This is a genomic window from Solimonas aquatica (genome assembly GCF_900111015.1).
GTDB lineage: Bacteria > Pseudomonadota > Gammaproteobacteria > Nevskiales > Nevskiaceae > Solimonas > Solimonas aquatica.
This window is the reverse complement of the sequence record NZ_FOFS01000015.1, coordinates 1-57,671: the sequence shown is the minus strand read 5'-3', so window position 1 is coordinate 57,671 and position 57,671 is coordinate 1. Positions and strand designations below refer to the sequence as shown.

Sequence of the window (57,671 nt, the reverse complement as noted above, 5' to 3'; positions counted from 1 at the left end):
CTTTGCGCAGGCTTGGCGCTCCCGAGATACAAAATGCGTAGTCACACTACGCACATTATATAAACCCGGCGCGGGCCGCAAGGCGGCCGTTCTGGCGCAGGGCCAGGCGCGAAACGCAGGCCTTGGTGGTTCCAAGGCTTGCGTTTCGCAACGCCGCATGGCGCGATTTCTGGCGCAACCCTTACGGGACGGGGCCGTTTTGCCGCAGGGCGGCGTTGGCAGCCGCTGGCTTGGAACCACCAAGCGGCGCGTCTGCCGCCTTGCCCTGCGGCAAAACGACCTCCGTCGCAGCGCGCAAAGTAATTGTTAACAGGCCCTAAGCTGTGCCTCCTCCAGACAGACAACAGGGCTCGAACCATGAGCGTCGCGGTCAGCATTGAGGGTCCCTTGCACATGATTCAGATCCGTCGGCCGGCCGCGCGTAACGCCGTGGATCGCGCCACGGCCGAGGCGCTGGCACAGGCTTTTGGCGATTTCGAATCCGACGCGAATGCCTGCGTGGCGGTGCTGAGCGGCGAAGGCCAGAGCTTCTGCGCCGGCGCCGATCTCAAGGCGGTGGCCAGCGGCGATCCGGCGCGCATGAATCGCCTGGCAGCCGAGGGCGATGGCCCGATGGGCCCCACGCGCATGCAGCTGTCCAAACCGGTGATTGCGATGATCCGCGGCGCCTGCGTCGCGGGCGGCCTGGAACTGGCGCTGTGGTGCGATCTGCGCGTTGCCGATCACAGCGCCGAGTTCGGCGTGTACTGCCGGCGCTTCGGGGTACCGCTGATTGATGGCGGCACCGTGCGCCTGCCGCGCCTGATCGGGCAGTCGCGCGCAATGGACATGATTCTCAGCGGCCGGCGGGTAAGCGCCGAAGAAGCCCATGCCTGGGGCCTGCTCAATCGTCTCTGTGCGGCGCAGACGCTGGAGCAGGAGACCTTGAGCCTGGCCCGGCAGCTCGCGGCCCTGCCACAACGCTGCCTGCGCAGCGACCGGCGCTCGGTCCATGAACAGTGGTCGCTGTCCGAAACCGCCGCCATTCAGAACGAGTTCGCCCTGGGCCTGGCCACGCTGCAGTCCGGCGAGTCACGCGCCGGGGCACAGCGCTTCGCCCAGGGTCAGGGCCGGCACGGCGAGACGCCGGGATAGCGCCCCACCCCGCACCGGCTTGCGCAAGGCGCGGCCGGATCGGGCAATTTTTGTCCGCTCCGGCTGACCGATCATCCGCCCGGCGCTACCGCTCATGACGGTTAGGTTAATTTTTTCCTATCTGCATTTGTCGCTTTATACGTTTTTTAATCACAAACTGGCCGGCCGTGGAACCTGCGTAAACCCTGGGTTTTTTCCTGACAAGCCCGCAGCCATGCGGCAAAGCCCGAGCCTGCACCGCAAGTGACCGGGCTAAGTCTCTGGTTTGACTGGCAGTCCGCGATTTGTCCCCGTCTTATGCACAGCTTTTACCCTGCTCATGCACTGCTTTGACACAAGCGGTAGTGGCGTTTTTTTGCAAGACCCACTAGATGTTGAAAATCCGACGGGGCCAGCCTAGTCTTCACCGACCATCACGGTCAGCCCCTTCGCCGCCCCCGCGCGACAGCAAGCCCCGTGTTTTTTTCGTTCCGGGATTTGTTCTCCCACATCAGCAGGGGATAAAAGAAATGCAAACCATCACCAGCTCCGCTCCCGCAGATATTCGTCCGCCGTCCGCGCCCGCCGCCGCCAGCACCGCCGAACTCGCCGCCACCGCACCGGGCAGCATCAAGGTCATCCGTCGTAACGGGAAGGTCACCGCGTTTGACCAGCAGAAAATCTCGCTCGCCATCAACAAGGCCTTCCTCGCCGTGGAAGGCGGCGCCTCCGCCGCTTCCGCCGCCATGCGCGAGCGCCTGGAGCAGATCAGCGCGCAAGTGGTCCAGGCCCTCACCCGCCATCTCAACGGCGGCGGCACGCTGCATATCGAAGACATTCAGGATCAGGTCGAGCTCGCGCTGATGCGCTCGGGCGAGCACAAGGTCGCCCGCGCCTATGTGCTGTATCGCGAGGAGCGCGCCAAGCAGCGCGCCGCCGAAGCCGCCAAGCAGCCGGAGTCCGCCAAGCCGCGCCTCTCCGTGAAGCGCGATGACGGCAGCGTGGTGGCCCTGGACGAGGCGCGCATGCAGCGCCTGGTGTCCGAGGCCTGCGCGGGCCTGTCCGGCGTCAACGTCGATGAAGTGCTGCAGGCCGCCCTGCGCGATCTCTACGACGGCATTCCCGAGGCCGAGCTGTCGCAGGCCCTGACCCTGGCCGCGCGTGCGCGCATCGAGAAGGAACCGAACTACACCTACGTGTCCGCGCGCCTGCTCTGCGATGCGCTGCGCCACGAAGCGCTGAAGTTCCTGGGCCTGCCCGAATCGCGCCCCACCTTCGAGGAAATGAAGGGCCTGTATCCCGAATACTTCCGCGCCTACGTGCACAAGGCTGTGTCGCTGGAACTGCTGGACCCCAAGCTCGCGCTCTATGACCTCGACGCCCTGGGCCGCGCGCTGATCGCCGAGCGTGACGGCAAGTTCGACTACCTGGGCCTGCAGACGCTCTACGACCGCTACTTCATCCACAGCAACAAGACCCGCTTCGAGCTGCCGCAGGCCTTCTTCATGCGCGTGGCCATGGGTCTGGCGATCAACGAGATCGACCGCGAAGCCAAGGCCATCGAGTTCTACCAGCTGCTGTCGAGCTTCGACTTCATGTCGAGCACGCCGACGCTGTTCAACTCCGGCACCCTGCGTCCGCAGCTGTCGAGCTGCTACCTCACCACCGTGCCGGATGATCTGCACGGCATCTTCGGCGCCATCCACGACAACGCCCTGCTCTCCAAGTTTGCCGGCGGCCTGGGCAATGACTGGACGCCGGTGCGCGGCATGGGCGGCTACATCAAGGGCACCAACGGCAAGAGCAATGGCGTGGTGCCGTTCCTGAAGGTGGCCAATGACACCGCCGTGGCCGTGAACCAGGGCGGCAAGCGCAAGGGCGCGGTCTGCGCCTACCTGGAAACCTGGCACCGCGACATCGAAGAGTTCCTGGAACTGCGCAAGAACACCGGCGACGACCGTCGCCGCACGCACGACATGAACACCGCCAACTGGGTGCCGGACCTGTTCATGAAGCGCGTGGTCGAAGACGGCCAGTGGACGCTGTTCTCGCCCGAGGAAACCCCGGATCTGCACGATCTGGTCGGCGCTGCGTTTGAAGCGCGCTACAACGAATACGAGAAGCTGGCCGACCAGGGCCGCATCAAGAACTTCAAGCGCATGCCGGCGCTGCAGCTGTGGCGCAAGATGCTGTCCATGCTGTTCGAAACCGGTCATCCCTGGATCACCTTCAAGGACCCCTGCAATCTGCGCTCGCCGCAGCAGCACGTGGGCGTGGTGCACAGCTCCAATCTGTGCACGGAGATCACGCTCAACACCAAGGCCGATCAGGAAATCGCGGTCTGCAATCTGGGCTCGGTGAATCTGCCGGCGCATATCGGCGCCGACGGCAAGCTCGACCTCGCCAAGCTGGAAAAGACCGTCAACACCGCGATGCGCATGCTCGACAACGTCATCGAGTACAACTACTACTCGGTGGCGACCGCGCGCAATTCCAATCTGCGTCATCGCCCGGTGGGCATGGGCGTGATGGGCTTCAACGACGCGCTGTACAAGCTGCGTCTGCCCTATGAGTCCGACGCCGCCGTGGCCTTCGCCGACTACTCCATGGAAGCGGTGAGCTACTACGCGATCAAGGCCTCCACGGACCTGGCCGCCGAGCGTGGCCCCTACTCCAGCTTCAAGGGCTCGCTGTGGAGCCAGGGCGTGCTGCCCATCGACTCCATCCAGCTGCTGGCCAAGGAACGCGGCAACTATCTGCAACAGGACGTGAGCGAGTCCGGCACGTTTGACTGGAGCGCGCTGCGCTCGCGCGTGCAGAGCGTGGGCATGCGCAACAGCAACACCATGGCCATCGCGCCCACCGCCACCATCGCCAACATCACCGGCGTCTCGCAGTCGATCGAGCCCACGTACCAGAACCTCTACGTGAAATCGAATCTCTCCGGCGAGTTCACCGTGGTCAACGAGTATCTGGTCAATGATCTGAAGAAGCTGGGTCTGTGGGACGAGGTGATGGCGCACGACCTCAAGTACTTCGACGGCAGCGTGCAGAAGATCGACCGCGTGCCGGCCGAGATCAAGGCCGTGTACAAGTGCGCCTTCGAGATCGACCCCAAGCGTCTGGTGGATGCCGCCAGCCGCCGCCAGAAGTGGATCGACCAGGCGCAGTCGCTGAACCTGTACATGGCCGCGCCCTCGGGCAAGAAGCTGGACGAGCTGTACCGCCACGCCTGGCTCTCGGGCCTGAAGACCACGTATTACCTGCGCACCCTGGGCGCCACGCACGCCGAGAAGACCACCATTTCCGACAACCGTCTGAACAAGGTGGGCGGTGCATCGGGCGGCGTCACCGCCAAGCCGGCCGCGCCGGTCGAGCCCATCGTCATGCCGGCCGCCACCGATGTGGGCGGTGCCAAGGTCTGCTCGATTCTCGATCCCGACTGCGAAGCCTGCCAGTAAGCCCGCCGCAAGAGCGCCCGGAGCCGGCGCCGCGTTTTCGCGGCGCCGGCCTCACACACAAGACATGAATGAAGGAATCACGAACATGCTGACCTGGGACGACGCCACCGAAACCCCGAAGACCGGCCCCGCCATCACCCTGCCCAAGGCGCAGCCACATGCGGCCGTGGTCGCGCAGGCCGTGGCCGGTGCCACGGGCCTTGAAAGCCTGGAGATGGGCGCCCGCCGCATCCAGGTGGACGACAAGAAGATCATCAACTGCCGCGCCGACCTCAACCAGCTGGTGCCCTTCAAGTACAAATGGGCCTGGGAAAAGTATCTGGCCGCCTGCAACAACCACTGGATGCCGCAGGAAATCAACATGAGCGCCGACATCGCGCTCTGGCAGGACCCCAGCGGCCTCACCGAAGACGAGCGCACCATCATCAAGCGCTCGCTGGGCTTCTTCTCCACCGCCGACTCGCTGGTGGCGAACAACCTCGTGCTCGCGGTCTATCGTCACCTCACCAATCCCGAGTGCCGTCAGTACCTGCTGCGTCAGGCTTTCGAAGAAGCCATCCACACGCACGCCTACCAGTACTGCATCGAATCGCTGGGCCTGGACGAAGCGGAAGTGTTCAACATGTACCGCGAAGTGCCGAGCATCCACGACAAGGCCGCCTGGAGCCTGCCCTTCACGCAGTCCCTGGCCGATGCGGATTTCCACACCGGCACCCAGGAAGCCGACCAGCGCCTGCTGCGCGACCTGATCGCCTTCTACGTGGTCTTCGAAGGCATCTTCTTCTACGTCGGCTTCGTGCAGCTGCTGAGCTTCGGCCGTCGCAACAAGATGGTGGGCGTGTCCGAGCAGATCCAGTACATCATGCGTGACGAAGCCATGCACATGAACTTCGGCATCGACGTGATCAACCAGATCAAGATCGAAAACCCGCAGCTGTGGACCGGCGAATTCCAGGCCGAGGCCCTGCGCATGATCCAGGAAGCCACCGAACTGGAAATCCGTTACGCCCACGACACCATGCCGCGCGGCGTGCTGGGCCTGAACGCCAGCATGTTCAACGAGTACATGAAGTTCATCGCCAACCGCCGCTGCGCCCAGATCGGCCTCAAGCAGCTCTACCCCGGTGTGGAGAATCCCTTCCCGTGGATGAGCGAGGTGCTGGACCTGAAGAAGGAGAAGAACTTCTTCGAGACGCGCGTGACGGAGTATCAGACCGGTGGCGCGCTGAGCTGGGATTGATGGCGCGAGCAGCGCGCTTCGTTGCGAGACCAAGGCCCTCATCATGAGGGCCTTTTGTTTTCAGGGCTCGGCTGGCTGATGGTGGGTTACGCGACTGCGCCGCTAACCCACCCTACGATTGGCAAAGAAGAAGTAAACGTAGGGCGGGTTAGCGCAGCGTAACCCGCCATCGCACGAAACCCAATCGCGATTCTGCGCATCAGCACACGGTTCCAACGCACGCGGCAGGCGATGCTCGCCGCATGCCTCAATACATCCGCGCTTACGTCCCCGGCGGCAGCTTCTTCTTCACCGTCAATCTCGCGGATCGTCACCGGCGTCTGCTCATCGAACATCTTGATCTGCTGAAGCGCTGCTTCGCCCAGGTGCGCGAGCGTCTGCCGTTTCACACCGAAGCCATCGTGGTCTTGCCGGACCATCTGCATTGCATCTGGACGCTGCCGCCAGGTGATGCGGATTTCTCGACGCGCTGGCGTCTGCTCAAGGCGGGCTTCGCGCGGGCGCTGCCGACCATGCCGGGTGAATCCATCCCTCGCGTGGACAAACGGGAGCGCGGCATCTGGCAGCGGCGCCTCTGGGAGCATTGCCTGCGCGATGAGGCGGATCTGCAGGCGCATGTCGATTACATCCACTTCAATCCGGTCAAGCATGGCTACGTGAAGCAGCCGGGGCTTTGGCCACATTCGAGTTTTCAGCGGGCGGTGGCGCGTGGACTTTATCCGGCGGATTGGCTGCCGGCGGAATCGGTGCGGGAGCTAGAGTTGGATTGAGATTTGCACCTGGAGGGTTACGCGGCTGTCGCCGCTAACCCACCCTACTGCAGTCAGCGCTCGCATCTGCATGTTGCTGGCGCTCGTATACAGTGCCAGCCAACTCGCTGGAGGCACTGCCCATGCACCTTCTCCTCACCGGCGGCACCGGTCTGATTGGACGCGCGCTGTGCCAGCGCCTGCTCGCACAAGGCCATCGGCTGACGGTGCTGAGCCGTGATCCGCGGCGCGTGGCGCGGTTTTGTGGGCCGCAGGTTCAGGCCTGGACTTCACTGCAGAGCTGGCGCGACGCCGATGGCATCGAGGCGGTGATCAATCTGGCCGGCGAGCCGATTGCCGATGCGGCCTGGTCGGCGCGACGCCAGCAGCTGCTGCGCGACAGCCGCGTGGCGCTCACGCAGCAGCTGGTGGCGCGGATGCGCGCGCTCCAGCAGCCGCCGCAGGTTCTGCTCAGCGGCTCGGCCATCGGCTTCTACGGCGAGGGCGGCGAGGGCGTGCTGGATGAAAGCGCGCCGCAGGGCGCGGACTTTTCGGCGCAGCTCTGCGCGGACTGGGAAGCGGCGGCGCTGCCGGCAGGCACGCTGGGCGTGCGCGTGGCGCTGCTGCGGACCAGTGTGGTGCTGAGCGCCGAGGGCGGGATGCTGGCGCGGGTGCTGCCGCCGTTTCGTCTGGGCCTGGGCGCGCGCCTGGGTGATGGGCGGCAGTGGTTCAGCTGGATACACATCGAGGATCAGCTGCGCGCCATTCTCTTCCTGCTGGAGAACAGCAGCTGCAGCGGCGCTTACAACCTCAGTGCACCACAGGCACTGCGCAATACCGAGTTCACGCAGGCGCTGGCGCGGCAGCTGCATCGTCCTGCGCGGTTGGTCACGCCGGCCTGGGCGCTGCGCACGCTGCTCGGTGAGCGCGCCAGTCTGCTGCTGGGCAGTCAGCGGGTGCTCGCGCGGCGCCTGCCGGACGCCGGCTTTGCCTTCGACTATCCGCAGCTCGCACCTGCGCTCGCGCAATTGCTGGCGCGCTGAGTGCACCGTCACGGCTGGCGTGACATCGCATTGCACGCAGCGCTCGTAAGCTGATCGTCAGCGTCGCCTGCTAGAAGAGCCGCCGCCATTCTGGCCTTGCCCTTGCTGACGATTCTTGTATGGAAGAACCTGAAATCCACGCGCATCACCATCACGCGCCGCACAGCGGCGGCCTGAATCAGCTGGTGGCGATGTTCACCGCCATCATCGCCACGCTGGCGGCCATCTGCAGCTACTTCGGCGGTCACACGCAGAACGAGGCGCTGTACTTCAAGAACGATGCGGTGCTCAGCCGGGCGCAGGCCTCGGACCAGTGGGCGTACTACCAGGCCAAGTCGATCAAGCTGGCGCTGCTGGAACAGCGCCTGGACCAGGAGCACGACGCCGACAAGGCGGCGGCGCTCAAGGCGCATATCGAGAAGTACAACGGCGAACTGGCGGCGCTGCGGCTCAAGGCCGAATCACTGGAGGCGAAGTCTGAAGCGTCCAATGCCCACGCCGAACACGCCCTGCATCCGCACGAGAAACTGGCGATGGCCATCACGCTGTTCCAGATCGCGATCTCGGCGGCCTCCATCGCGGCGCTGACGCGGCGCCGCTGGTTGCTCGCTGCGGCGGCGCTGAGCGCAAGCGCGGCCAGCGGCATCTGGCTGTATGCCTTCTTCGCCTGAAGCGCCGGTCTGCGCGGCGCCGACGGCTGTCGCCCGATAATGTCGATGGCTGATGTCAGGCAAACGCCCGGCCCGGTCGGGGCCGGTCCCCGTCCGGACGCCGCTGCCGCGCTTCCGGGGCAAGATTCGCCCGATCCGCTGCTTCGGCAATGAGGCCGCGGACAGCCCGGCATGCCATCGGCGGCCGGGCCGTGTTTTCGGGCAAAGTGCAAGCAGGTATAGTGCCCGCCATCGGGGGATTCTGATCGGGCTCAGACGGCGTGCCGTCGCAAGGCCAGACTCCACTTGAAAAAGTTCGGACGCCTAGATCCGACGCCTACACCACCACCGGAACCGAAACGAGGTTGAGTTCGAGCACAGCTCGGACCTGGGTACTCGTGTGCTTCGCTATTGGGGGAGTGGGGATGTTTCGGGGGGTCAAGAATTTCTTCCTCGCGTTCGTGGAAGAAATCATCATTCATACGCTGCGCGGGCCGTTCGTCTTCATCGCGCTGGCGCCGCTGATCGCGGCCACCGGGGCCTGGCACTATCTGGCCAGCAGCTTTGCCGCTTCCGATGCCCAGCACACCGCGGCCTGGAGCCAGGACGACGTGCGTCTGGCCAAGGTGGTGGTGGTGGCCATCGACGATGTCGGCTACCAGCATTTCTTTCAGGCGCAGTCGCCGCTGAACCGCGAGCGGCTCAGCGAGCTGCTGGGCACCATCCGCGAGCACAGCCCCAAGGCGCGGCGCATCGTGCTGGACCTGGACGCCTCGCCGATGCCGGGACAGGCGCAGGCCCAGCAGGCGCTGGACGCGCTGCTGCTGCGCGAACCCGCGCTCTGGGTGCTGCCGGCGGTGAATGCCGGCTCCGAGCAGGACATCGCCGCGCTGCGACAGTGGCGCGCCGGGCTGTGCCAGCGCGGCCTGAGCTTCGGCCTGCCCTATGTGCCCAATGAGTTCGGCTATCCCTCGCTGACCGAGCAGTACGAGGGCAGCCTTGCCGACGCCGCCTTGCAGGCGCCCGGACATTGCGTGGAACCCGCCAGCCACTATCACAAGAAGGCGATGCTGCTCTCGCCCATCGTGCTGCAGTCGGGACTGGTGCTGCCCTTCAGCGGCGATCTGCAGATGCTGGGCGAGGTGCTGAGTCAGCTGGACGCGGAGTGGATCGTGGTGGGCGGCGCCTGGGGCCAGACCGACGTGTTCGGCTCGCCCTTTGGCGACCGCTTCGGCGTGCAGGTGCATGCCGCGGCGCTGGCCGGTGGCCTCGCGCATGAACAGGAGGCGAGCCATCTGGTGGCGCTGATCGTGGTGTTCGGCTTCATCAGCCTGTGCACCGCCATTCTCAATGCGATGAGTGATCATATCGGGCGCCTGTTCGGCCGCAGCACGCCCCAGATGGTCGGCCACAATTTCTACATCACGCATCTGCAGCCGATCTTCTTCGTGTTTCTGGTGCTGGGCCTGCTGATGGCGCTCTCCGAAGGCCTGGCGATGCTGCGCGCGCGAACCGGCTACTGGATTCCCACCAGCATCGTCGGCTGCACCACCCTGGCCTATCTGCTGCTGACCTGGAACTGGGGACAGACGCGCATTTCCTCGCACGGCAGCTTCCGTCACCTCTGGCACGGTCTGGTGCTGGAACCCATCAAGCACGATCTGCGCAGCGTGGGCACCGCGCTGAAGGTGATCCGTCACGGCCCGATTCCCGGCGCCTGGGGCCTGGATCCGTCACAGCCGCCGCCCGGCCGCGCGCACGCCGCCGTGGAAGGACTGCTGGCCGCCGCCAGTCTGGTGGCGCAGACCCTGGTGCCGCCCGGCACCATCATCTACGGCCTCTTGCACGCGCACTGATGAACATCTTCCGTCTTGCGCCTGTGCTGTCGCGCCCGGCCCTGCTGAGCCTGGCGCTGCTGACGACGCCGCTGGCCGACGCGCAGACGCTCGCCGCCGATGCCCTGAACACGCCGCTGACGCTGAGCGTCGAAGGCAACAGCCTGCTGCCCGAGGCGCAGCTGCAGCAACTGCTGCAGCCCATCGCACCGCCGCTGAACATGGCGAAGATCCGCGCCCGCGCCGACGCGCTGCAGGCCGCATATCGCGAAGCCGGTTATGGCACGGTGCTGGTGCTGCTGCCCGAGCAGACGGTCGAGCGCGGCACGCTGCGTCTGCAGGTGGTGGAAGGCAAGCTCGATCAGATTTACGTGCAGGGCAATCAGCGTTTCGAGCGCGACAACATCCTGCACAGCCTGCCGGGTCTGGCGCGCGGACAGACGCCGAACCTGATTGCGGTGGACACCAACACACAGCAGGCCAATGAAAACCCGGCCAAGTCCACGCGCGTGGTGTTCCAGCCTTCCGATGTCGCCGGGCGCATCGATGCGCTGGTGGTGACACGCGAACGCGCGCCGCAGCAGTTCACCCTGGGCCTGGACAACAGCGGCAGCGAGAGCACCGGCCATTACCGCGCCTCGCTGGCTTATCTGCACGCCAATCTGTTCGGCGGCGATCAGCAGCTGGGCCTGCGCGGCGAGGTCTCGCCGGACTTCGATGCGCGCAGCAAGGCGGTGAGCCTGAGTTATCTTGCGCCCTGGTACACGCTGCATTCGGCGCTGGAGTTCACCGCCAGCTATTCGGACGTGGACAGCAAGGCCATCGCCACGCCGGCGGGCGATGCGCTGTTCTCCGGACGCGGCGATGCCCTGGGCCTGCGTTACCGCTGGTATCTGCCCAAGCACAGCGCCTGGCGGCAGAAGGTCTACATCGGCCTGGACCAGCGCCATTACCGCAACGACTGCAGCGTGGGCCTGCTGGGCGCCGCCGGCTGCGGCTCGGCCGACGCCAGCATCGCGGTGCGGCCGCTGACCCTGGCTTACGACGCGCAGCTGGGCACGCAGTTCAGCGCCAATCTGCAGCTGGTCTACAACCTCCTGACCGGCGGTGCCGATGGCGCAGCCGCCGACTTCGAAGCGATGCGCACCGGCGCGCCGGCGCATTACAGCCTGCTGCGCGGCAGCCTGGCCTGGCAGCAGGCGCTCAGCACACGCGATGTCTTCAACTGGCGCACACAGTTCCAGTACAGCCGCAATGCCCTGGTGCCCGGCGAGCAGTTCGGCGCCGGCGGCCTGACCAGCGTGCGCGGCTATCAGGAACGCGAGCTGGTGGCCGACTCCGGGCTGCTCAGCAGCGTCGAAGGCCTGCATGCGCTGCTGCGTCGCGACGACGGCGATGCCGCGCTGTATGCCGCCGCGTTTGCCGACGGCAGTCTGCTGCTCAACCAGAGACACACGCCCTGCCGTGCGCAGGACAGCCGCTGCCGCATCGGCAGCCTGGGCCTGGGGCTGCGCGGCCAGTATCAGCAGCATCTGCAACTGCGGCTCGATGCCGCGCGCGCCTACGCCGATGCGCAGCGCACCGCGCGCGGTGATTACCGTCTGCACTTTTCCCTGGCTTATGGCTTCTGAGGGCCGGCGCATGAATCTTCATCGCAAAGCGCTGCGGCATCTGCCGATCCTGCTGCTCGGCACGGTTCCCGCCATGGCCGCCGCCGGCGCGGCGCAGGGCATCGCCCTGCCCGCCGGCATCGCGCCGCTGCCCAGCGGCCTGAGCGTGATCAGCGGTCAGGCCAGCGTGACGAGCCAGGGCCATGCCATGCAGATCGTGAACACGCCGAACACGATTCTGGACTGGCAGAGCTTTTCCATCGGCGCCGGCTACAGCGTGAATTTCCAGCAGGCCAGCGCGCAGAGCCAGGTGGTCAACCGCGTCAGCAGCCAGAACCCCAGCTATCTGCTCGGCGCGCTCAGCAGCAACGGCCGCGTCTGGCTTCTCAATCCCAATGGCATTCTGTTCGGCCAGAACGCGCGCGTGGATGTGGGCAGCCTGATCGCCTCCACGCTGCGCCTGGATACGAGCGCGCTGGACAGCGGCCATTACGCGCTCGGCGCCGATGCGCGCAGCGCCGCCGGCCTGGGCATCGTCAATCAGGGCCTGCTCAGCACGCCTTACGGCGGGCAGCTGCTGCTGATCGGCCCCAGCATCCGCAATGAAGGCACCCTGCAGGCACCGGGCGGACAGATCGGCCTGCTGGCTGCCGACAGCGTGGAACTGCTCGACACCGGCCTGCCCTATCTGAGTTTCCACATCCCGCTGCCGCAGGGCGAGGTCCACAACACGGGCAGCCTGCTGGCCAGCGGCATCGATGTCTACGGCGGCGTGATCAATCAGCAGGGTCTGGTGCAGGCCGACCAGCTGAGCCTGGATGCGCAGGGCCGCATCGTGCTGTCCGCCAGCCGGCAGCTGACGGTGGCCGGGCGCGTGGATGCCAGCAACGCGCAGGGCCGGGGCGGCAGCATCGCGCTGCTCGGTGCCGGCAACATCGACATCCAGAGCGGCGCGCGCCTGGATGTCTCCGGCCGTGACGGCGGCGGCCGCATCCGCAGCGAGCTGCCGGCCACGCTGCGCATCGCCCCGGGCGCCAGCCTGTTCGCCGATGGCGGGCGCTACGGCAATGGCGGCAGCATCCAGCTGTGGTCGCTGGATCTCACGCAGGTCTACGGTCAGCTCTCGGCGCGCGGCGGCAGCCTGCGCGGCGACGGCGGCTTCATCGAGACCTCCAGTCACGGCCAGCTGCTGATCGGCCGCGCGCCGGACGCCAGCGCCGCACACGGCCGCGCCGGGCTCTGGCTGCTGGACCCGCAGGATGTCGATATCGACGACTACCTCGCCAGCGACATCATCTACGCCCTGGAAGGCGGTACCAGCGTGGAGATCAGCACCAGCCCCTGTGCTGATTGCGAAGATCCCGGACAGCTCGGCGACATCACGCTCAGCAGTCCCATCAACGTTTCACTCGGCGCCTCGGTGCGCCTGAGCCTGATTGCCGATCACTCGATCTATCTCAACCAGGCAATCAGCGCCAGCGGCGCGACTCTGGATCTGTCCTTGCAGTCGGCACGCAACGGCGATGGCCTCAGCGCACTCGGCAGCAGCGTGAACCTCAACGGCGGCACCCTGCACCTGAGCGGCGAGCTGGACCTGCGGAGCGGCAGTGAAATCAGCAATGCCCTGATCAGCGGCACGAGCGGCGCCAGTATCTGGCTGGACCGCTACAGCAGCGCCAGCTTCGATGCGGTCACGCTGGGGCCCGACATCACGATGACGCTGGACGCCGCCAGCACCCTGAACATCCGCCATGATCTGTTGCTGGACGGCGCGGTGCTGCGCCTGAGCACCTTCGGCATCGTCGATGAGGGCATCTCGCCGGGCGCCACCCTGCACTTCAGCAGCGGCGTGCAGTTTCTGGCCGGCAACGGCACGCTGCTGGCCGGCAACTACGGCAGCGGCAACAGCGCTTATCTCGGCGTGATCGACGCCGACGATGGCTTCCGCATCGGCGCGGGCATCGTGCTTTCGCATACCGCCGGTGATCTGTACCTGGATCATCTGCTGAGCAATCACGGCCTGATCAACAGCCAGATCTTCGATCCGGATTTCGGCACCTTGTACATCAATGCCGATAGCAGCGGCAGCTGGAGCAATACCGGCGAGATTCGCGCCAACGGCTCGGGCAGCAGCATCAAGCTGTACGGCAGCTGGAGCAACAGCGGCGTCTTCAATGCCAATCAGGGCGTGATCGTCTTCGGCTCGGATATCAGCGGTACGAACCTGGGCACGATGCGGCATGGCGACACCGGCCACTTCGTGCTCGACACCGGCATCAGCTGGAACCTGCAGGGCGGCAGCTTCGACCTCGACGGCATGGGCCGGCTGGAACTCGCCGGCGGGTTCTGCGAGGGCAGCTGTCCCAGCACGCTGCGCAACGGCACCCTGTTCAGCAGCAACGGACAGGCGCGGCTGGATCTGGGTCATCAAACCGTGCTCGATGGCATGACGCTGGGCGCGGGCCTGCAATCGACGCTGGCCAACGGCGGCGGCCTCGATGTGCAGAACGGCCTGCGACTCGACGGCAGCCTCAGCGCCTTGACCAATAGCGTGCTGAATATTCATGGCGGGCTCACCGTCAACGGCACCTTGTCGCTGGCGAGCAATGTCTATTCCGAGCTGGATCACGGTGCGCGCCTGATTCTGATCGGCGACGCCACGCAGCACTTGCAGGGCAGTGGCCAGATCATCGCCAGGGCCATCGCCGATCCCGACGCCGAAGATCCAGCTCAAGCCGGCGGCGCCACGATCAGCACACAGGCACAGAGCGCCGATCGCGACGCGCCACGGCTCGACATCGGCAGCGGTTTGCAGATCAGCAGCCAGGAGCATGTGCTCACCCTGGCCTCGCTCGGCAGCAATCAAGGCCAGCTCAGCGCCGACGGCGGTCGCCTGGAACTCTCCGGCGACGACTGGCAGAACGACGCCGGCGGCAGCCTCGGCGCGAGCGCCGGCGTGCTGGACATCAGCGGCCTGAGCCGCAATGCCGGCAGCATCCTGGCCAGCGGCGGCAGCGTGGTGGTGCACGATCCGGGCGCTGCGGGTCTGAGCAACAGCGGCCTGGTCTCGGCGCAGGGCGGTGATATTTCACTGGCGAATCTGGGCAGCAACAGCGGCACACTGGCGGCCAGTGCCGGCACGCTCACGGTCGATGGCAACAGCGCGGGTCTTTCCAGCAGCGGCAGCATCGATGTCAGCGGCGGCACGCTGCATCTCACCAAGCTGGGCAGCAACAGCGGTCTGCTGCAGCTCAGCGCCGGCAGCCTGGAGATCAGCGCCAGCAGCTGGAATCAGGAAGACAGCGCGCAGCTGCTGGTCAGCGGCGGCAGCGCACAGCTCGGCGGACTGGACCACAACGCCGGCAGCATCTCACTCAGTGGCGGCACGCTGGAACTCGGCGGCCTGCGCCAGAACAGCGGCAGCATCGATGTGAGCGGCGGCAAGCTCACGCTCACGGGCGCCGACACCGGACTGAGCAATACCGGCAGCCTCTCCGGCCGCGGCGGCACGCTGAGCCTCGGCAACTTTCTCAGCAACAGCGGCACGCTGGCGCTCAGCGGCGGCACCCTGAATCTCAGTGGCAGCAACTGGCACAACGACAGCGGCGGGCAGATCGTGGTGAGCGGCGGCCTGGCCCAGCTCGAAGGCCTGAGTGCAAATTCCGGCGTGCTGAGCAGCAGCGGCAGCGGCTCGCTGCAGGTCCAGGATCTGGCCAGCAACAGCGGCAGTCTGCTCGCCAGCGGCGGCCAGCTCAGCGTGAGCGGAGCCAGCGGCAGCGGCCTGATCAATACCGGCGATGTGTCCGTCACCGGTGGCCAGCTCAGTCTTGCGAACTTCAGCCGCAACAGCGCGCGCCTGTCGCTCGGCGCCGGCACGCTGGAGGTGAGCGGCGACGGCTGGCGCAATGCCAGCGGCGCGCAGATCCTGATCACCGGCGGCACCGCGCATCTGGACGGCTTCGCGAGCAACAACGGCAGCCTGAGCCAGAGCGGCGGCCAGCTCACGATTCAGGACATGCGCGTGAACAGCGGCAGCCTCATCAGCTCCGGCGGCACGCTCGATCTGCGTGGCTCGAGCAGCGGCGGCTTGCTCAACACCGGGCAGGTCTCCTTGACCGGCGGCACGCTCGACATCACCAATTTCGCCGCGAATCAGGGCTCGCTGCAGATCAGCAGCGGCAGCCTGGATGTGAGCGGCAGCTGGCAGAACCAGGCCAGCGGACAAGTAGCCGTGACTGGCGGCGACGCGCAGCTCTCCGGCATCAGCGGCAATGCCGGTCGCGTGACGGTCAGCGGCGGCACGCTGCTGGCACGCGATCTGGCCACGAACAGCGGCAGCCTCAGCGCCAGCGGCGGCCAGCTCACCGTCGATGGCGCAAGCACCGGCCTCCACAACAGCGGCAGCCTCAGCGCAGGCGGCGGCAGCGTGACGCTGAGCCGCTTCAGCACGAACAGCGGCACGCTCAGTGTCAGCGCAGGTTCACTCGATGTCGGCGGCAGCGCCTGGCAAAACCAGGATGGCGGCCAGGTTCTGGTGAGTGGCGGCAGCGCGCAGCTGTCGGGCATCAGCAGCAATGCCGGAACCGTGGAGCTCAGCGGCGGAGCACTCACGGCAAGCGGCGCGAGCAACACCGGCCTCAGCAACAGCGGCAGCATCCAGGTGCGCGGCGGCAGCGTGACGCTGACGCGTTTCAGCGCGAACAGCGGCACGCTCGATATCAGCTCGGGTTCGCTCGATGTCGGCGGCAGCGGCTGGCAAAACCAGGATGGCGGCGAGGTCCTGGTCAGCGGCGGCAGCGCGCAACTCTCCGGCATCGACGGCAACGCCGGCAGCGTGGCGGTGAACGGCGGCACGCTGCTCGTAAACGATCTGACCCGCAACAGCGGCAGCCTGAACGCCAGCGGCGGTCAGCTCACCGTCAATGGCGCAACGGCAGGCCTCGACAACAGTGGCAGCATCAAGGCCAGCGGCGGCACCGTGTCGCTGACGAACTTCGGCGGCAACAGCGGCACGCTCGATATCAGCTCGGGCTCGCTCGATGTCAGCGGCAGCAGCTGGCACAACACAGACGGTGCTCAGGTCTCCGTGACCGGCGGCAGCGCGCAGCTGTCGGGCATCGCCGGCAATGCCGGCAGCGTGGATGTGCGCGGCGGCGTGCTGCTCGTGAATGATCTGGCCCGCAACAGCGGCAGCCTGAGCGCCAGCAGCGGCCAGCTCACCGTCAACGGCGCGACGGCGCGGCTCGACAACAGCGGCAGCGTCAACGCTGATGGCGGCACCGTGTCGCTGACAAACTTCGGCGGCAACAGCGGCACACTGAATGTCAGCTCGGGCTCGCTCGATGTCAGCGGCAGCAGCTGGCACAACGCAGACGGCGCTCAGGTCTCCGTGGCCGGCGGCAGCGCGCAGCTGTCGGGCATCGCCGGCAATGCCGGCAGCGTGGATGTGCGCGGCGGCACGCTAGTGGTGAACGATCTGGCCCGCAACAGCGGCAGCCTGAATGCCAGCGGCGGTCAGCTCACCGTCAATGGCGCAACGACAGGTCTCGACAACAGCGGCAGCGTCAACGCTGCTGGTGGCACGATGTTGCTGACGAACTTCGGCGGCAACAGCGGTACGCTGAATGTCAGCTCGGGCTGGCTCGATATCAGCGGCAGCGCCTGGCAAAACCAGGATGGCGGTCAGGTCTTGATCAGCGGCGGCAGCGCGCAGCTCTCCGGCATCAGCAGCAACGCCGGCAGCGTGGATGTGAGCGGCGGCCATCTCTCCGTCAACGGCATAACGGCCGGCCTCAATAACAGCGGCAGCATCAGCACCAGTGGCGGCGCGTTGGCGCTGACAAACTTCGGCGGCAACAGCGGCATGCTCAATGTCAGCTCGGGCTCGCTCGATATCAGCGGCAGCGCCTGGCAAAACCAGGATGGCGGACAGGTCCTGGTCAGCGGCGGCAGCGCGCAACTCTCCGGCATCGACGGCAACGCCGGCAGCGTGGATGTGCGCGGCGGCGTGCTGCTCGTGAATGATCTGGCCCGCAACAGCGGCAGCCTGAACGCCAGCGGCGGTCAGCTCAGCGTCAATGGCGCAACGGCCGGCCTCGCCAACAGCGGCAGCATCAACACCAGCGGCGCAGCGGTAACGCTGACGAACTTCAGCAGCAACAGCGGCACGTTGAATGTCAGCTCGGGTTCGCTCGATGTCAGCGGCAGCAGCTGGCAGAACGAAGACAGCGGCCGGATTTCGGTGAGCGGTGGCAGCGCTCAGCTCGCCGGCATCGCCGGCAATGCCGGCAGCATCGAGCTGAGCGGCGGCAGCCTCGCCATCGCCGATGTCAGCAGCAGCGCCGGAATCACCGTGGCCAAGGCCGGCGGCGCCGGCTGGAGCAATGCAGCCGGCGGCACGCTGACGGTCTCGGCGGGCACCGCGCAGTTCTCGGGTCTGCGCCAGAACGCCGGCACGATGGATCTGCAAGGCGGCAGCACCACGCTCGCCGACGCCGGCAGCGGCGGCCTGAGCAACACCGGTCTGATCCGCCTCGGCAACAGCGCCACGCTGGTTGCCGCCGAAGGTCTGCGCAATGACAGCGGCGGCGTGATTCGCGGCGACGGTCGCATCGATCTGAGCGGCGCGCTGCTGCGCAATCAGGGTCTGATCGCGCCAGAGGATGGCGGCGGCGGCGTGGCCACGCTGCAGCTGCTGGGCGATTACCAGCAGCTGGCCGGCGGTGTGCTCGCCATCGATGTGGCCGGCGCGGGTCTGCAGGACCAGCTCGGCCTCAGTGGTCAGGCCACGCTGGCCGGCACCCTGCAGCTGTCGTTTGCCAGCGGCTACAGCGCCGCCAGCGGCGACAGCTTCACGGTGATGCGCTATGCCGGGCACAGCGGCAGCTTCGATCTGCAGAGCAGCGACAGCAGCGTGCAGCAGCGCTATCAGAACGATCAGCTGCAGCTGAGCAAAATCAGCAGCGTGCCGGATGGCGGGCTGCCACAGGTTCTGTCCCGGCAGCTGAGCAAGCCGATGCCGGCGCGCGACAGCGGCGGCGATTCCGGTCTGGTGAATGCCACGCAGGGCAGCACCCTGAGCGCGCTGTTCACGCAGGCCGGCGTCAGCGGCGACAGCCGCGTGACGCCGCAGTCCTATCTGCTGACCGATGGCGAACAGACCTACTTCCGCAACATCTCGGTGCAGGAACTGCCGCGCGAACAAGTGAGCAAGCTGCTCAGCGCGCGCACGGCCTTCAAGGCGGCGGTGCTGGCCGAGGCACGGGCGCAGCTGGAGGAAAATCCGCAGCTGGCGGATCTGCCGCAGTGCCAGTCGCTGCAGGAAGCGGAGAAAGGCGTGTGCATCCTCAGCGAGGATCTGCAAAAGCAGCTGCTGAAGAAGCGCCGCCAGGCACCGGCCGCGCGGTTGCAGATGGTGGCGGCGGTGCCGGCCATCGCCCGCAAGCGCGCCCTGGTGATCGGCCTCAACCATTACGCCGATCCGCGCGTGCCGCAGCTCAGCAGCGCGGTGCCGGATGCTCGCGCCATCGCCGGCGAGTTGCAGTCGCGTCTGGGCTATGAGGTGCTGGCGCTGGAGAATCCCGATCGCGCGCAGATCGTTGCCGCGCTCAACCGCCTGACGCTGGAGATGCGCGAGGACGACAGCCTGCTGGTGTACTTCGCCGGTCACGGCGAGCTGGTGGAGAAAACCGGCCTGGGCTACTGGATTCCCTCCGATGCCAGTGCCCGTGATCCACGCGGCTGGATCTCCAACGCCGATGTCGCGCGCTGGCTGCGGCTGATGCAGGCCAAGCAGGTCGCGCTGATTCTCGACAGCTGCTACTCCGGCAGCTTCGTGGGCACCGCCCGCAAGCAGGAAAGCACGGCACAGCGTGAACGCGAGGCGCAGTCCTATCTCGGTCAGCGCTCGGTGATGGCGATGACGTCGGGCTCCGACGAACCGGTGGCCGACTCCGGCAACAACGGCCACTCGGTGTTCGCCTGGAGCCTTCTGCAGCAGCTGCGGCGCCTGGATCGCTGGGCGCCGGGCAATACCCTGTTCTTCCAGGTGCGCGATGAAGTGGAACGCGAGCTGCCGCAAACCCCGCAATACGGCAATGCACTGGCCGACAGCGGCAGCGCGGATGCCGACTTCCTCTTCGAACGACGCAGCCTGTTACCCTGATTGGCATCACGGAGATCTGTCATGAACACGCTTCCCTCCACGCCCGCGCGTCTGCTCGCGTCCCTGCTGCTCGGCGCCGGTCTGCTGGCCAGCGGCCAGGCCCAGGCCTTGTCCTGCATGGTGGTGGGCGAGAAAAGCGCGCGCGTGAAATCCGACGAAGGCGAGGCCTCGCCGGTGTTCATGAGCAATGCCTGCGAAAGCCTGAAGCTGATCAGCGGCAAGGCCATGGTCAGCTGGATCTCGCGCGACGGCAAACCGCATTTCTCGCCGATCACCGCCACCGGCGTCAGCAGCCTGCCGGCCGCCGGCGGCGAAGAGCGCTCGGCGCGGGTGGTCTGGTCGGAACTCGCCTCCACCCGCGAAGCCACCCGTCCCGCCTTCATGCGCGCACTCGATGAACAGCATCCCGCGCGCATCTTCATTCCGGCGCAGGGCCTGGTGTTTCCCGCCAAGGCCGGCGCGCGGCTGAGCCTGTATCGCCGCGACGAACAAGGCGGCGAGCAGCTGGTGCAGGAACTGCAGCCGCCGGCTGATCAGGCGCCGCGCCTGGCGCGCGAGCTGTTCGTCGCCGGCGCGCTGTACAGCGTGCGCCTGAGCGGCACGAGCCAGGAGCAGTGGCTGCTCAAACCGGTGAGCGATACCGAGAGCGCGCAGATTCAGGCGCAGCTCAATGAGATTGCCGCCGCCGAGGTGGAGAACGATCAGCGGCGCATCCTGCGCGCGATGCTGTTCGAGCAGCTCAAGCTGCCGGTGAACATGCAGCTGAGTCTCGCCGCCGGCGAGTAAGCCGCGGCGCGCTCAAGGCGCGCGCGGCTGCGCGTAGCGGGCAATGGCCTCCAGCCAGGGCGCGCCCGCCGGCAGCAGCCGGGTGCCCTGCGCGGAGATTTCGTAAACGCGATCGTCATCGCGCTGATACGCCGGCCAGGGCGTGGCCTGCGCCGCCGCCGGCTGCGTCTGGCGCGCAAACGCGGTCCACAGCTCGCCCATCAGGCTGGCCTGGGCGCGATCCTGCTCGCTGACATCGGCATCGGCGGCTTCGGGATAGCCGAAGATGTAGGCCACATCGGAGGCATGCGGCGCACCGCGCCACTTGCCACGCTGCGCCTGCGGCACATAGTCGTAGCGATACAGAAACACCGGCTGGCGCGCCGAGGCATGGCGCGCAATGCGGCGCGCCGGCTCCACGAAACCGAAGTCGCTGCTCAGATTGCGCTCGTAGGCCTCGGCGCTGGGATAGGCGGCGATCAGCTGCGGCAGCTGCGCGCCGAAGCGCGGCGTGAGCAGCTGGTTCATCGCGCGCAGCACGAAACGCGGCAGCGCGCCCAGCTCATCGCCATTGCTGCCCAGCAGCAGCGGCACATGCGCCTGGCGTGCGGCGGCATAGCCCTCCAGCACATCGCCCTGCACCAGCTGGCCGTCGATGCAGACTGCGGTCCAGGCCTGCCGGTCCCATTCGATCAGACTCAGATCACCCAGCACCGTGGCGGCCGGCAGCGCACGCAGCGCGGCGGCATCCTCGCCGTGCACACCGGCGCGTTGCGCGAAACGCTGGCCCAGGGTCTGCGCCGAAGGCAGGTCCGGCTGATCCTCGCGCAGCCGGGGCAGCAGCGCGCGACCTCCGCCGGACTGGCTGATGGCGGCGGCGAACAAACCACGCGCCGGTGGCGCGAGCATCAGCTGATGCACCGCATCGCCGCCGGCGGATTCACCGAAAATCGTCACGCGCGCAGGATCGCCGCCGAAGCGCGCGATATTGCGCTGCACCCAGTGCAGTGCGGCGATCTGATCCATCAACCCGTAATTGCCCAAAGGCCCTTCGCGACTTTCCGCGCTCAGCGCCGGATGCGCGAAGAAACCGAAGCGCCCGAGCCGGTAGTTGAGCGTGACCAGCACCACGCCGCGCCGCGCCAGGCGGTCGCCCACCGTCAGCGGCGAGCTGCCCGAACCGCTGGCATAGGCGCCGCCGTGGATCCAGACCATCACCGGCAGGAGCTTGTCGCCGCGCAGGGGCAGCGGTGTCCAGACGTTGAGATACAGGCAGTCCTCGCTCATCGGCTGCGCGGACATGGCGCGATCCCAGGACTTGCGGTTCTGCCAGCAGTCGTTGCCGTAACGGCGCGCCTCGCGCGGTTCCTGCCAGGGCTGCACCGGCGCCGGCGGCCGCCAGCGCAGCGCACCCACCGGCGGCGCCGCATAGGGGATGTTCTTGAACACCGCGACACCGTCGAGCACGCCGCCGCGCAGCGGACCGTCGGCGCTGCGCAGTTCCAGCGCCTGCTCGGCCACGCGCTCCTGCGGCACCGGCGCGCTGCAGGCCGCCAGCAGCAGAAGCAGTGCGCAGCTCAGCCACTGCGGCCAGCGCGCCACCCGGAACTGATCCGTGATTTGCGCGCGCTGGCCTGTGCAATTCACGGATCAGTTCTAAGGCTTGCCCGCTGCCGGATCGGCGGCGGCATCCGGCGCCGGCAGCGTCTGCGCCTCCAGCGTCACGGCATTGATCACCGAGGGGTCATCACGCAGGCGCAGGTAGAGCCGGCCCTCGCTGGGATGCGGCACCGGCAGGCTGCTGCCGGGAAAACCGTCGGAGACGGTCACCGCCTGGCTGAAATCAGCCTGCCCGGACAGCGAGTCGATCAGGAACAGATCCGAGCCGGAGAGCTTGCAGGCACGCGTGGTGTCGGCAGGACAGAGCAGGGTCTTGAGCTGCGGCAGGCGCACCAGATGCGCCAGCGGCTGCCAGTCGCCGGCGATGCCGCCGATGCGCGGGCGGAACTTCAGCGGTCCGAAGGCGGAGAAGCCGAAGGCCTGCGCCGGCTCCAGATTCAGCAGCGCCACCTTGTTGTTCTCCAGCTTGATGCCGCCGTTGGCCAGGCTCAGGGTGCTGAGAAAGCTTTCATCCTCGGTGGCCACTTCCACGAACAGCTCGCGGCCGAAGCTGGCCGGCGTCTGCGCGCGGATCGAGAAGGTGAGCCGCGCATCCTGCGGCAGCTGATCGCCGCTGCCGGCCTGAATTCCGCTGTGTCCGGCCGAGGCCGAGGCCGACACGTTCTTGCCGATCAGGCTCACGCGCGGACGCGGCGGATCGATGCTGGCGTTCATGCTCAGCACGCGGCCGTCCTTGAGCGTGACGCGCGCGGGTGCGCTGGCATCGGGCTTGAGCTCGCCGGCGGCCTGCGCGTCCTGCGCCACCAGGCTCAGCTGATCGCCGCCGGCACCGGTCTGCAGCTCGCCCGGCAGAAACGTCAGCCTGTTCAGCGTCAGGCTCGCCACCTGATCCAGGCGCTGACCCTTGAGCGTGCCCTGCGTGTCGCCCGCGTAAATCTGGAAGGCATCCAGACGCGCGGCACTGGCAAACACCTGGATCGGCAGCGGATGCGGATCATTGAGTCCGGACTGACGGATCAGCAGGGTCATCTCGCCGGGCCGCGCGTCCTGCAGCGGCAGCTTCACTTCCACCACGCCGGCCTGCAGCGGCTTCCACTCGGCCTTGAGCTCCTTGCCGGAAGGATCGCGCAGCATGATGTTGTCCACGCAGCTGGCGTTGTCGGAACGCAGATGCACGGTGTCGGGACGGCCCACCACCAGCGCGTCCTCGTCGCCCTGTGCCAGTGCCCAGGCATTGGCGCGCGCATTGCGCAGCGTGAAACCCGGCCCTTCGTAGGGCACGAAGCCCCAGTAGCCCTGCAGCGAACCGCGCACGCTGTCGCCCAGGTCGACGTTCTTCAGATTCGCGGTGTTCACCACATAACCGCCCTGCGCGGCATCGGCCCAGGCCGGCAGGCGCACGGTCTTGCCGTCCTTGCCCTGCAGGGTCAGCGTGATGTCGTGCGCATAGCGTGTGGAGAAGGCCAGCGGCGCCCCTTCCACCGGCAGCACCAGATCGTCACGGCTGGCGCAGTAGATGTCGGCGGGATTCACCGCGCGCAGCGGCGGCAGATGCGGCTTGTCGATGGCCGGCAGCGCCACCACCATCACCGACATCGGCGCGTGAAACGAGGGCGGCGTGTTGAGTGTGAGCGCCAGCTTGCCGTTCTTGTGCGAGGTCAGCGCCGGGATGTACTGGTAGGTGGCGGTGCGGAAGGAATCGAAGATGCGCACCAGATCCAGCACCGAGGCGATGTACGGGCTGTACACGCCGTAACCCAGCTCCGGCGTGGCGCTCACCGCCATCACCAGATCGGCGGCGACACCGGTGGTGAGCGTGGCTGCGATCGACATGCTGTGACCGTCGTTGAGAATCAGCGCTTCCTGCCCCTGCGTCAGGCAGGCCGCCTGCAGCTGCGGAATCTTGTCCAGACATTTGTCATCGACCTTGATCGCCAGACTGCGCGCCAGCAGCGGCGCCACCTGCCGCAGCACCGCCGGATCGCCGGGCTCCAGTGCGTGCACCACTTCCAGATAGCGCTCCAGACGCGAACGATCCAGCGTCGCCTGATTCAGATCTTGCGTGGCGCGCACGAAGGCGCCCGGCCGGCCGCGCACGGCATCGACGATGCCCTTGACGTCGCCGCTGGTCTCCGGCGCCAGGAAGATCAGCGCCTGCTGCGCGCCCTTGGGCACGGTCACGCTCAGGCCTTCGCGCGCGCAGCGTCCCGTCCAGGTCTTGCAGGGAAAGAACCAGCTCTCCGGCGGCGGATTGGTGGAGCCACTCAAGAACGCCGCCACCATCAGATAGTGCGCCGACTGCGTGGCGGGAAACTCGGGCCGGATCCAGATGCGGTCGCCTTCGGCCAGATTCGGCACTTCCGACGCCGGCAGAATCATCTTGCCGCGCGTGATCACCACATCCAGCGTGGGGCCTGCCAGATCGAAGGGCGCGGGCGTGGCAGCCTGCGCCGCGCCTCCGAGCAGGAGCGTCAGCAACAGAAGGAATCGCGGCAGCATGAAATGGTTTTTTGCGGTCATGCGAAGAACTGATCGCAGCTTGGAACGAAGCGGCGCGGCGAAGTTCGCCGCGCGATGCTCAAGGCTGGCCGGCCGGAGCCAGCTGCGCATACTCGTAGCGGCTGGCGATGCCGTTCCAGGCCTGCTGGGCCTGCTGCAGCAGCGCCGCAAAAGCCGCCTGCTCGGCCTCGCGGCGCTTGTCGTCCAGCGCCGCAGCGCTGGCCAGAGCCGCCGTCAGCTCGCCGAGCTGCGTGCGCGCCTGCACCTGCGCGTACTGATAGCCCGTGCGCACATCGATGAACAGCGCCAGGGCCTGCGACTGGATCACCAGATCCTGCGGCGGCGACTTGGGGTCGAGCTTGAGTTCGGCGCGCGGTGCATAAGGCTCGCCGTGCCGCGCAAAAGCGGTGTCCAGGGTGTAGACCATCAGCACGTCGGCCTGGGTCTTGGCTGCGGCCAGACGCAGATCTTCCAGGGACTCCAGACGCGAGGGCAGCAGCGTCAGATCCAGCGGCGCGGCGGCGGCGACTTTCGGCCAGCTTGCGACGGCGGCCAAAGGCTGCGCATCCGGCAACCCGGGCACCGGCAGCACCGAGTAGCGACCGCTCCCCAGCGCCTTGCCGGAGAAGGATTGGTAGGCGGGCGCCTGCACCCGCACCAGGCTCAGCCGCACGGGAAAGCGCGGCGAAGGCGGCTGCGCGATCAGCAGCTGCGCCTCGCTGCGGCCGATGTCCGCCAGCGGCGCCGGCCCGCCGGGCGTGCGATAGGCAGCCGTGCTGCAGGCGGCGCAGAGCAGAGGGAGCAAAAGCAGGGCGAGTCGCACGACAGACGAATCCCGGAATCAGGCGAAGCCGGATTTTAAAGCGCGCGCGTGGCCGGTGAATGAACGCCGACTGAAGCGCAGCTGTCCTCACCATCGCCGTTGCACTGACCGGCGTCAAGCCGCGACCGCACGCGGCAGCCGAAAATCGCGCGATGTCCGAAGCCGCCGCCAAAGTCCAGCCCGCACCGCCCACGCCCTACGAGATGCTCGGCGGCGAGGCCGCCGTGCGCGCGCTGGCCGATGCTTTCTACGATGCCATGGATGCGCTGCCGCAAGCCGCCACCATCCGCGCCATGCACGGCGAGTCGCTGGCGGAGATCAAGGAAAAACTCTTCGAGTATCTGTCCGGCTGGCTGGGCGGACCTCGGCTGTATTACCAGAAGTACGGCAGCGTCTGCCTGGGCCATGCCCATGCGCCCTACGCCATCGGCCGCGCCGAACGCGATCAGTGGCTGGCCTGCATGGAAGCCGCGCTGCAGGCCGTGGATGCCAGCGAGGAAGTGCGGCAGATTCTGCGCCATCCCATGTACCGCATGGCCAACGCCCTGCGCACGCGCGACGATTAACAAGGTGATGCAGAAGGTCATCCATGACCTTTTGCCGCTCGCTGACGAAAAGGCGCGGCTTTTCTACGCTCCCGAACATCCCGGTGCCAAGCACGAGGTGATGCAAAGCGAGTTTTGCATCACCCCGTCAGCCACCCAGCTCCACGCGCAGCAGCCAGAGTTGCGCCAGGGTCTGCAGCTGCGCATTGCCCTGGATGCCGCGCAGCGTCGCTGACGCTTCCTTGTTCTGTCCCGCCTGCAGCTGCGCATAAGCCAGCTGCAGCTGCGCCTGCTGCGCGTCGCGCAGCGCCGCTTTGGCCAAGCCTTGCCGCATCAGGGCCAGGCCGCTTTCGTAATCGTGCAGGCTGACGCGGCGCAGGCCCAGGCGCAGCAAGGCCTCGCCATCGCGCTGCGCGAGGGCTTCGTGTTCCAGACGTTCGCGCTCGGCCGCATCGGCCTGCAGCTGCGCCTGCACCCGCGCCTTGAGCCGCTCGTGGCGGCCGGCGGCATCACCCTGGCCCAGCTGCCGGGCGGCATAACCGGCCTGCAGATACTGCCCGGCCTCGGCGGGAAATCCGGCCTGCAGCGCGCGCTGCGCGGCGAACAGGTAATCGTCCGGGCTCTGCATCGCACCGGTGGCGTAGCGCAGACGATCGATCTGCAGCGCCAGCGGATCCCAGTACGCTGCCGGTTGCAGACGCGCGGCCAGCAGCTTCTGCCAGTACTCGGCCGAGGGATAGTCGCGCAGCAGCTGCGTGAGAGCGGCGGTGTAGGCGGTGGCGTCCTTCTGCATCAGCGCGCTGGCGGCCGCCAGCCGCAACAGCGCCTCGCCGGGTTTGACGCCGGCAGCCTGCGCGTGCGCGATCTGCGACTGCGCCAGCTCGGCGGCACGTGCGTACTGCCGTGTTTCGTAGTAGGCCTGCGGCAAGGCCAGCAGAATCTCCGGCTGCGTGCCGCCGCCATCGGCATAGAGCTGGGCGTACTCGATCACCTTGGCCTGATCCGCGCTGGCCCGGCTGAGCTTGACCAGGGTCTCCAGCGTCTGCTGCTTCTCGGCCTGCGGGGTATAGCCTGCGCGCAGCACCGCGTCGAAGGCGCGGATCGCGGCCGGCTTGTCGTCGAGCCCCATCGCCGCCAGACCGCGCAGATGATGGATGGTGTAGTACTCGAAGGGACTGAGATCCCCCAGGCCTTCGGCCGTCTCCAGGCGATGCAGGGCATCGGCATAACTGCGATTGGCGATCAGGGTATTGGCCTGCTGCACGCTCTGCTGCAGCTGCGGCCGCAGCACTGGCGCCTGCGCCGCCGCCGACAGGCTGCAGCCGTACATCAGCAGCGCCACCACCATGCCGCTCGTTCGCATCGCATCACCCCTCATCGGCCCGGCGTCTATTCAATCAGCTTGGCGGCGGCGATGAAAGACAGCCCGGGCATTCACGGCTTGGAGACATGCGGATTGCGGGCGATGTAGAAGCGCAGCAGACGCCGCGCCCAGACGCCGGCGTAGTCCACACCGATGCGCGGCCGGCGCACGATGCGCAGTGGCGGCGGGTTCTGCTCCGCCGTGATGTACAACGACGCGCCGCACAGATCCACGCCGTTGTGACTGCGGTCGATGGCCATGGCCTTGCACAGCAGGCCGGGCCCCTGCGCGCGCAGGCTCAGGGACTGCACTGGCTCCAGCGCGCGGATCAGCACTGCCGAGGCATGGCCCTCGGCCTGCGTGACGACGTTGAAGCAGTGATGCATGCCGTAGATCAGATACACATAGGCATGTCCGGGCGGACCGAACATCACGCGGGTGCGTTCGGTGAGGCCACGCGCGCTGTGCGCGGCCAGATCGTGCGGTCCCAGATAGGCTTCGGTTTCAACGATGCGGCCGATGCGTGTTTCATCGCCGAGCCGATGCACCAGCAGCTTGCCGAGAAGTTCACGGGCCACCAGCGTGGTGTCCCGATCATAGAATTCGCGTGGCAGCGCTGGCATGGGGCGCGCATCATGCCCTGCGCCGAAAGCTGGCGTCGAGGCTGCGCGAGGCACGCTAAAATCGGCGGATGAACGCGCTCGTCATCATTGCCGGTCTCATCGGCTTCTTCGTCTACGGCTGGACCGGACTGCTCATCGGAGCGCTGCTCGGCTACTTCCTGGCCCCACGCCTGCAGCTGCGCGTGGTGCGCGGCCTGGGCGAGCTGCAGAACCAGTTCTTCAACAGCACCTTCGCGGTGATGGGCGCGGTGTGCAAGGCCGACGGCCGGGTCAGCGAAGCAGAGATCCGGATCGCCGAGCAGATCTTCGACCGCCTGCACCTGCACGGCGATGCCCGCGCGGCGGCACAGCAGGCTTTCAATCGCGGCAAGGCTGCGGATTTCGATCTGGACGCCGAAGTCGCCCGCTTCGCACAGGCGGCGCGCGGTCAGCCGTTCCTGTTGCAGATGTTCCTGCAGGTGCAGCTCTCGGCCATCGCCGCCGATGGCCAGCTGCACGAGGCCGAACACGCGCTGCTGCTGCGCATCGCCCGCGGCCTGGGCCTGCCGCCGGCCGAGCTGCAGCGCCTGGAAGCGCTGCTGCGCGGTCAGCAGGGCGGGACCAATGCCGAGCAGCAGCTGGCCGACGCCTATCAGGTGCTGGGCGTGCCACCCGGCGTCTCCGATGCGGAGCTGAAGAAGGCCTACCGGCTGCTGATGAGCCAGAACCATCCCGACAAGCTGGCGGCCAAGGGCCTGCCGGAGACCATGCGGGAAGTCGCGGAACAGAAGACCCGCGAGATCACCGCCGCCTACCAGCTGATCGAGCGCAGGCGTCAGGCCGCGGCCTGACTTGGCCTGGACCGGCGCGTCAGCGCCTATTGCTGGCCGCGCTCCACGCGCAACACGCGTCCGCTGTCGCGGTCCAGCACCGCGATCAGGCCCTTGCCCAGCTCGCCCTTGCTGGCGCGGCTGGCCACCAGCCAGAGATTGTTCTTGCGATAGGAGCGGAAGGGTTCCTGATGCGCCACGGCGGCGGCGCCGTACTGCGCGGTCCAGACCTCGCGCGCCGCGTCGATGGCATCGATGCCATTGCCGATGGCACCGCGCGACTCGGCATTGGCCACCGCCTCGTCGGGCTTCACGCCCTGCAGATATTGCTGGGCCCAGGCCCGCCATTCGATGTCGCCGGCGGCGCTGGAATGCTTCAGGGCCGGCGCTTTCTCATCGGCGGCGGGACTGCCGCTCTGCGCCAGCGCCGGCAGCGCGGAAACGCCAGCCGACAGCAGTGCGGCCATCAGGATCTTTTTGGTGTGCTGGTTCAAGCCCGACTCCTGGAAACAAACGGGGGAAGGGCAAGCTTAGAACCTATCCGTGAATTGCGCGCGCCTGCGGGTCTGGCGGCCGTGACGCGAGGCCGGACCCTGCCATCAGCCCGCGCCGGGCGGAACGGTGCAGCGACAGGAAAAAGGAACCAGGCCGCCAGGCACTCAGGGAGCCTGACGGCCAGGAATGAAACGAAGGCTGCGGGCCTCAGTAAGCCTCGCGCTCCTGCTCGTCGAGCAGCAGGTCGAGCTGATCGGGACGCGCCCAGCCCACCTTGCAGGTGCTCAGCGACAGCACCTGCTGGCGCCAGGAGTACTGGCCCTTGCTGGGGCCGATCAGCTGCAGCTCGGACAGCACCAGCACCGGCCGGCCGCGCAGGGGCTCGTAGTGTTCATTGAACTGAGCCTCGGGATTGAAGCGCAGACGGACGCCAACCGGCCACTGGCGTAGCGGGCGGGTCGGAATAGGCGTGGCGCTGGGCTGGTTCGTCGACATCTGCGGTCCCTCATGTAGGTCCATGAGCCCATTGTCGAAAACGGCCGCCTTCGCCACATCGGGGCCGGCCCCGACCCACCTGTCAGCCCTTGCCGACAGGCCACGTCAGCCGCCGCGCACGCCTGCTTTGCGTTCCCCAAAAAACCGAGCCCCGGTAGGGGAACCGGGGCTCGGCACAACCCGTCACCAGGGGTAGCGACGGAGGGCCGTGAGTGGGATTGAGGCAGCAATCCACTGTGGAGGGTGGCCCTGAGCAAAATCGTAATGAGCCCGGCTCCTGCCTGCAGTCACGAACGCCGGGCAAGTTGTATCGGTTTGTATCAAGATCTGCGGCGAAACCCTCACCCGTCGGGGATTCCGGCAACCTGCCATGAGCGACGTCGTCAATCTCAACAAATTCCGCAAGCAGAAAAATCGTGAAGCCGCGGAAAAGCAGGCGGCGGAAAATCGCCTGCGCTTCGGACGCAGCAAGGCCCAGAAGCAGCGCGACGAGGCCGAGGCCGCCGAAGCCCGGCGGCGCCTGGATCAGCTGCGCCGCGAAACGCCGGCCCCGCCCGAAACGCCCGAAGCGGAGTCCTGAGCGCTTCAGGCGCGCAGAAACTCCAGCACCCGCTCGGCAAACCAGGCTGGATTCTCGGCCTGCATGAAATGTCCCATGCCCGGCGCCGGGCACAGCTGCAGTCCGCCGGGAAACAGCTGCTCCTGGGCATCGAACATTTCCGCGCCGATGCAGCCGTCGTCCGTGCCGTAAATCATCCGTGTGGGCTGCGGAATCGGCGCCATCACCAGCCGCCGCTGCGCGGAATCCAGCAGCGCGCCGGGCAGGTTTCGGTAATAGGCCAGCAGCGCGCGACGCCGCTGCGGATCCCGCAGGCAGGCCTTGACCGGCGCCAGATCCGCCTCGCGGTAATGCCAGCCCGGCGACCAGCGCCGGATCAGCACCTGCTCCAGCCAGGCGTGATCCTCGCGACCCAGCGCGGCTTCCGGCCAGCGCGGCAATTGGAAGCGGAAGATGTAATGCGAGCGCGCGATCTGTCTGAGACTGGGAAACAGGAAGAAGCGGCGCAGATGCGGCACCGCGCAGAGCACCAGGCGCGCAATCGCTTCCGGCCGCTGCTTGGCCGCCAGCTGCGCCGCGACGCTGCCCCAGTCGTGGCCCACCACGGCCGCCGCGCGGCCCTGCCCCAGCGCCTCGATCAGGGCCAGCAGATCCTGCGCCAGGGTGACGGCGCGGTAATCGTCGTCGGCCGCCAGCGCACTCGGCGCGTAGCCGCGCTGGAATGGCGCCACCGCGTGATAGCCGGCCGTCGCCAGACGTTCCAGCACCGGCAGGAAGCTGTAGGCCGTATCCGGAAAGCCATGCACGCAGAGCAGCAGCGGGCCCTTGCCACGCTGCAGATAAGCCAGGCGTGTGCCGCCGACATCAAGGTAATGGAGTTCTTCCGCGGGCAAGTGGCTCATGACGCTGCGCAATCCAAAAAAGGGGGCGCAACGATACCAGCCCGCGTCAGGGTCGTGAGCGCGTGTGCCCTGCTTACGGTGCCGCAGCGGCTGCCGGCGGACGCTGGATCTGCGCTTCGAGATTGGCCTTCACCTCGCGCGCATCGAAAGCCTGCGGATTGTTGTCCGGCTTCTTGCCCTTGAACACCAGAATGTCGGCGCTGGCCGTGTATTGCAGCTGCTGGCCGCCGCCGGTGCTGGTACCCACGCCCATGCCCACGCCACCGTGTCCGCCGAAGCTGAAGCCGCCGAAACCGAAGCTCAGCGTGGGCGCATTGCTGCCGCTGCTCTGCGTACCGCCGCCGGCGATGATGAAATAGTCGCTGCCGCTGCGCAGGGTCAGCTCGGCGGCCTGATAGAGCATGTAGTTCTCGACGGTCTGGCGCGGGGTGGCCGAGCTGCCGGCGAAGCTGACCCGGTAGCGATTGCTCTCGATCAGCTGCGCCGAATATCCGTAGCCATCATGCAGCGGCTGATAAGGCGTGACGGCGGCGCAGGCACTGAGCAGCGCGCTCAGCAGCAGGCCGGCGGCGGGCGCGAAGCGCTTCCTCATTTGCTTTCCTTCTTCACGCGCTTGAGTTCATCGATGGCCTTGATCGGGCATTGATCGGTGAAGCCGATGGCGCGCACCACGATCTTGTCCAGGGTGGTGACCTCCTGGCCGGTGCTGGTGAAGCCGATCTGATCGGCACCGCGCAGCGCCGTGCACGGCGTCAGGGTGGTGATCAGATAGTCCCGCGAGGGCCCGGCCGTGAACACCAGATGGGTGTCATCGACAAAGTTCCAGCCGTCGATGCGGTAGTTCTGGATGCGCTGCACGCTGCCGTCCTGGCGATACCCCTGCTGCGCCAGCTTCTTCTCCAGGCCATCGTCGGCGGCGGGCGCGTGCGTGGCACAGGCATGGAGCAGAAGCACACTGCCGCTCAAGGCGATGCCGGCGAATATCCTGCTCATGGGCGCTCCGGAAGGAATCTGCACGAAATCATCGCATCGCCCCGCGCGGGCCACCAGTGCTCGCAGCAGCGCCGCGCCCCGCGCAGATGAACTGCACATGAACCATGCGCCGCTATTGCTGCTGGCCGCGCCTGATGATCTCGGCGCGGATGGCGCGCAGCTTCGCCATCACGATCGCCGCGTAGTCCGGCCCCATGCGCAGCAAGGTCTTCTGGCCCCAGGACAAGGCCTCCAGGTTCGGATCGGCAAACTCGTAGAGCACCTTGGGCCGCACCAGCTCGATCGGACCTTCGACGACCGGCGTGGCGAGCAGGTGATCGATGATGCCCACCAGCCGCGTGTTGAAGGAGCGGCCGCGATAGCCCAGCTGCTGATAGGCGGCCTGGCACAAGGGGTAATGCCGGAAATAGACATCCACCATCCGCGCCGGCTCGGCGGCCTGCAACAGCGCGACATAGGGCTGATAGCGACGGACGTTGTCCGGGCTCCACCACAGGCCCGCTTCGCTGCGCCCCACCAGCGGCAGGCCCGGCACATTGCGCAGCGGACGATCACGCAGCTGCACCGCCTCACCGTCGAGGCTGTCGACCGTGACCACGAAATGGCGCACCAGCTCCTGGGGCAGGAGCAGGGGCAAGAGCCGCTGCTGGCCGAACAAGGCCATGACGGCGGCGAGTACGCGGCTGTCGCTGTCGTTGAGCGCCGGCAGCGGCGGCGCGTCGGCTGGCGGCGGCGGCACCGGATAGTCCGGCTGTGGCCGGGGCTGCGCGGGCTCGGCCGGCGGCGGCGCCACCCGCGCCAGCTCGCGGTTCTCCTGCATCTTGAGATGGTGGAAATAAAGGATGCCGCCGGTGGCCGCCGCCAGCGTCAGCACGAATGTCGCCCAGATCCGGATCTTCATCTTCACTTCCTTGCCCAAGGACCAGTCTTACGCGAGCGCCATGCCAGTCCGGCTTCGCAATCAGGTTCCTGCCTCCTCCGACCGGAGGAGTTGGGGGTTAAGTTCCTCTGCTACAAGAGGGCCTGACTCATTTATTGGACAGCCGCCGTGAACATCGCCGCCGATTCCCTGCCCTTGCGTCCGACGCCGAAAGTCCGTGGCCTGCCCTGGTTGGGCAGCGTGCTGGCCATGGCGCGCGATCCCGCGCAGTTCTTTGTGAACTGCTACCGCCAGTACGGGCCGGTGTGCCGCCTGAACGTGCTGGGCAATCCTTATGTGCTGATCGCCGGTGTGGAAGCGGCGAATTTTCTCGGCACCCGTGAAGGCAAGGAATGCCTGCGTTCCAAGGAATTCTGGGAAGGCCTGGTGGCCGAATACGGCGCCACGCGCACGCTCACCGGTGTCGACGGCGAAGCCCACAAGCAGCTTCGCGACATCATGCGCAACGGCTATTCCAAGGAATCCATCAAGGGCCGCTACCAGGAGCTGCTCGCGATCACCGACCGCTGCTTCACGCGCGACTGGCCAGTGGGCCAGCTGGTGCCGGTGGTGGAAGGCATGCAATACATGGTGGTGGACCAGCTCGGCACCATTCTCACCGGTGCTGCACCGCTTGAGTACGTGAAGGACATACGCACCACCATCCTGCACATCCTCAATGTGCTGGTCACCCGCCAGCGTCCGAAGATTCTGCTCAAGCGCCCGAAATACAAAAAGGCCAAGGCGCGGGTCTTCGAACTCGGCTACCAGATGATCGAGCAGGCCAAGCGCCGCTACGGCAAAGTGCCCGAGGCGGAACGCAATCTGATCGATGACATCTACGCCGCGCACAAGGAAACGCCGGAGGTGATGCCGGCCAGCGATCTGATCGTCTCGCTCACCGGTCCCTATGTCGCCGGCCTGGACACCGTGGCCAACACCACTGCCGCCATCGTCTACACCGTGCTCAAGCACCCCGAGGTGAAGGCGCGTGTGCTCAAGGAAGTCGATGAGCTGTTCGCCGGCGGCGACAACATCGACGAAACCGCGCTGATGAAGCGCATTCCTTCACTGCAGGGCGCGATCATGGAGACCATGCGCCTGTATCCGATCGCGGTGGCGCAGATGCGTTGCGCGACCAAGGACTTCGTCTTCGAAGGCCATCAGATCAAGGCCGGCGAGATGATTTACATCGGCACCTCGGTGCCGCATTTCATGTCGGAATATTTCCCCGAGCCCATGAAGTTCGACATCGACCGCTACGCAAAGCCGCGCGCCGAACACATGGCGCCGGGCGCCTATTCGCCTTATGGCCGCGGTCCGCACACCTGCCTGGGCAAGAGCCTGGCGGAAGTGCAGATCGCGCTGTCGATGGCGCGCGTGTTCTACAAGCTGGATCTGGCGCTGGAGCCGGAGAACTACACGCTCAAGACCAAGACTGCGCCCACGCCCGGCCCGGCCATGGACTTCAAGGTGCGGGTGAAGGGTTACCGGCACTGAAGTTTCATAAAAAACCGCGCGCAGCCAGAAGCTGCGCGCGGTTTTTTTGTGCCTGCCGTTGTTCAGAACGGAATATCGTCGTCCTCGAACGGCGCGTCGGCCGCCGGTGCCGGCGCGGCGCTGCGCGCCGGGGCACTGCTGCGCGAGGGAGATGGCGCCGAGTAACTGCCGCGCTCCTCGCCCATGCTCGCCGAGCCGCCGCCCGGCTTGCCATCGAGCATCTGCATGTCCTGCACGCGGATCTCGGTGACGTAACGCTTCTGGCCGTCCTTGTCGTAGGAACGGGTGCGCAGGGAGCCCTCGACGTAGACCTTGGAGCCCTTCTTCAGATACTTGCCGGCGATCTCGCCGAGCTTGCCGGGGAACACCACGTTATGCCACTCGGTGGCTTCCTTCTGCTCGCCGCTCTGCTTGTCCTTCCAGGTTTCCGTGGTGGCAATGGTGGCATTGGCCACCGCATCGCCGCTGGGAAAGTAGCGGACCTCCGGGTCCTTGCCGAGATTGCCGATCAGAATGACTTTATTGACGCCGCGAGCCATGGTGCCTCCCATTTCGAGTGTTCCGGCACGCCTACCGCGCCGGCAGAGCGCGCATTAGACCATAAAGCCAGACCGCACCGCCCTGGGGCAGTGCGTTCAGTGGCCGGAGCTGGACTGCAGATGCCGCAGCGAGGGCGGCGGCTGCAGGGTCACCGCGAAGGTGAACCAGATCAGCGGCAGGCAGGCGGCCACCGCGAAGGTGCCGCCCACGCCCCAGTGACCGCTGGCGAAACCGCCCAGGGTGCCGCCGATGAAGCCGCCCAGGAACTGGCTGCTGGCGTAGACGCCCAGGGCCGCGCCCTTGTGCTCGGGCGGCGCGCGCCGCGAGATCAGCGAGGGCAGCGTGCCTTCCAGATAATTGAAGCCGGCGAAGAACAGGAACAGGGCCAGCCACAGACCGATGGCATTGCCATGCAGCTCCGAGGCGGTGAGCAGGGCCAGTGCCAGCAGCCCGATGGCGCCGAGGAAGGCGCGCTTGACCGCGCCGCGCGCCTCGATGCGCCGGATCAGCGGAAACACCGGCAGCAGCGACAGCAGCAGCACCGGCAGATAGACCTGCCAGTGCTGGGCGCTGGGCAGATGCAGGGTGTCCACCAGGGCCTGCGGCGCGGCGATGAACAGCATGGTCATGGTCGCATGCAGCATGAACACGCCGCCGTCCAGGCGCAGCAGCTGGCCGTCGAGCAGGGTTTTCATCAGGCCTTCGCGCTGGGTCTTCATCACCGGCACGTCGGGCACCAGGAACAGCACCGCCGGCACCGCCAGCAGGGCCAGCACGCCGGTGAGATCGAAGATGCCATCGACATTGATCAGGCCGCTGACGATGGGCCCGAGAATCAGCGCGATGACGAAGGCCAGGCCCATGCCGGCGCCCATCACCGCCATCGCCTGCGTGCGCACCTGGGGACGCGTCACGTCCGAGAGCAGGGCCGAGACCGCCCCGGAGATGGCGCCGGCGCCCTGCACCGCGCGCCCGAGCAGAATCCAGTGGATTTCCTCGGCGTGTCCGGCGATGAAGCTGCCTGCGGAAAAAATCACCAGGCCCAGCACGATCACCGGCTTGCGGCCGATGCGATCCGACCACATACCCAGGGGGATTTGCAGACAGGCTTGTACCAAACCGTACAAACCGATCGCCAGGCCCACCTGCATCGGCGTGGCGGCCTGCGGCAGGTGTTCGGCATACAGGGCGAACACCGGCAAAATCATGAACATGCCCAGCATGCGCAAGGCCTGCAGTAGCGACAAGGCTGCGGTCGCCCGCCATTCAAGAGCGTTCATGTCAGCAATTTTACCGGTTGGGATGCGTATCGATGGGAACCGCGGCGCAAAACGCTTGCCAGTCACGAGTCATGGACCGGGTGAAATCCATCCTGCAGCGCAGGCCCGCGTCCGCATATAGTACTCCGCTGCCCTCAACCCTTGCTTTGGCATGGACACGATCCGCATCCGCGGCGCCCGCACGCACAATCTCAAGAACATCTCCCTGGACCTGCCGCGTGACAAGCTGACGGTGATCACCGGCCTGTCCGGCTCCGGCAAATCCTCCCTGGCCTTCGACACGCTCTATGCCGAGGGCCAGCGCCGCTATGTGGAGTCGCTGTCCGCCTACGCGCGCCAGTTCCTCGGGCAGATGGACAAACCCGACGTGGACGCCATCGAAGGTCTGTCGCCGGCGATTTCCATCGAGCAGAAATCCACCAGCCACAACCCGCGCTCCACGGTCGGCACCGTCACCGAAATCTACGACTACCTGCGCCTGCTCTACGCCCGCGTCGGCACCGCGCGCTGCCCGGACCACGATGTCGCGCTGGAGGCACAGTCGGTGTCGCAGATGGTGGACCAGGTGCTGGCCCTGCCCGCCGACTCCGCCTGGCTGCTGCTGGCGCCGGTGGTGCGCGGCCGCAAGGGCGAGCATCTGGAATGGTTCGAGCAGGCGCGCGCGCAGGGCTTCGTGCGCGTGCGCGTGGACGGCAAGGTCTACGAACTGGACGAGATTCCCACGCTCAACCGCAAGCTCAAGCACGACGTGGAAATCGTGGTGGACCGCTTCAAGGTGCGCGCCGATCTGCAGCAGCGCCTGGCCGAATCCTTCGAAACCGCGCTGCGCCTCTCCGAGGGCCTGGCCTATGTGGTGCCGCACAGCGGCAGCGCCGCGCCGCTGAGCTTCTCCTCGAAGATGAGCTGCCCGCACTGCGGCTACTCGCTGCCGGAACTGGAACCGCGCCTGTTCTCCTTCAACGCCCCGCACGGCGCCTGCGCCAGCTGCGATGGCCTGGGCCAGCTGCAGGTCTTCGATGCCGAGCGCGTGGTCGCCAATCCCGAGCTGTCGATGGCCGACGGCGCGATCCGCTCCTGGGACAAGCGCAATCCCTATTACTGGCACTTCATCAAGTCGCTGGCCGCGCATTACCGCTTCGATCCGGAAAAGCCCTTCGCCAAGCTCAGCGAGAAGGTGCGCAACGTGTTGCTCTACGGCAGCGGCGAGGAGAAGCTGGCCTTCCAGTATCCCGACGAGCGCGGCCGCTTGCAGACGCGCACGCACAAGTTCGAAGGCATCATCCCGAACCTGGAGCGCCGCTATCGCGAAACCGAATCCGACGCGGTGCGCGAGGAGCTGGCCAAGTACCTCAGCAACAAGCCCTGCCCCGACTGCGGCGGCGAGCGCCTCAACCGCAGTGCGCGCCATGTGTTCGTGGCCGAGCGCAATCTGCCCTCCATCACCAATCTCTCGGTGCGCGAGGCCGAACAGCACTTCGCCAGGCTCAAGCTGCCCGGCCACAAGCAGGCCATCGCCGACAAGATCATCAAGGAGATCGGCGCGCGCCTCGGGTTTCTCAACAACGTGGGCCTGGACTACCTGACGCTGGCGCGCTCGGCGGAAACCCTGTCCGGCGGCGAGGCGCAACGCATCCGTCTGGCCTCGCAGATCGGCGCCGGCCTGGTGGGCGTGATGTATGTGCTGGACGAGCCCAGCATCGGCCTGCACCAGCGCGACAACGAGCGCCTGCTCAAGACCCTGTTCCGCCTGCGCGATCTGGGCAATACCGTGATCGTGGTCGAGCACGATGAAGACGCGATCCGCCACGCCGATCATGTCGTGGACATCGGCCCCGGTGCCGGCGTGCATGGCGGCGAAGTGGTGGCCGAGGGCACGCCCAAGCAGGTGGAGAAGAACAAGAACTCCATCACCGGCCGTTATCTCTCCGGCAGCGCACGCATCGAAGTGCCCGATCTGCGCACGCCGCGCCAGCCCGGCAAGCATCTCACCATCCGGGGCGCACGCGGCAACAATCTGAAGAACGTCAGCGCGGAAATTCCGCTGGGCCTGATCACCTGCGTCACCGGCGTCTCGGGCTCCGGCAAGTCCACGCTGATCAACGACACGCTCTACGGCTATGCCGCGCGCACGCTCAATGCCGCCTCCACGCAGTATGCGAGCTGCGACGGCATCGACGGCCTGGATCAGCTGGACAAGGTGATCGACATCGATCAGTCGCCCATCGGCCGCACGCCGCGCAGCAATCCGGCCACCTACACGCAGCTGTTCACGCCGATCCGCGAGCTGTTCGCCGGCGTGCCGGAGTCGCGCGCACGCGGCTACGAGGCCGGGCGCTTCAGCTTCAACGTCAAGGGCGGACGCTGCGAAACCTGCGAGGGCGACGGCGTGATCAAGGTGGAGATGCACTTCCTGCCCGACGTCTACGTCACCTGCGATACCTGCAAGGGCCGCCGCTACAACCGCGAGACGCTGGAGATCCGCTACAAGGGCAAGGGCATCGACGAGGTGCTGGGCATGACCGTGGAAGAAGCCCTGGCCTTCTTCAAGCCGGTGCCGGCGATTGCCCGCAAGCTGGAAACGCTGATGGATGTAGGCCTGTCCTACATCACGCTCGGCCAGAACGCGACCACGCTCTCCGGCGGCGAGGCGCAGCGCGTGAAGCTGGCCAAGGAATTGTCCAAGCGCGATACCGGCCAGACCCTGTACATCCTCGATGAACCCACCACCGGCCTGCACTTCCACGACGTGGCGCAGCTGCTGCGCGTGCTGGAGCGTCTGCGCGATCACGGCAACACCGTGGTGATCATCGAACACAATCTCGACGTGATCAAACGCGCCGACTGGATTCTCGACCTCGGCCCCGAAGGCGGGGCCGGCGGCGGCGAGATCATCGCGCAGGGCACGCCCGAGGACATCTGCAAGGTGGCGCGCTCGCACACGGCGCGCTTCCTGAAGCCTCTGCTGCGAAGCTGAGCGCCGGAGCCTGGGACAAAGCAGCTCGGGCCTTGTCTCAGCAATCAACCATCACGCGGCACGGGGAGCGGCACTTGAAAACGGGGATAGCGGCGGGTTTGACGGCGGTGCTGCGGGGCCACCGGGTGGAAGACGATCCCAAGGTCGGCGACGGCGCGTTCAGCAGCGCCGGCTTCTTCGGCTTCCATCCCTGGATCAGCGCCGGCCGCAGCAGCTATGGCCTGATCGCCGGTCACGACCGCAGCGCCAATACCTATGCCGCGTCCGTGTATGGCGGGCGTCTGAGCCGCAAGGCGTACGCCACGGGCCTCAGCCCGTGAGCCGCGCCCATGCCGCCACCTGGCTGACGCTGCTGTGCCTGCTGCTGACGCAGGGCGCAGGCGCGCAAACCCAGTCGACACGCATCGCCGCCGCGCGCAACGCCGCCCTGAACCAGAAGGCCTGCCAGAAGATTCAGCCGTTCTGGTGGGAAGTCGGCGACGGCACGGGACTGATCGTCGGCGAAGGCTCGCCGCAGTCCGAAACGACGTATGCGCGCAGCACAGGCCTGCTGATCGCCTCGGCCAGCAAATGGTGGTTCGGCGCCTATGTCGCCGAACTGCATGGCGGTGTGCTCACCGCCGCCGATCTGCAGGCCACGCGCATGCTCAGCGGTTACCGCAACGAGTCCTACACCTCCTGCACCCGGAGCAATGCCGCCACACAGGCGGCGCTGACGGTCGGGCAATGCTTCCAGGCCGGGATCAATGATCGGCAGACCCCGGGAAGCATCGGCTACTTTTACTACGACGCCGGTCATCTGCAGAAATACGCGGCGCTCGATCTGGGCCTGGGCAGCGCCAACAGCGCGCAGCTGGGCACGGAACTCAATGCCAGACTCGGCAGCGAGCTCGGCACCGCTTTCGACAGTCCGCAGCCGGGCGGTGGCGGCCTGAGCGATGCAGCGCATTACGCGGTGTTTCTGCAGAAGCTGCTGCGCGGCACACTCAAACTCAGCAGTCTGCTGGGCAGCAACTCGGTGTGCGCCTGGGAGGACCACAGCACGCCGGTGCCCGCGAAGAAGAGCTGCACGGCGCAGTACACGCCGGTGCCGACCAGCATGCACTGGCGTTACTCGATCGCCCACTGGGTGGAAGACGATGGCAGCTACAGCAGCCCCGGCGCCTTCGGCTTCTATCCCTGGATCGATGCCAGCCGCCAGTTCTACGGTCTGCTGGTGCGCGAGGATCACAGCCTCAGCGCTTACGTGGATTCGGCCGCCTGCGGGCGCCTGATCCGCCAGGCCTATCTGAATCCGCCTGCGCCCTGAGCACCCTCAGGCCGGCAGCGCCTGCTCCAGCCACTGCGCGATGCGCCGCTCCAGCCAGTAATCCAGGCCGCCGTTGCGGGCACGCGCCACGAAGCCGACATGGCCGCCGCGCTGCGTCAGCTCCAGCGTCACGGCCGGCGCCAGCGCTTCGGCGCGCGGCAGCAGACCGCGCACCATGAAGGGATCATCGCGGGCATTGATGATCAGGGTCGGGGTTTCGATGCGCTTGAGATACGGCCCGCACTGGCAGCGCGCGTAGTAATCGCGGGCATCGGCAAAGCCGTGCAGCGGCGCGGTGTAGGCATCATCGAACGCGAAGAAATCCTGCGCGCGCAGCGCCGCTGCCACGTCCACACCGGCCGGCAGCTGCACGCTGGCGTGCTTGCGCCGCACCAGCTCGTGCAGACCTTTCATGATGTGCCGCTGGTACACGCGCGCGAAACCGGTGCCGAGCTTTTCCGCGCAGGGCTGCAGCAGAAACGGCGCGCAGGACGCCACCGCCACATCCACCGGCGAGCGCGCGCCCTCCTCGCCCAGCGCCTTGAGCAGCACGTTGGCACCCAGCGACCAGCCCACCGCCGCGATGCGCCGCTGCGGCGCGCGCGCCTGCAGCTGCTGCCAGAGAAAGCGCAGATCGCCGGTGTCGCCATGGTGATAAGTGTGGGCGCTGCGATTGGGCAGCTCGCCGCCGCCGCGCAGTTCCAGCATCGCCACGCGCCAGTCCTGCGCCACCAGCAGCAGCGCCAGGCCACGCAGATACTTGGAGTCGAAGCCGCCGGTGAGGCCATGCACCAGCACCGCGACGCGTGAGGCCTCCGGCGCGCCGCACCAGCCGAGGCGCACGAAGTCGCCGTCGGGCAGCTCCAGGGTCTCGATGGAAAAATCCAGCGCCGGCAGCGGTCGCAGCAGGCTGGGAATCAGGGTCTGCGCATGCGGCCCGCGCAGCCAGGGATGGGGACGGAACTCGGATTCAATGATGCGGCCGTGCGCCGCATGGGGCATCTCGCTCATGGCCGCATGATAGCGGCCATGAGCGAGCGCAAGCGAAGCGAAAGCTTTTAGGCCTTCTTCGCGTAGGCGCGGCACCAGCCCTTGGCGTTGACCAGCTTGCCGCCGAAGGCGCCGCAGGGCGCGTAGCCGCCAGCGGCCTGGGCTGCAGCGTAGAGCATGCAGTTGGCGCAGGCGGAGCCGGCCTTGAACATGGTTTCCTTCTTGGCGTCGATCTTGCCGGCGTCTTCGGTGTAACCCAGACCGACGGCGGCGGGATCGCTGACCGCGACCTTGTCCGCGGCCTGCGCGGCCGGGCTCAGCAAGAGGCCGCCGCTGGCAGCGGTGGCGAACACGGCCGTAGCCGTTTTCAGAAATTGACGACGATCGCAACGATGGCTCATGACCCGTCTCCTGAGGCCCCCGAGGGCGCAGAACGTGGTGGATGGAAAAAGGCCAGCGCAAAGGCTGGCAGCGCCTATGATGCTATCGATATGTCGAAATGGCCATGATCCCGGTCATGGTCATGGCGACCGCGCATCGCCGCTGTCCCATTCCAGCCACAGGCGCGCATCGCGAAAGACACGATCGTCAGCCTCGCGCAGTCCGGTGCGGGATTCCTTGATCTGGCGCAGCAGATACGCCGGCGGCTGCAGCGGCGCCTCGCGTCCCAGCGCAAAGGACTGTTCGCGCACCAGCGTCCGATACGCCTTGTCCAGGGCCAGCGCACGTTCGCGGCTGGGCAGCAGCAGCGTGCGAATATCCTGATCGCCACCCACCGCGATGCGGCGCAGCGCGGCCGTATCCAGCGCGCCATTCGGAAAATAGCGCCTCAGCAGCTCGGCATTGTTGCGGTACTCGTCGCCCGCGCCGGCGCGCCGCAGATACAGCGCGTACTCCGGCGTGCGGCTGCCGGCCTGCGGACGATCCTGCAGCCCGGCCAGCGACTGATAGCCCCAGCCCGCCGCGCCCGGCGGCTTGCGCGGCAGCGCGAAGCTGGCGTCCACGGTGATGCCGATGCCGCTGTGGCAGCCCATGCAGCTCATCTGTTCCTCGCGCGTCTGCAGGCGCAGGCGGCCGTCGGCCTGCTCGATATAGGCCTGCAGCTGCCAGCCGCGTTCGCTGAAGATGCCGCTGAAGGCATCGCCGCCGAAGTAGGGCCAGCCGCCGGCCGTCTGCTCGCGAGCCTCCTGCGCATCACGCAGCTGCGTGTGCGCCGCGTCCAGCGCAAAAATCTTGCGCGCGTAACGCAGCTCCTTGAAGCGCGTGGCGCGCATGTCGGCCGCATCGGGGTCCAGGTAACGCAGGCTGTGCAGAAACTCCGTGCCCACCGGATAGCGATAGCGCTCCAAGACCACGTCGCCAGCCGCACCCGCGTAATGCGGCGGCAGGCGCTGGATGCGCTGCGTGAAATCCAGACGGCCATCGCCGTCCAGATCGAAACCCAGCAGGCGCTCGTCCACGGCTTCCACCGCGCGCTGCAGCTGCGCCGCCTCGCGCGTGTCCGGCACCGCCACCGCCGCTTCCAGCAGCGCCAGATTCAGGGCATACACGGCGCGCGATTCCTGCTGCTGCGCATCGCGGCGAAACGCGGGCGGCAGGCGGATCAACACATCATCGCTGCTGCCATTGGCGGGCCAGAAACTGCCGGGAAAGGGCTGGTAGCGAAACGCGCGCCAGCCACTGCCATCGCGCGCCCAGCCCTGCGCATCGAAGCCTTGCGACCAGTCCAGATCGGGAATCCAGCGCGGCCGCTGCGCCGCCGGCAGCTGCAGCAAGGCCTCGCGCAAACCCACGCTGTTGTCCTGCCGCACATAGCGCAGGATCTCGGCGTCGCGGATCTGCGCGATGGGCGCGCGGCGATCCACGAACAGATTGCGCCAGTGATTCTCGCGGCCCAGGGCATTGAAGGCGTAATCGGCCTGCAGCTGCCAGTCGTCGATGCCATTGGCGCGCGTGGCGCCGCTGTGGCAGACCCAGCAGGGATTGGCGCGGCCCTGGGTGTCGGTGTAGCACTGCGGCGGAATGTGCGCGAGCACATTGCCGATGCGGCCGCGCGCCTTCTCGGCGCGCGCCGCCGCAGTGGGATCGTAAGCCGCGGGCCGGAAAGCAGCGAGCAGCGCCGCTGCCACCGGCAGGAGCAGCAGCCAGCGCCGGCGCATGCGCGCGCCTCAGCCGGCCGGACGCGCCGGCAACTTCGGCGTCCGCGCGGTGTAGACATCCGCGCCAAAACCGCAGGGCTGCTGGCCGTCATCGCAGCTGGATACCGCGTTGGCGACATCGCCGTCCTTGGCGTGCCCCAGATACGCCAGACCAAAAATCTCTTCCACACTGCGCAGCAGCGAGTAATGGTTGTAGCGACGCGTGGAGACCGAGCCGGCCTTGATGAAGGGCGAGATCAGCACCGCACCCACGCGCCCACCGCCGGGCCCGACGATGCCGGGCTGCAGCAGGAGCTGATAGGCCGTGCCGCTTTCGCCGCAGCAGGCCTCGGCATCCGCCGGATTGCTGACCTGATTCGAAGACTCATCGTAGGTGATGATCAGCAGCCCGTCTTTCTGGAACGCAGGCGAGGCCAGAATCTTCGGCACCCACTCACTCAGGAAACGATCGATGCCGGTGAGTCCGCCGACGCTGCCGTCGGCGCAGTTGGCATCGTGACCATCGCTGCAGAGATTGGGCGTGATGAAGCTGAAAGCCGGCGTGCGGTCTACGGATTTCAGATCCTGCGCGAAGGCATCGGCCAGATTCACCACATGCTCATCGCAGTAAGCCTGATCATCGATCACGCTGCGAAAGTACATGAAGGGGTTGTGGCGCATGGCGTACTGATCCGTGGCGGTGGCCGCCTGCGTGTGATCCTGCTCGCCCACCGCGGCATGCCCGCAGCGGCGCGGACCATAGGGCCGCGCGCTGCTGGCGGCCAGCGCCGGATCGTAGCGGGACGGATCATTGCCCATGTCTTCCTGATAGGCCTTCCAGGAAAGGCCGGCGGCGCGCAGCTGATCCGCCAGATTGGGCACGGTGACCGGATACAGGCAGGAACTGCCGCGAATCTGCCCATCGCTGTCGATGCCCAGATTGAAGCTGTACGTGAACACCGGACAGTCCGCCTGCGTCTGCGCATTGGCACCCTGGCCGCTGATCAGCGAAACGTAATTGCCCAGACTGGCGTGGCTGGTGGCGTAGTAGTTTTCCAGCAGCAGACCCTGCGCCGGCAGGGTCTTGCCCAGATACGGCGCAGCGGTGTCGGAGCCGAAGCTCAAGTCGTAGCTCTTGTTTTCGAGCACGATCAGGAACACATGACCGATGCTTTCCGCCTGCGGCTGCGTGCTGTTGCCACAGGCCGCCAGCAGCACCATCGCCAACAGCGCCGTCAGGCGCCAGACCCAAGACTTCATCGCAAGGCCCCGAATGTTTCGATTCACGTTGCGACAGGGCCGTGGCCGGCGTCAAGCGCCAGCTGCACCAGGCTCTGCCATTCCGCGCGATGTTCGCGATGCCGACGCTCCACCTCGGCCAGACGCGCGGCATCCAGGCGCTTGGCTGCCTGCGAGAGCTGCGCCGCACAGGCCGTGCCGTAGGAAGGATCATCGGGCACGTCGAAAACCGGCGCATCGAGGCGGGGCGCGGATTCCAGATCCAGCACCTGCGCAAAGTTCATCGAGCTGGCGCCACGTGCGCCCAGCGGCGCAAAGCCGAAACGCCAGGCGATCAGATTGAGGATGGAATTCGGGTCCAGCTGTCGCGACTCGATGTAGCCGCGCCGCGCGCGCGGACCGATGGCGAAGCAGGGCACGCGAAAGCCCAGCCGGCCATCGTTGCCGGTGGCCTTGAACTCCTCGTAGCCCACCGGCGCGATCGGCGGCGGCACGTGATCGAAGAAACCGCCCCACTCATCGTAGTTGATGATCAACAGCGTCTTGCTCCACTGCGGGCTGGTGCGCAGGGCCTCGTAGATGGAATTCAGGAACACCTGGCCGGCGCGGATGTCGGCCAGCGGATGATCGTCATTGGAGGTGCCTTTCTCTTCATTGAGCATGGCCGGATCGACGAAGGCCACGTCCGGCAGATTGCCGCTGGCAGCATCGCTCATGAAGCGCGACAGCGGCAGGATGTTGGCCGCGCCGGGATTGTGGCCGGCGAGCAGCACCGAGACGAAGGCATAGCCCGCCGCGTCGCTGTGATAGTAGCGGCCCTCGGCGTTCACGCTCTTGAGCGCATCCCAGACCGTGGGCTGCTTGAACAGCGCCTCGGTGTTCTCCAGGCGATCGGTCTGCCCGGCGTGCATGTACAGACGGTTCGGATACGTGGGCCCCATCAGACCGGTGTGGTAGCGGTCGCAGACCGTCCAGTGCTCCACCAGACCCTTGTAGAAGGGCAGATCGTCGGCCGTGTAGTAACCGATGGGGAACAGATCGCCCGCCGGCTGCGTGAGCAGAAAGCCGTCGCACTGACCGTTGTTGAAATGCCGGCGGCCGGCTTCGTAGCTGTGATCCGGATCGGCCAGCGCACAGTTCTGGTAGTCCTGCAGATGATGGCTGCGCTGCGTCTGTCCTTCGCTGTCCTGGTAGCCGAGATTCGCCTGCCGGCCGTTGGCGCCCGGCACCCAGCCCAGGTAATGATCGAAGGAGCGGTTCTCCATCATCACCACCACGATGTGATCGATGCCCGAATCCGCCGGCAGCGGCAGCGACTTGATGCTGACCGTGCCCGGCGCCTCGCTGCTGCCACAGGCCGACAAACCCGCCGTCGCCGCGAGTCCCGCGAGCAACTGCCGACGCCTGCGATCCACGCCGGCTTCGTCCGACTGATTCATGGTTTCATATCCCCGAAAGTGAAGCGCGGAGCTTATGAAGCCTGGGTTGCAGGTCTTTGACAGAGGCCGGCTGGCGTGGCTGCCCAGGCATGGCGCAGAGCCGTGCTGCACACCCTTATGAAGTGAGGGCTTCGTCAGGAATTCCCTTTCCTCCGACGGGCCGGGAGAAGGCGTCAATTCACGCGATAATCCGCAGCGCACGATCCGACACGGAAGCCACGCATGCCGCCACACACCGCCATCCTCTTCGTCTGCCTCGGCAACATCTGCCGCTCACCGCTGGCCGAGGCTGCGTTCCGCGCGCATCTGCAGGCGGCGAGTCTGGCGCTGGAAGTGGATTCCGCCGGCACCGGCGACTGGCACATCGGCAAGCCGCCCGATCATCGCGCGCAGGCCGTGGCCCTGCGTCACGGCGTGGACATCAGCGGCTATCGCGCACGTCAGGTGCAGCGCGCGGACTTCGCGCGCTACAGCCACATCGTCGCCATGGACCACAGCAATCTCGCCGCGCTGCAGGCACTGAAACCCGAAGGCGCGCGTGCCGAGCTGAGCCTGCTGCTGGATCATCTCGACGCGCGTCGCGGCGAGGCGGTGGCCGATCCTTACTTCGGCGACGCCCGCGGCTTTGAGATCACCTGGCAGGACGTGTGGGCCGGCACCGCCGCGCTGCTGCAGCGACTCACCCAGGTCTCGGCTTGAGGTCCGGCAAGCAGCGCCGAGCAAAGCGGCAGGGCGGCTGCTGATGCCGGGCTTGGTCGAAGGTGATGATCGGCAGGCCGTCCTGCTGGAAGGCCGGTGTGCTGGCCAGGCTCTGCAGATCGGCCTGCCGGCTGTCTTCCAGATTCACCGCAGGCTCGTCGCAGATGGGGAGCGTGCAAAACAAAAAGCCCGGGGCCTGGCGGCCCCGGGCTGCTTTTATCAGCGCGCCGCGCTTCTCAAATCGAAGCCAGCGCCGCGTTGAGCACCTGGCTCGGGCGCATCACCGCATTGAGCTTGGCGCTGTCCGGCAGGTAGTAGCCGCCGATGTCCACGGCCTTGCCCTGCACCGCAGTCAGCTCGTCGACGATGGCCTTCTCCTGCTCGGCCAGGGTCTTGGCCAGCGGCGCAAAGCGCTGCTTGAGCTCGGCGTCCTCGTCCTGCTCGGCCAGGGCCTGCGCCCAGTACAGGGCCAGGTAGAAGGAGCTGCCGCGGTTGTCGAGCTTGCCGGTGCTGCGCGACGGGTTCTTGTCGTTGTCGAGCAGCTTGCCGGTGGCGGCGTCCAGCGTCTTGGCCAGCAGCGTGGCCTTGGCATTGCCGGTCTTGAGGCCGAGGTCTTCCAGGCTCACGGCCAGGGCCAGGTATTCACCCAGCGAATCCCAGCGCAGATGGTTTTCCTCCACCAGCTGCTGCACGTGCTTGGGCGCCGAACCGCCGGCGCCGGTTTCGTACATGCCGCCACCGGCCATCAACGGCACGATGGACAGCATCTTGGCGCTGGTGCCCAGCTCCATGATCGGGAACAGGTCGGTGAGGTAGTCGCGCAGGATGTTGCCGGTGACGCTGATGGTGTCCTGCCCGCGGATCACGCGCTCCAGCGTGTAACGCATGGCGCGCACCTGCGACATGATCTCGATCTTCAGGCCCTTGATGTCGTAGTCCTGCACGTACTTCACGACCTTCTGGATCAGCTCGTGCTCATGCGGGCGATAGGGATCGAGCCAGAACACCGCCGGCATGCCGGACTGGCGGGCACGCGTCACGGCGAGCTTGACCCAGTCGCGGATCGCGGCGTCCTTGACCTGGCACATGCGCCAGATGTCGCCTTCTTCCACGTTCTGCGAGAGCAGCACCTCGCCGGTTTCCAGATCGGTGATGTTGGCCACGCCGTCTTCGGGGATCTCGAAGGTCTTGTCGTGCGAGCCGTATTCCTCGGCCTGCTGGGCCATCAGGCCCACGTTCGGCACCGTGCCCATGGTCTTGGGATCGAAGGCGCCGTGGGTTTTGCAGAAGTTGATCATCTCCTGATAGATGCGCGCGAAGGTGGACTCCGGCATCACCGCCTTCACGTCCTTGAGGCGGCCATCGGCGCCGTACATCTTGCCGCCGGCGCGGATCATGGCCGGCATCGAGGCGTCCACGATCACATCATTGGGCGAATGGAAGTTGGTGATGCCCTTGGCGGAATCCACCATCGCCAGTTCCGGACGGTGCTCGTGGCAGGCGTGCAGATCGCGCTTGATCTCGTCCTGCTGCGAGTCCGGCAGCGTGGCGATCTTGTTGTACAGATCCACCATGCCGTTGTTGACGTTGACGCCCAGCTGCTTGAACAGCGCGCCGTGCTTCTCGAAGGCGTCCTTGTAGAAAATCTTCACGCAGTGGCCGAAGACGATGGGATGGCTCACCTTCATCATGGTGGCCTTCACATGCAGCGAGAACATCACGCCGGTCTTGCGCGCGTCTTCGATCTGCTGCTCATAGAAGGCCAGCAGCGCCTTCTTGCTCATGAACATCGAATCGATCACTTCCAGCGCCTGCAGCGCGACCTTCGGCTTGAGGACGATGTTCTTGCCGCTCTTGGTGATCAGCTCCATCTTCACGTTGCGCGCCTTGTCCAGCGTCAGCGACTTCTCACCGTGATAGAAGTCGCCGTGGTGCATGTGCGAGACGTGGGTGCGCGAGGCCGGGCTCCACTCCGCCATGCTGTGCGGATGCTTGCGCGCGTAGTCCTTCACCGCCTTGGGCGCGCGGCGGTCGGAATTGCCTTCGCGCAGCACCGGGTTCACTGCCGAGCCCGTGCACTTGGAGTAGCGGACCTTGAGCGCCTTTTCCTCGTCGCTCTGCGGGTTCTCCGGGTAGTCCGGCAGCTTGTAGCCCTTGCCCTGCAGCTCCTTGATCGCGGCCTTGAGCTGGGCCACCGAGGCGCTGATGTTGGGCAGCTTGATGATGTTGGCCTCGGGCTGCAGGGTCAGCTTGCCCAGCGCGGCGAGGTTGTCCGGGATGCGCTGCTGCTCGGTCAGGAACTCGGGGAACTCGCCCAGGATGCGTGCGGCCAGGGAGATGTCGCTGGTCTCGATCTTGATGCCGGCCGGCGCGGTGAAGGCCTGCACGATGGGCAGCAGCGAGTAGGTGGCCAGCAGCGGGGCTTCGTCGGTCAGGGTGTAGGTGATCGTGGGCGTTTTTGTGCTCATATCGGTTTTATGGACGTCGGGTGTGTTGGGGGGCGACGGAAACGCAATCCTCGATTCGGATGTTACGCCTAGAAGGCGTCACCCGGCACGTGCACAAACCCGCTCATCAGCACCCGCGCCGAGCGGCTCATGATCGCCTTCTTCACCACCCACTGGCCCTTCTCCTGGGCTGCCGCCGCGCCCACCCGCAGGGTGCCGGAGGGGTGGCCGAAACGCACCGCCTCGCGCGCGCCGCCGCCGGCCGCCAGGTTCACCAGAGTGCCCGGAATCGCCGCCGCCGTGCCGATGGCCACCGCCGCCGTGCCCATCATGGCGTGGTGCAGCTTGCCCATGGACAGGGCGCGCACGTTCAGGTCGATCTCGCCGGCCTTGATCTGCTTGCCGCTGGAAGAAACGTAATCCGCCGGTGGCGCCACGAAGGCGACCTTGGGCGTGTGCTGGCGCTTGGCGGCTTCGGCGATGTCCTTGATCAGGCCCATGCGCAGGGCACCGTAGGCGCGGATGGTCTCAAAGAACGCCAGAGCCTCGGGCTTGGTGTTGATGGCCTCGCGCAGCTCGGTGCCGGTGTAGCCGATCTCGGCGGCGTTGACGAACACCGTGGGGATGCCGGCGTTGATCATGGTGGCCTTCAGGGTGCCGATGCCGGGCACTTCCAGATCGTCCACCAGATTGCCGGTGGGGAACATGGAGCCGCCCTCGTCGCCGTCTTCGGCCGGGTCGAGGAACTCGATCACCACCTCGGCGGCCGGGAAGGTCACGCCGTCGAGTTCGAAGTCGCCGGTTTCCTGCACCGCACCATTGGTAATGGGCACATGGGCGATGATGGTTTTCTGGATCTGCGTCTGCCAGATGCGCACCACGCAGACGCCGTTCTGCGGGACGCGCGCCGGGTCCACCAGGCCGTTGTTGATGGCGAAGGAGCCGACAGCAGCGGTGAGATTGCCGCAGTTGCCGGACCAGTCCACGAAGGCCTTGTCGATGGAGACCTGGCCGAAACGGTAATCCACATCGTGATCGGGCTTCTCGCTCCTGGACAGGATCACGGTCTTGGAGGTGGACGAGGTGGCGCCGCCCATGCCGTCGATCTGCGCGCCGTAAGGATCCGGCGAGCCGATCACGCGCAGCAGCAGCTTGTCGCGCGCCTCACCCGGCACGCGGCAACGCTCGGGCAGATCATCGAGCTTGAAGAACACACCTTTGCTGGTGCCGCCGCGCATGTAGGTGGCGGGGATTTTGACTTGGGCTACGTGGGCCATGGTTTTCAGCTCCAAAAAAACAAGGGGCGGCACGTTGCCGTACCGCCCCGAAGAGTGACGTCGATAATGCGAATCCGCGCGGCCTTACGCCGCCTTGTTGGACTCGAGGAAGTCCTGTGCGAAGCGCTGCAGCACGCCGCCGGCCTGGTAGACCGACACCTCTTCGGCGGTGTCGAGGCGGCAGGTGACGGGGATTTCCACCTTGCTGCCGTCCTTGCGGTTCACCACCACCTTCAGATTGGCGCGCGGCGTGAGTTCGCCGAGCACGTCGAAGGTTTCGGTGCCGTCGATGCCATAGGTCTTGCGCGTTTCGCCCGCCTTGAACTCCAGGGGCAGCACGCCCATGCCGATCAGATTGGTGCGGTGGATGCGCTCGAAGCCTTCGGCGACGATGGCTTCCACGCCGGCGAGGCGCACGCCCTTGGCGGCCCAGTCACGCGAGCTGCCCTGGCCGTAGTCGGCGCCGGCGATGATGATCAGCGGCTGGCCACGATCCATGTAGGTCTCGATGGCTTCCCACATGCGCACGGTCTTGCCTTCCGGCTCGATGCGCGCCAGCGAACCCTTCTTCACCTTGCCTTCGGCATCCACGCACATCTCGTTGAGCAGGGTGGGATTGGCGAAGGTGGCGCGCTGCGCGGTGAGATGGTCGCCGCGATGCGTGGCATAGGAGTTGTAGTCCTCTTCCGGCAGACCCATCTTGTGCAGGTACTCGCCCGCCGCGCTGTTGCCGAGAATGGCATTGGACGGCGAGAGATGGTCGGTGGTGATGTTGTCGCCCAGCACCGCCAGCGGGCGCATGGCCTTGAGCGTGCGCGGACGCGCGGCGAGCGCGCCCTGGCCTTCCGTGTCCCAGTACGGCGGACGGCGGATGTAAGTGCTCTGCGGACGCCAGTTGTACAGCGGGCTCACCTTCTGCGTGTTCGCGGCGAAGGTGAACATCGGGTCGTAGACCTTGCGGAACATCTCCGGCTTCACGCTCTTGGCGATGATCGCGTCGATCTCCTCGTCCTTCGGCCAGATGTCCTTGAGCGTGACCGGCTTGCCATCCTGGTCCAGGCCCAGCACGTCCTTCTCGATGTCGAAGCGCACGGTGCCGGCGATCGCGTAGGCGATGACCAGCGGCGGGCTGGCCAGGAAGGCCTGCTTGGCATACGGATGGATGCGGCCGTCGAAGTTGCGGTTGCCGGAGAGCACGGCGGTCGCATACAGATCGCGGTCGATGATCTCCTGCTGGATCTTGGGGTCCAGCGCGCCGGACATGCCGTTGCAGGTGGTGCAGGCGAAGGCGACGATGTCGAAGCCCAGCTTCTGCAGGTCCGGCAGCAGGCCGGCTTCTTCCAGATACAGCTGCACGGTCTTGGAGCCGGGCGCCAGCGAGGTCTTCACCCAGGGCTTGCGCACCAGCCCCTTGGCCACGGCATTGCGCGCCAGCACACCGGCGGCAATCACGTTGCGCGGATTGGAGGTGTTGGTGCAGGAGGTGATGGCGGCGATGATCACCGCGCCATCGGGCATCAGGCCCTTGGCTTCTTCCGCACGCGCCTGCTCCAGATTGCCGGCGATGCCGCGCTCGGCCAGTGCCGAGGTCGGCAGACGCTTGTGCGGGTTGGAGGGGCCGGCCATGTTGCGCACCACGCTGGACAGGTCGAACTTGAGCGTGCGCTCGTACTCGGCGGTGTTCAGCGCATCGGCCCACAGGCCGGTGTGCCTGGCATAGGTTTCCACCAGCTTCACCTGCTCATCGCTGCGGCCGGTGAGCTTGAGATAGTCGATGGTGTTCTGGTCGATGAAGAACATCGCCGCCGTGGCGCCGTACTCCGGCGCCATGTTGGAGATGGTGGCGCGGTCGCCCAGGGTCAGGCTGGCAGCGCCTTCGCCACGGAATTCCAGATACGCGCCCACCACCTTTTCCTTGCGCAGGAATTCGGTCAGCGCCAGCACCACGTCGGTGGCGGTGATGCCCGGCTGCGGCTTGCCGGAGAGTTCCACACCGACGATGTCGGGCAGACGCATCCAGGAGGCGCGGCCCAGCATCACGTTCTCGGCTTCCAGGCCGCCGACGCCGATGGCGATCACGCCCAGGGCATCGACATGCGGGGTGTGCGAGTCGGTGCCCACGCAGGTGTCGGGGAAGGCCACGCCGTCCTGCGTGTAGATCACCGGGCTCATCCGCTCCAGATTGATCTGGTGCATGATGCCGTTGCCCGGCGGAATCACGTCCACGTTCTTGAACGCGAGCTTGGTCCAGTTGATGAAGTGGAAACGGTCGTCATTGCGACGGTCTTCCACCGCACGGTTCTTGGCGAAGGCGTCCTTCTCGAAACCGCCGTACTCCACGGCCAGCGAGTGATCGACGATCAGCTGCACCGGCACCACCGGATTCACCGCCGCCGGATCGCCGCCTTCCTTGGCGATGGCATCGCGCAGACCGGCAAGGTCCACCAGCGCGGTCTGGCCGAGGATGTCGTGGCAGACCACGCGCGCGGGGAACCAGGGGAAGTCCAGCTCGCGCTTGCGGAATACCAGCTGCGCGAGATAGTCATTGATCTTGGCGCTATCGGCCTTGCGCACGATGTTCTCGGCATGCACGCGGGCGGTGTACGGCAGCTGGTCCCAGGCGCCGGGCTGGATGGCCTCGACGGCGGCGCGGGCATCAAAGTAGTCGAGCTGGGTGCCCGGAAGGTTCTTGCGGAAGGCGGTGTTGGTCATGTCGGTTTACCGGGGTGCTGGCGGGTTCCCTCCATTCCCAGCGGCTCTCCCACAAGGAGAGAGCTGCTGTTGAACCCTCTCCCCTTGCGGGAGAGGGTGGCGCGTAGCGCCGGGAGAGGGGCTGCTTGCGCGACTGCTTACTTGCGATCCTTGATCGGCACGAACTTCTGGTCTTCGGGACCCACATAGTTCGCGGACGGACGGATGATCTTGCCGTCGATGCGCTGCTCGATGATGTGCGCGCTCCAGCCGCTGGTGCGGGCGATGACGAACAGCGGCGTGAACATGTCGGTGGGCACGCCCATCATGTGGTAGCTCACCGCGCTGAACCAGTCGAGGTTCGGGAACATCTTCTTGATTTCCCACATCACCGATTCCAGACGCTCGGCGATGTTGTACATCTTCATGTTGCTCTGCTCGGCCGAGAGATCATGCGCCACCTGCTTGATCACCTTGTTGCGCGGATCGGCGACGGTGTACACGGGGTGACCGAAGCCGATCACCACCTCCTTCTTCTCGACGCGGGCGCGGATGTCGGCCTCGGCCTCATCCGGATTGTCGTAGCGCTTCTGGATTTCGAAGGCCACTTCGTTGGCGCCGCCGTGCTTGGGGCCGCGCAGCGCGCCGATGCCGCCGCAGATCGCCGAGTACATGTCCGAACCCGTGCCCGCGACCACGCGCGAGGTGAAGGTGGAGGCGTTGAACTCGTGCTCTGCGTAGAGGATCAGCGAGGTGTGCATGGCGCGCACCCAGGAGTCACGCGGCTTTTCGCCGTGCAGCAGATGCAGGAAGTGACCGCCGATGGAGTCGTCGTCCGTCTCCACCTCGATGCACTTGCCGTTGTAGGCGAAGTGATACCAGTACAGCAGCATGGAACCCAGGCAGGCCATCAGCTTGTCGGCGATGTCGCGCGCGCCCGGATGGTTGTGGTCGTCCTTCTCCGGCTTCACGCAGCCGAGCACGGAGACGCCGGTGCGCATCACGTCCATCGGGTGCGCGGAAGGCGGCAGCTGTTCCAGCGCGCTCTTCACCGCGGCGGGCAGGCCGCGCAGCGACTTGAGCTTGGTCTTGTAGGCGGTCAGTTCGGCCACCGTGGGCAGCTTGCCGTGCACCAGCAGATGCGCGATCTCTTCGAATTCGCAGCTGGTGGCGACATCGAGGATGTCATAGCCACGGTAGTGCAGATCGTTGCCGCTGCGGCCGACGGTGCACAGCGCGGTGTTGCCGGCGGCGGTGCCGGACAGGGCCACGGACTTCTTGGGCTTGAAGCCGGTGGCGGCGGGCGTTGCTTCGCTCATCGTTGACTCTCCGTTTGCTTTTGTCATTCCCGTGGCAGCGGGAATCCAGGTTTCATTTCACTGCTGTTCAAATCTGCGCAAGATCCCCGCCTGCGCGGGGATGATGCTTCGCATCACTTCTTCTTGGCCGCGAACAGCGCGTCGAGCTTGTTCTCGAACGCGTGATAGCCGATGCGGTCGTACAGCTCGGCGCGCGTCTGCATCATCTCGAGCACGTCTTTCTGATGGCCGTTCTGGCGGATCGAAGTGTAGACGGCTTCGGCGGCCTTGTTGGCGGCGCGGAAAGCCGAGAGCGGATAGAGCTGGATGCCCACGCCCACGGACGCCAGTTCCTCGCGCGTGAACAGCGGCGTGGCACCGAACTCGGTGATGTTGGCCAGCACCGGCACCTTCACCGCTTCGACAAACTTCCTGTAGGTGGGCAGGTCGTAGGCGGCTTCGGCGAAGATCGCATCGGCACCCGCTTCCACGCAGGCGATGCTTCGCTCGATGGCGGCCTCCACACCTTCGGCCTGGATGGCGTCGGTGCGGGCGATGATGAAGAAGTTGTCATCGGTGCGCGCGCCGGCGGCGGCCTTGACGCGGTCCACCATCTCGCCCTGGCTGACGATCTCCTTGCCGGGACGATGACCGCAGCGCTTGGCGCCCACCTGGTCTTCGATATGGCAGGCGGCGGCGCCGGCCTTGATCAGGCTCTTGATGGTGCGCTCGATGTTGAAGGCCGAGGGACCGAAGCCGGTATCGATGTCCACCAGCAGCGGCAGATCGCAGACATCGGTGATGCGGCGCGTGTCGGTGAGCACATCATCCATGGTGTTGATGCCCAGGTCCGGCAGACCCAGGCTGCCAGCCGCGACACCGCCGCCGGAGAGATAAATGGCCTTGAAACCGGCGCGCTGGGCCAGCAGGGCGTGATTGGCGTTGATGGCGCCGATGACCTGCAGGGGTTTTTCGGCGGCCAGCGCGGCGCGGAAACGGGCGCCGGCGGATGTTGCAGTGCTCATGAAAGCTCCTCGAAGCATTTCTCAGCTGTTTTGGGGGCGGCCCGGATCACACTCTGCCGCCATCGCGGGCGCATACTCTGGCACCGCGACACCTATTGATCAATCTTGATTGTGTCAGTCAATATATGGGCATGAGCACCCCTGCCGACGACGGCGCCCTCAGCAGCGAATACCTCAGCGCCCGCGAGGCCGCCGCCCGTCTGGGCGTGAGCGTGGCCACGCTTTACGCCTACGTCAGCCGTGGCCATGTGCATTCGCGCGCCGGCGAAGAACCGCGCAGCCGTCTGTATCTGGCGCAGGACATCGAGCGGCTCATCGAACGCCGCGGCGCCGGGCGCAGCGCCGCGCAGGGCGCCGCGCACAGCCTGGCCTGGGGCCTGCCGGTGCTGGAGACGCGCATCTGCCTGATCCGTCCGGAAGGTCATTACTACCGGGGCCGCGCCGTGGCGGAGCTGGTGGCCAGCGGCCAGAGCCTGGAAGACGTGGCGCGTCTGCTCTGGGACTGCGGCGAGCACGATCCCTTCGCGCTGCCGGCGCCCGAAGCCTGGCCACAGGCGGTCCGCGCGCTGCTGGCGCAGCGCGAGCTGCCGGCCCTGGACCGCACCGCCGCCGCCCTGCCCCTGCTGGCCTTCAGCTCGCTGCGCGATCTGTCCACCGATCCGGCGCGTCGCCGCGAAAGCGCCGCCGCCCTGCTGCGGCAGACCACCGCGCTGCTGGCCGGCTGCGCGCCGGAAGCGCGGCCCGCGCATCAGGTGCTGGCCGACAGCTGGCGTCCCGGCGATGCCAGCCTCGCCGAGCTGCTGCGCTGCGCGCTGCTGCTCTGTGCCGATCATGAACTCAATGCCTCGGCCTTTGCCTCGCGCGTGGTTGCCTCCACGGGCGCCAGCCTGCATGCGGCGGTGGCCGCCGGCCTGGCCGCACTATCCGGCCCCGAGCACGGCGGCGCCACCGCCCGCGCCTACGCCTTCCTGCACGAGGCGCGCAGCGCCGCCTCCGCGCAGCGTCATGTGTTGACGCGCCTGCAGCGCGGCGAGAGCCTGCCGGCCTTTGGTCATCCCCTGTATCCGCAAGGCGATCCGCGTGCCGCGCTGTTGCTGCGCAAGCTCGGCGAAGCGCGGCCGCGCGCCGCTGGCTATGCGCGGGTGATGGCGCTCATCGAAGCCGCGCAACAAGCCAGCGGCAAGGCACCGAGCACCGATCTGGCGCTGGCCGCGCTGGCCGAGGTGTACGAACTGGGCCCGCAAGCCGCGCTGATTCTCTTCGCCGCCGGCCGCGTCGCCGGCTGGCTCGCGCATGCACTGGAGCAGCAGGCCGCCGGCGGCCTGATCCGCCCGCGCGCCAGTTACGTGGGATTGCCGCCCGAAGAAACCCGCCCCGAACCCTCAGCCAAGCGCCGCAACGCACGCAAGCTCTGAAGTCCGCGCAAGCCAGACCATCACACGCGATTGCTGTTTTGGTTGCCCCTGCCGTCCCGCCGCCGAATCCAGCCCCGTGATCGTCGCGAGCAAGGCGCTGCGGTTGCGGCTGCAGTGAAGCGGCGCCGAGCGCGG

The 57,671-nt window shown here is 66.7% G+C and carries 43 protein-coding genes; 19 read left to right on the top strand and 24 right to left on the bottom strand.

Annotated elements, in window-relative coordinates; translation table 11 throughout:
* The first annotated feature begins 357 nt into the window (after positions 1–357).
* From BMY12_RS17370 to BMY12_RS17325, 10 genes are all read left to right on the top strand, one after another.
* On the top strand, positions 358–1,134 hold the full coding sequence (locus tag BMY12_RS17370; RefSeq protein ID WP_093289028.1) for a crotonase/enoyl-CoA hydratase family protein: 777 nt from the start codon (positions 358–360) through the stop codon (positions 1,132–1,134).
* Between the two features lie 509 nt (positions 1,135–1,643).
* Positions 1,644–4,574 (top strand): ribonucleoside-diphosphate reductase subunit alpha, encoded by a 2,931-nt coding sequence (locus BMY12_RS17365; protein WP_093289026.1) that lies wholly within the window; start codon positions 1,644–1,646, stop codon positions 4,572–4,574.
* Positions 4,575–4,659: 85 nt separating this feature from the next.
* Positions 4,660–5,814, top strand: coding sequence for a ribonucleotide-diphosphate reductase subunit beta (locus BMY12_RS17360; protein ID WP_093289106.1), 1,155 nt, complete (start codon positions 4,660–4,662; stop codon positions 5,812–5,814).
* A 242-nt stretch (positions 5,815–6,056) separates the two neighbouring features.
* Positions 6,057–6,584 carry an REP-associated tyrosine transposase gene (locus tag BMY12_RS17355; protein WP_093289025.1) on the top strand — a complete coding sequence of 176 codons (528 nt, stop codon included), beginning with the start codon at positions 6,057–6,059 and terminating at the stop codon, positions 6,582–6,584.
* Positions 6,585–6,706: 122 nt separating this feature from the next.
* On the top strand, positions 6,707–7,606 hold the full coding sequence (locus BMY12_RS17350) for a TIGR01777 family oxidoreductase (RefSeq protein WP_093289104.1): 900 nt from the start codon (positions 6,707–6,709) through the stop codon (positions 7,604–7,606).
* 119 nt (positions 7,607–7,725) lie between these two features.
* Positions 7,726–8,277 (top strand): DUF4337 family protein, encoded by a 552-nt coding sequence (locus BMY12_RS17345; RefSeq protein ID WP_093289023.1) that lies wholly within the window; start codon positions 7,726–7,728, stop codon positions 8,275–8,277.
* 404 nt (positions 8,278–8,681) lie between these two features.
* Positions 8,682–10,112 (top strand): CHASE2 domain-containing protein, encoded by a 1,431-nt coding sequence (locus tag BMY12_RS17340; RefSeq protein ID WP_093289022.1) that lies wholly within the window; start codon positions 8,682–8,684, stop codon positions 10,110–10,112.
* Positions 10,112–11,722: a ShlB/FhaC/HecB family hemolysin secretion/activation protein gene (locus BMY12_RS17335; protein ID WP_093289020.1), complete on the top strand. Its 1,611-nt coding sequence runs from the start codon at positions 10,112–10,114 to the stop codon at positions 11,720–11,722. The genes BMY12_RS17340 and BMY12_RS17335 overlap by 1 nt, the downstream gene beginning before the upstream one ends.
* A 10-nt stretch (positions 11,723–11,732) precedes the next feature.
* Positions 11,733–19,865, top strand: coding sequence for a two-partner secretion domain-containing protein (locus BMY12_RS17330; RefSeq protein WP_177189052.1), 8,133 nt, complete (start codon positions 11,733–11,735; stop codon positions 19,863–19,865).
* A gap of 21 nt (positions 19,866–19,886) precedes the next feature.
* Positions 19,887–20,651 (top strand): hypothetical protein, encoded by a 765-nt coding sequence (locus BMY12_RS17325; protein WP_093289017.1) that lies wholly within the window; start codon positions 19,887–19,889, stop codon positions 20,649–20,651.
* A 12-nt stretch (positions 20,652–20,663) separates the two neighbouring features.
* Here BMY12_RS17325 and BMY12_RS17320 read toward each other — a convergent pair whose 3' ends face one another.
* From BMY12_RS17320 to BMY12_RS17310, 3 genes are all read right to left on the bottom strand, one after another.
* A complete protein-coding gene (locus BMY12_RS17320) occupies positions 20,664–22,277 on the bottom strand; it encodes a carboxylesterase/lipase family protein (RefSeq protein WP_093289016.1) in 1,614 nt (537 codons plus the stop codon).
* Between the two features lie 9 nt (positions 22,278–22,286).
* Positions 22,287–24,749, bottom strand: coding sequence for a hypothetical protein (locus tag BMY12_RS17315; RefSeq protein ID WP_245732595.1), 2,463 nt, complete (start codon positions 24,747–24,749; stop codon positions 22,287–22,289).
* Positions 24,750–24,828: 79 nt separating this feature from the next.
* A complete protein-coding gene (locus BMY12_RS17310; protein WP_143068996.1) occupies positions 24,829–25,572 on the bottom strand; it encodes a hypothetical protein in 744 nt (247 codons plus the stop codon).
* 152 nt (positions 25,573–25,724) lie between these two features.
* Between BMY12_RS17310 and BMY12_RS17305 the strand changes: the two genes are divergently transcribed.
* Complete coding sequence (locus tag BMY12_RS17305; RefSeq protein ID WP_093289013.1) at positions 25,725–26,138, top strand: group II truncated hemoglobin; 414 nt, start codon at positions 25,725–25,727, stop codon at positions 26,136–26,138.
* Positions 26,139–26,265: 127 nt separating this feature from the next.
* Here BMY12_RS17305 and BMY12_RS17300 read toward each other — a convergent pair whose 3' ends face one another.
* Positions 26,266–27,480: a hypothetical protein gene (locus BMY12_RS17300; protein ID WP_143068995.1), complete on the bottom strand. Its 1,215-nt coding sequence runs from the start codon at positions 27,478–27,480 to the stop codon at positions 26,266–26,268.
* Positions 27,481–27,551: 71 nt separating this feature from the next.
* On the bottom strand, positions 27,552–28,103 hold the full coding sequence (locus BMY12_RS17295) for a DNA-3-methyladenine glycosylase (protein WP_093289010.1): 552 nt from the start codon (positions 28,101–28,103) through the stop codon (positions 27,552–27,554).
* Between the two features lie 68 nt (positions 28,104–28,171).
* Here BMY12_RS17295 and djlA point away from each other — a divergent pair, with 68 nt between their 5' ends.
* Positions 28,172–28,933 carry a co-chaperone DjlA gene (gene djlA / locus BMY12_RS17290; protein ID WP_093289008.1) on the top strand — a complete coding sequence of 254 codons (762 nt, stop codon included), beginning with the start codon at positions 28,172–28,174 and terminating at the stop codon, positions 28,931–28,933.
* A 26-nt stretch (positions 28,934–28,959) separates the two neighbouring features.
* Here the strand turns inward: djlA and BMY12_RS17285 are convergent, their stop codons facing one another.
* Both BMY12_RS17285 and BMY12_RS17280 read right to left on the bottom strand, forming a co-directional pair.
* Positions 28,960–29,406: an NTF2 fold immunity protein gene (locus tag BMY12_RS17285; RefSeq protein WP_093289007.1), complete on the bottom strand. Its 447-nt coding sequence runs from the start codon at positions 29,404–29,406 to the stop codon at positions 28,960–28,962.
* Positions 29,407–29,614: 208 nt separating this feature from the next.
* A complete protein-coding gene (locus tag BMY12_RS17280; protein ID WP_143068994.1) occupies positions 29,615–29,902 on the bottom strand; it encodes a hypothetical protein in 288 nt (95 codons plus the stop codon).
* 370 nt (positions 29,903–30,272) lie between these two features.
* Here BMY12_RS17280 and BMY12_RS17275 point away from each other — a divergent pair, with 370 nt between their 5' ends.
* A complete protein-coding gene (locus tag BMY12_RS17275) occupies positions 30,273–30,482 on the top strand; it encodes a DUF4169 family protein (protein WP_093289004.1) in 210 nt (69 codons plus the stop codon).
* Positions 30,483–30,487: 5 nt separating this feature from the next.
* On the opposite strand, the gene BMY12_RS17270 is transcribed toward BMY12_RS17275, so the two are convergent.
* The 4 genes from BMY12_RS17270 to BMY12_RS17255 form a co-directional block, all read right to left on the bottom strand.
* A complete protein-coding gene (locus BMY12_RS17270) occupies positions 30,488–31,363 on the bottom strand; it encodes an alpha/beta fold hydrolase (protein WP_093289002.1) in 876 nt (291 codons plus the stop codon).
* 73 nt (positions 31,364–31,436) lie between these two features.
* Positions 31,437–31,955, bottom strand: a complete 519-nt coding sequence (locus BMY12_RS17265; RefSeq protein ID WP_093289000.1) for a CC0125/CC1285 family lipoprotein — start codon at positions 31,953–31,955, stop codon at positions 31,437–31,439.
* Positions 31,952–32,356 carry a DUF6491 family protein gene (locus BMY12_RS17260; protein WP_093288999.1) on the bottom strand — a complete coding sequence of 135 codons (405 nt, stop codon included), beginning with the start codon at positions 32,354–32,356 and terminating at the stop codon, positions 31,952–31,954. Before BMY12_RS17260 ends, BMY12_RS17265 begins: the two co-directional genes overlap by 4 nt.
* A 112-nt stretch (positions 32,357–32,468) precedes the next feature.
* Positions 32,469–33,257, bottom strand: coding sequence for a DUF3014 domain-containing protein (locus BMY12_RS17255; protein ID WP_143068993.1), 789 nt, complete (start codon positions 33,255–33,257; stop codon positions 32,469–32,471).
* 147 nt (positions 33,258–33,404) lie between these two features.
* On the opposite strand from BMY12_RS17255, the gene BMY12_RS17250 reads away from it, so the two are divergent.
* Positions 33,405–34,775, top strand: coding sequence for a cytochrome P450 (locus tag BMY12_RS17250; protein ID WP_093288995.1), 1,371 nt, complete (start codon positions 33,405–33,407; stop codon positions 34,773–34,775).
* Positions 34,776–34,837: 62 nt separating this feature from the next.
* Here BMY12_RS17250 and ssb read toward each other — a convergent pair whose 3' ends face one another.
* Entirely contained in the window at positions 34,838–35,314 is a 477-nt protein-coding gene (gene ssb / locus BMY12_RS17245) for a single-stranded DNA-binding protein (RefSeq protein WP_093289103.1), read from the bottom strand.
* Between the two features lie 96 nt (positions 35,315–35,410).
* Positions 35,411–36,595, bottom strand: coding sequence for an MFS transporter (locus tag BMY12_RS17240; RefSeq protein ID WP_093288994.1), 1,185 nt, complete (start codon positions 36,593–36,595; stop codon positions 35,411–35,413).
* A gap of 151 nt (positions 36,596–36,746) precedes the next feature.
* Between BMY12_RS17240 and uvrA the strand changes: the two genes are divergently transcribed.
* The 3 genes from uvrA to BMY12_RS17225 all read left to right on the top strand — a co-directional run bounded on the left by uvrA (position 36,747) and on the right by BMY12_RS17225 (position 40,878).
* Positions 36,747–39,569 carry an excinuclease ABC subunit UvrA gene (gene uvrA, locus BMY12_RS17235; RefSeq protein ID WP_093288992.1) on the top strand — a complete coding sequence of 941 codons (2,823 nt, stop codon included), beginning with the start codon at positions 36,747–36,749 and terminating at the stop codon, positions 39,567–39,569.
* 74 nt (positions 39,570–39,643) lie between these two features.
* Entirely contained in the window at positions 39,644–39,889 is a 246-nt protein-coding gene (locus BMY12_RS17230) for a hypothetical protein (RefSeq protein WP_143068992.1), read from the top strand.
* Positions 39,886–40,878 (top strand): hypothetical protein, encoded by a 993-nt coding sequence (locus BMY12_RS17225; RefSeq protein WP_093288989.1) that lies wholly within the window; start codon positions 39,886–39,888, stop codon positions 40,876–40,878. The genes BMY12_RS17230 and BMY12_RS17225 overlap by 4 nt, the downstream gene beginning before the upstream one ends.
* A 6-nt stretch (positions 40,879–40,884) precedes the next feature.
* Here the strand turns inward: BMY12_RS17225 and BMY12_RS17220 are convergent, their stop codons facing one another.
* The 5 genes from BMY12_RS17220 to BMY12_RS17200 form a co-directional block, all read right to left on the bottom strand.
* A complete protein-coding gene (locus tag BMY12_RS17220; RefSeq protein WP_093288988.1) occupies positions 40,885–41,889 on the bottom strand; it encodes a hydrolase in 1,005 nt (334 codons plus the stop codon).
* 47 nt (positions 41,890–41,936) lie between these two features.
* On the bottom strand, positions 41,937–42,269 hold the full coding sequence (locus BMY12_RS17215) for a high-potential iron-sulfur protein (RefSeq protein ID WP_093288986.1): 333 nt from the start codon (positions 42,267–42,269) through the stop codon (positions 41,937–41,939).
* A gap of 120 nt (positions 42,270–42,389) precedes the next feature.
* Positions 42,390–44,027, bottom strand: coding sequence for an Aq_1262 family (lipo)protein (locus BMY12_RS17210; protein ID WP_093288985.1), 1,638 nt, complete (start codon positions 44,025–44,027; stop codon positions 42,390–42,392).
* A 9-nt stretch (positions 44,028–44,036) separates the two neighbouring features.
* Positions 44,037–45,266 carry an alkaline phosphatase family protein gene (locus BMY12_RS17205; RefSeq protein ID WP_093288983.1) on the bottom strand — a complete coding sequence of 410 codons (1,230 nt, stop codon included), beginning with the start codon at positions 45,264–45,266 and terminating at the stop codon, positions 44,037–44,039.
* A 23-nt stretch (positions 45,267–45,289) separates the two neighbouring features.
* Positions 45,290–46,684, bottom strand: a complete 1,395-nt coding sequence (locus BMY12_RS17200) for an alkaline phosphatase family protein (protein WP_093288982.1) — start codon at positions 46,682–46,684, stop codon at positions 45,290–45,292.
* A gap of 222 nt (positions 46,685–46,906) precedes the next feature.
* Here BMY12_RS17200 and BMY12_RS17195 point away from each other — a divergent pair, with 222 nt between their 5' ends.
* The gene (locus BMY12_RS17195) at positions 46,907–47,383 is read left to right on the top strand and encodes a low molecular weight protein-tyrosine-phosphatase (RefSeq protein ID WP_093288980.1); all 477 of its coding nucleotides are present in this window, start codon (positions 46,907–46,909) and stop codon (positions 47,381–47,383) included.
* Here BMY12_RS17195 and BMY12_RS20390 read toward each other — a convergent pair.
* The 6 genes from BMY12_RS20390 to prpB all read right to left on the bottom strand — a co-directional run bounded on the left by BMY12_RS20390 (position 47,364) and on the right by prpB (position 56,121).
* Positions 47,364–47,531 (bottom strand): hypothetical protein, encoded by a 168-nt coding sequence (locus tag BMY12_RS20390; RefSeq protein WP_177189051.1) that lies wholly within the window; start codon positions 47,529–47,531, stop codon positions 47,364–47,366. The genes BMY12_RS17195 and BMY12_RS20390 overlap by 20 nt on opposite strands.
* 88 nt (positions 47,532–47,619) lie before the next feature.
* On the bottom strand, positions 47,620–49,851 hold the full coding sequence (locus tag BMY12_RS17190) for an NADP-dependent isocitrate dehydrogenase (protein ID WP_093288979.1): 2,232 nt from the start codon (positions 49,849–49,851) through the stop codon (positions 47,620–47,622).
* 68 nt (positions 49,852–49,919) lie between these two features.
* Positions 49,920–51,107 (bottom strand): 2-methylaconitate cis-trans isomerase PrpF, encoded by a 1,188-nt coding sequence (gene prpF / locus BMY12_RS17185; protein WP_093289101.1) that lies wholly within the window; start codon positions 51,105–51,107, stop codon positions 49,920–49,922.
* An 84-nt stretch (positions 51,108–51,191) separates the two neighbouring features.
* Positions 51,192–53,819, bottom strand: a complete 2,628-nt coding sequence (gene acnD / locus BMY12_RS17180) for a Fe/S-dependent 2-methylisocitrate dehydratase AcnD (protein WP_093288977.1) — start codon at positions 53,817–53,819, stop codon at positions 51,192–51,194.
* 137 nt (positions 53,820–53,956) lie between these two features.
* Complete coding sequence (gene prpC, locus BMY12_RS17175) at positions 53,957–55,117, bottom strand: bifunctional 2-methylcitrate synthase/citrate synthase (protein WP_093288975.1); 1,161 nt, start codon at positions 55,115–55,117, stop codon at positions 53,957–53,959.
* Positions 55,118–55,230: 113 nt separating this feature from the next.
* The gene (prpB, locus tag BMY12_RS17170; protein WP_093288974.1) at positions 55,231–56,121 is read right to left on the bottom strand and encodes a methylisocitrate lyase; all 891 of its coding nucleotides are present in this window, start codon (positions 56,119–56,121) and stop codon (positions 55,231–55,233) included.
* 131 nt (positions 56,122–56,252) lie between these two features.
* On the opposite strand from prpB, the gene BMY12_RS17165 reads away from it, so the two are divergent.
* Positions 56,253–57,536 carry a citrate synthase gene (locus tag BMY12_RS17165; RefSeq protein ID WP_093289100.1) on the top strand — a complete coding sequence of 428 codons (1,284 nt, stop codon included), beginning with the start codon at positions 56,253–56,255 and terminating at the stop codon, positions 57,534–57,536.
* Positions 57,537–57,671 lie beyond the last annotated feature (135 nt).

Coding starts and splice junctions, on each gene's coding strand:
- BMY12_RS17370 (WP_093289028.1), top strand. CDS start 358: ATGAGCGTCGCGGTCAGCATTGAGGGTCCCTTGCACATGATTCAGATC.
- BMY12_RS17365 (WP_093289026.1), top strand. CDS start 1,644: ATGCAAACCATCACCAGCTCCGCTCCCGCAGATATTCGTCCGCCGTCC.
- BMY12_RS17360 (WP_093289106.1), top strand. CDS start 4,660: ATGCTGACCTGGGACGACGCCACCGAAACCCCGAAGACCGGCCCCGCC.
- BMY12_RS17355 (WP_093289025.1), top strand. CDS start 6,057: ATGCCTCAATACATCCGCGCTTACGTCCCCGGCGGCAGCTTCTTCTTC.
- BMY12_RS17350 (WP_093289104.1), top strand. CDS start 6,707: ATGCACCTTCTCCTCACCGGCGGCACCGGTCTGATTGGACGCGCGCTG.
- BMY12_RS17345 (WP_093289023.1), top strand. CDS start 7,726: ATGGAAGAACCTGAAATCCACGCGCATCACCATCACGCGCCGCACAGC.
- BMY12_RS17340 (WP_093289022.1), top strand. CDS start 8,682: ATGTTTCGGGGGGTCAAGAATTTCTTCCTCGCGTTCGTGGAAGAAATC.
- BMY12_RS17335 (WP_093289020.1), top strand. CDS start 10,112: ATGAACATCTTCCGTCTTGCGCCTGTGCTGTCGCGCCCGGCCCTGCTG.
- BMY12_RS17330 (WP_177189052.1), top strand. CDS start 11,733: ATGAATCTTCATCGCAAAGCGCTGCGGCATCTGCCGATCCTGCTGCTC.
- BMY12_RS17325 (WP_093289017.1), top strand. CDS start 19,887: ATGAACACGCTTCCCTCCACGCCCGCGCGTCTGCTCGCGTCCCTGCTG.
- BMY12_RS17315 (WP_245732595.1), bottom strand. CDS start 24,749: ATGCTGCCGCGATTCCTTCTGTTGCTGACGCTCCTGCTCGGAGGCGCG.
- BMY12_RS17305 (WP_093289013.1), top strand. CDS start 25,725: ATGTCCGAAGCCGCCGCCAAAGTCCAGCCCGCACCGCCCACGCCCTAC.
- BMY12_RS17300 (WP_143068995.1), bottom strand. CDS start 27,480: ATGCGAACGAGCGGCATGGTGGTGGCGCTGCTGATGTACGGCTGCAGC.
- BMY12_RS17295 (WP_093289010.1), bottom strand. CDS start 28,103: ATGCCAGCGCTGCCACGCGAATTCTATGATCGGGACACCACGCTGGTG.
- djlA (WP_093289008.1), top strand. CDS start 28,172: ATGAACGCGCTCGTCATCATTGCCGGTCTCATCGGCTTCTTCGTCTAC.
- BMY12_RS17280 (WP_143068994.1), bottom strand. CDS start 29,902: ATGTCGACGAACCAGCCCAGCGCCACGCCTATTCCGACCCGCCCGCTA.
- BMY12_RS17275 (WP_093289004.1), top strand. CDS start 30,273: ATGAGCGACGTCGTCAATCTCAACAAATTCCGCAAGCAGAAAAATCGT.
- BMY12_RS17270 (WP_093289002.1), bottom strand. CDS start 31,363: ATGAGCCACTTGCCCGCGGAAGAACTCCATTACCTTGATGTCGGCGGC.
- BMY12_RS17265 (WP_093289000.1), bottom strand. CDS start 31,955: ATGAGGAAGCGCTTCGCGCCCGCCGCCGGCCTGCTGCTGAGCGCGCTG.
- BMY12_RS17260 (WP_093288999.1), bottom strand. CDS start 32,356: ATGAGCAGGATATTCGCCGGCATCGCCTTGAGCGGCAGTGTGCTTCTG.
- BMY12_RS17255 (WP_143068993.1), bottom strand. CDS start 33,257: ATGAAGATCCGGATCTGGGCGACATTCGTGCTGACGCTGGCGGCGGCC.
- ssb (WP_093289103.1), bottom strand. CDS start 35,314: ATGGCTCGCGGCGTCAATAAAGTCATTCTGATCGGCAATCTCGGCAAG.
- BMY12_RS17240 (WP_093288994.1), bottom strand. CDS start 36,595: ATGAACGCTCTTGAATGGCGGGCGACCGCAGCCTTGTCGCTACTGCAG.
- uvrA (WP_093288992.1), top strand. CDS start 36,747: ATGGACACGATCCGCATCCGCGGCGCCCGCACGCACAATCTCAAGAAC.
- BMY12_RS17220 (WP_093288988.1), bottom strand. CDS start 41,889: ATGAGCGAGATGCCCCATGCGGCGCACGGCCGCATCATTGAATCCGAG.
- BMY12_RS17215 (WP_093288986.1), bottom strand. CDS start 42,269: ATGAGCCATCGTTGCGATCGTCGTCAATTTCTGAAAACGGCTACGGCC.
- BMY12_RS17210 (WP_093288985.1), bottom strand. CDS start 44,027: ATGCGCCGGCGCTGGCTGCTGCTCCTGCCGGTGGCAGCGGCGCTGCTC.
- BMY12_RS17205 (WP_093288983.1), bottom strand. CDS start 45,266: ATGAAGTCTTGGGTCTGGCGCCTGACGGCGCTGTTGGCGATGGTGCTG.
- BMY12_RS17200 (WP_093288982.1), bottom strand. CDS start 46,684: ATGAATCAGTCGGACGAAGCCGGCGTGGATCGCAGGCGTCGGCAGTTG.
- BMY12_RS17195 (WP_093288980.1), top strand. CDS start 46,907: ATGCCGCCACACACCGCCATCCTCTTCGTCTGCCTCGGCAACATCTGC.
- BMY12_RS17190 (WP_093288979.1), bottom strand. CDS start 49,851: ATGAGCACAAAAACGCCCACGATCACCTACACCCTGACCGACGAAGCC.
- prpF (WP_093289101.1), bottom strand. CDS start 51,107: ATGGCCCACGTAGCCCAAGTCAAAATCCCCGCCACCTACATGCGCGGC.
- acnD (WP_093288977.1), bottom strand. CDS start 53,819: ATGACCAACACCGCCTTCCGCAAGAACCTTCCGGGCACCCAGCTCGAC.
- prpC (WP_093288975.1), bottom strand. CDS start 55,117: ATGAGCGAAGCAACGCCCGCCGCCACCGGCTTCAAGCCCAAGAAGTCC.
- prpB (WP_093288974.1), bottom strand. CDS start 56,121: ATGAGCACTGCAACATCCGCCGGCGCCCGTTTCCGCGCCGCGCTGGCC.
- BMY12_RS17165 (WP_093289100.1), top strand. CDS start 56,253: ATGAGCACCCCTGCCGACGACGGCGCCCTCAGCAGCGAATACCTCAGC.